Source organism: Stappia sp. TSB10GB4, from assembly GCF_900185745.1.
Lineage (GTDB): Bacteria > Pseudomonadota > Alphaproteobacteria > Rhizobiales > Stappiaceae > Stappia.
Map to the genome: position 1 here is coordinate 57,672 of NZ_FYAV01000031.1, position 55,708 is coordinate 113,379.

General features: G+C 69.8%; 50 protein-coding genes (2 of these 50 only partly in view). 28 read left to right on the forward strand and 22 right to left on the reverse strand.

Features of this window, described 5'->3' with window-relative positions; translation table 11 throughout:
- Positions 1-987, reverse strand: the 5' portion of a protein-coding gene (gene hutH / locus TSB10GB4_RS05010) for a histidine ammonia-lyase (protein WP_186394814.1). The gene continues 561 nt to the left of window position 1, outside the view; only the first 987 of its 1,548 coding nucleotides appear in the window; its start codon is at positions 985-987; its stop codon lies off the left edge, out of view.
- Positions 987-2,219: an imidazolonepropionase gene (hutI, locus tag TSB10GB4_RS05015; RefSeq protein WP_186394815.1), complete on the reverse strand. Its 1,233-nt coding sequence runs from the start codon at positions 2,217-2,219 to the stop codon at positions 987-989. The genes hutH and hutI overlap by 1 nt, the downstream gene beginning before the upstream one ends.
- A gap of 113 nt (positions 2,220-2,332) precedes the next feature.
- Between hutI and TSB10GB4_RS05020 the strand changes: the two genes are divergently transcribed.
- The 10 genes from TSB10GB4_RS05020 to TSB10GB4_RS05065 all read left to right on the forward strand — a co-directional run bounded on the left by TSB10GB4_RS05020 (position 2,333) and on the right by TSB10GB4_RS05065 (position 13,600).
- Positions 2,333-3,706, forward strand: coding sequence for a formimidoylglutamate deiminase (locus TSB10GB4_RS05020; RefSeq protein WP_186394816.1), 1,374 nt, complete (start codon positions 2,333-2,335; stop codon positions 3,704-3,706).
- The gene (locus TSB10GB4_RS05025) at positions 3,706-4,452 is read left to right on the forward strand and encodes a GntR family transcriptional regulator (RefSeq protein WP_186394817.1); all 747 of its coding nucleotides are present in this window, start codon (positions 3,706-3,708) and stop codon (positions 4,450-4,452) included. Before TSB10GB4_RS05020 ends, TSB10GB4_RS05025 begins: the two co-directional genes overlap by 1 nt.
- A gap of 198 nt (positions 4,453-4,650) precedes the next feature.
- Complete coding sequence (locus tag TSB10GB4_RS05030) at positions 4,651-5,685, forward strand: TRAP transporter substrate-binding protein (RefSeq protein WP_186394818.1); 1,035 nt, start codon at positions 4,651-4,653, stop codon at positions 5,683-5,685.
- A gap of 66 nt (positions 5,686-5,751) precedes the next feature.
- Complete coding sequence (locus TSB10GB4_RS05035) at positions 5,752-7,020, forward strand: flavin-dependent oxidoreductase (protein WP_186394819.1); 1,269 nt, start codon at positions 5,752-5,754, stop codon at positions 7,018-7,020.
- Between the two features lie 2 nt (positions 7,021-7,022).
- A complete protein-coding gene (locus tag TSB10GB4_RS05040) occupies positions 7,023-7,502 on the forward strand; it encodes a MarR family winged helix-turn-helix transcriptional regulator (RefSeq protein WP_186388880.1) in 480 nt (159 codons plus the stop codon).
- Between the two features lie 324 nt (positions 7,503-7,826).
- The gene (locus TSB10GB4_RS05045; protein WP_186394820.1) at positions 7,827-8,336 is read left to right on the forward strand and encodes a hypothetical protein; all 510 of its coding nucleotides are present in this window, start codon (positions 7,827-7,829) and stop codon (positions 8,334-8,336) included.
- A gap of 57 nt (positions 8,337-8,393) precedes the next feature.
- A complete protein-coding gene (locus tag TSB10GB4_RS05050) occupies positions 8,394-9,665 on the forward strand; it encodes an imelysin family protein (RefSeq protein WP_186394821.1) in 1,272 nt (423 codons plus the stop codon).
- Between the two features lie 110 nt (positions 9,666-9,775).
- The gene (locus TSB10GB4_RS05055) at positions 9,776-11,278 is read left to right on the forward strand and encodes a di-heme oxidoredictase family protein (protein ID WP_186394822.1); all 1,503 of its coding nucleotides are present in this window, start codon (positions 9,776-9,778) and stop codon (positions 11,276-11,278) included.
- Positions 11,279-11,325: 47 nt separating this feature from the next.
- The gene (locus TSB10GB4_RS05060; RefSeq protein WP_186394823.1) at positions 11,326-12,477 is read left to right on the forward strand and encodes an imelysin family protein; all 1,152 of its coding nucleotides are present in this window, start codon (positions 11,326-11,328) and stop codon (positions 12,475-12,477) included.
- Positions 12,458-13,600, forward strand: coding sequence for a DUF1513 domain-containing protein (locus tag TSB10GB4_RS05065; RefSeq protein ID WP_186394824.1), 1,143 nt, complete (start codon positions 12,458-12,460; stop codon positions 13,598-13,600). Before TSB10GB4_RS05060 ends, TSB10GB4_RS05065 begins: the two co-directional genes overlap by 20 nt.
- 19 nt (positions 13,601-13,619) lie before the next feature.
- Here the strand turns inward: TSB10GB4_RS05065 and TSB10GB4_RS05070 are convergent, their stop codons facing one another.
- The gene (locus tag TSB10GB4_RS05070) at positions 13,620-14,144 is read right to left on the reverse strand and encodes a glycine cleavage system protein R (protein ID WP_208984448.1); all 525 of its coding nucleotides are present in this window, start codon (positions 14,142-14,144) and stop codon (positions 13,620-13,622) included.
- 73 nt (positions 14,145-14,217) lie between these two features.
- Positions 14,218-14,742, reverse strand: a complete 525-nt coding sequence (locus TSB10GB4_RS05075; protein ID WP_186394825.1) for a cupin domain-containing protein — start codon at positions 14,740-14,742, stop codon at positions 14,218-14,220.
- A 446-nt stretch (positions 14,743-15,188) separates the two neighbouring features.
- On the opposite strand from TSB10GB4_RS05075, the gene TSB10GB4_RS05080 reads away from it, so the two are divergent.
- Genes TSB10GB4_RS05080 through cobM form a run of 6 tightly spaced genes read left to right on the forward strand, consistent with a single transcriptional unit; the run spans position 15,189 to position 21,561 of the window.
- The gene (locus tag TSB10GB4_RS05080; protein ID WP_371328858.1) at positions 15,189-16,376 is read left to right on the forward strand and encodes a sirohydrochlorin chelatase; all 1,188 of its coding nucleotides are present in this window, start codon (positions 15,189-15,191) and stop codon (positions 16,374-16,376) included.
- Entirely contained in the window at positions 16,373-17,032 is a 660-nt protein-coding gene (locus TSB10GB4_RS05085; RefSeq protein WP_186394826.1) for a precorrin-8X methylmutase, read from the forward strand. The genes TSB10GB4_RS05080 and TSB10GB4_RS05085 overlap by 4 nt, the downstream gene beginning before the upstream one ends.
- Entirely contained in the window at positions 17,029-18,258 is a 1,230-nt protein-coding gene (gene cbiE, locus TSB10GB4_RS05090) for a precorrin-6y C5,15-methyltransferase (decarboxylating) subunit CbiE (protein WP_186394827.1), read from the forward strand. The genes TSB10GB4_RS05085 and cbiE overlap by 4 nt, the downstream gene beginning before the upstream one ends.
- Positions 18,255-18,983: a precorrin-2 C(20)-methyltransferase gene (gene cobI, locus TSB10GB4_RS05095; RefSeq protein ID WP_208984450.1), complete on the forward strand. Its 729-nt coding sequence runs from the start codon at positions 18,255-18,257 to the stop codon at positions 18,981-18,983. The genes cbiE and cobI overlap by 4 nt, the downstream gene beginning before the upstream one ends.
- Positions 18,953-20,773: a precorrin-3B C(17)-methyltransferase gene (cobJ, locus tag TSB10GB4_RS05100; protein WP_244296485.1), complete on the forward strand. Its 1,821-nt coding sequence runs from the start codon at positions 18,953-18,955 to the stop codon at positions 20,771-20,773. Before cobI ends, cobJ begins: the two co-directional genes overlap by 31 nt.
- Positions 20,770-21,561 (forward strand): precorrin-4 C(11)-methyltransferase, encoded by a 792-nt coding sequence (gene cobM / locus TSB10GB4_RS05105; RefSeq protein ID WP_186394829.1) that lies wholly within the window; start codon positions 20,770-20,772, stop codon positions 21,559-21,561. Before cobJ ends, cobM begins: the two co-directional genes overlap by 4 nt.
- A gap of 15 nt (positions 21,562-21,576) precedes the next feature.
- Here the strand turns inward: cobM and TSB10GB4_RS05110 are convergent, their stop codons facing one another.
- Together TSB10GB4_RS05110 and cobA are read right to left on the reverse strand one after the other, a co-directional pair.
- Complete coding sequence (locus TSB10GB4_RS05110) at positions 21,577-22,899, reverse strand: cobyrinate a,c-diamide synthase (RefSeq protein ID WP_186394830.1); 1,323 nt, start codon at positions 22,897-22,899, stop codon at positions 21,577-21,579.
- 2 nt (positions 22,900-22,901) lie between these two features.
- Positions 22,902-23,840 carry a uroporphyrinogen-III C-methyltransferase gene (gene cobA, locus TSB10GB4_RS05115; RefSeq protein WP_186394831.1) on the reverse strand — a complete coding sequence of 313 codons (939 nt, stop codon included), beginning with the start codon at positions 23,838-23,840 and terminating at the stop codon, positions 22,902-22,904.
- A 102-nt stretch (positions 23,841-23,942) separates the two neighbouring features.
- Here cobA and TSB10GB4_RS05120 point away from each other — a divergent pair, with 102 nt between their 5' ends.
- The 4 genes from TSB10GB4_RS05120 (at position 23,943) to TSB10GB4_RS05135 (ending at position 29,307) form a co-directional block, all read left to right on the forward strand.
- Positions 23,943-25,049 carry a cobalt-precorrin-5B (C(1))-methyltransferase gene (locus TSB10GB4_RS05120; protein WP_186394832.1) on the forward strand — a complete coding sequence of 369 codons (1,107 nt, stop codon included), beginning with the start codon at positions 23,943-23,945 and terminating at the stop codon, positions 25,047-25,049.
- Positions 25,046-25,801, forward strand: a complete 756-nt coding sequence (locus tag TSB10GB4_RS05125; protein ID WP_186394833.1) for a cobalt-precorrin-6A reductase — start codon at positions 25,046-25,048, stop codon at positions 25,799-25,801. Before TSB10GB4_RS05120 ends, TSB10GB4_RS05125 begins: the two co-directional genes overlap by 4 nt.
- 124 nt (positions 25,802-25,925) lie before the next feature.
- Entirely contained in the window at positions 25,926-27,965 is a 2,040-nt protein-coding gene (locus TSB10GB4_RS05130) for a GumC family protein (protein ID WP_186394834.1), read from the forward strand.
- A complete protein-coding gene (locus TSB10GB4_RS05135) occupies positions 27,946-29,307 on the forward strand; it encodes a UDP-phosphate alpha N-acetylglucosaminyltransferase (RefSeq protein WP_186394835.1) in 1,362 nt (453 codons plus the stop codon). The genes TSB10GB4_RS05130 and TSB10GB4_RS05135 overlap by 20 nt, the downstream gene beginning before the upstream one ends.
- Positions 29,308-29,370: 63 nt before the next feature.
- Here the strand turns inward: TSB10GB4_RS05135 and TSB10GB4_RS05140 are convergent, their stop codons facing one another.
- Both TSB10GB4_RS05140 and TSB10GB4_RS05145 read right to left on the reverse strand, forming a co-directional pair.
- Complete coding sequence (locus tag TSB10GB4_RS05140) at positions 29,371-30,576, reverse strand: glycosyltransferase family 4 protein (RefSeq protein ID WP_186394836.1); 1,206 nt, start codon at positions 30,574-30,576, stop codon at positions 29,371-29,373.
- Positions 30,573-31,682 carry a polysaccharide deacetylase family protein gene (locus TSB10GB4_RS05145; protein WP_186394837.1) on the reverse strand — a complete coding sequence of 370 codons (1,110 nt, stop codon included), beginning with the start codon at positions 31,680-31,682 and terminating at the stop codon, positions 30,573-30,575. Before TSB10GB4_RS05145 ends, TSB10GB4_RS05140 begins: the two co-directional genes overlap by 4 nt.
- Positions 31,683-31,982: 300 nt before the next feature.
- On the opposite strand from TSB10GB4_RS05145, the gene TSB10GB4_RS05150 reads away from it, so the two are divergent.
- Genes TSB10GB4_RS05150 through TSB10GB4_RS05165 form a run of 4 tightly spaced genes read left to right on the forward strand, consistent with a single transcriptional unit; the run spans position 31,983 to position 37,435 of the window.
- Positions 31,983-33,230, forward strand: a complete 1,248-nt coding sequence (locus TSB10GB4_RS05150) for a glycosyltransferase family 4 protein (protein WP_186394838.1) — start codon at positions 31,983-31,985, stop codon at positions 33,228-33,230.
- On the forward strand, positions 33,227-34,609 hold the full coding sequence (locus tag TSB10GB4_RS05155) for a lipopolysaccharide biosynthesis protein (protein ID WP_186394839.1): 1,383 nt from the start codon (positions 33,227-33,229) through the stop codon (positions 34,607-34,609). Before TSB10GB4_RS05150 ends, TSB10GB4_RS05155 begins: the two co-directional genes overlap by 4 nt.
- Positions 34,596-35,648, forward strand: a complete 1,053-nt coding sequence (locus tag TSB10GB4_RS05160) for a glycoside hydrolase family 5 protein (protein WP_186394840.1) — start codon at positions 34,596-34,598, stop codon at positions 35,646-35,648. The genes TSB10GB4_RS05155 and TSB10GB4_RS05160 overlap by 14 nt, the downstream gene beginning before the upstream one ends.
- The gene (locus TSB10GB4_RS05165; protein WP_208984452.1) at positions 35,624-37,435 is read left to right on the forward strand and encodes an alpha/beta fold hydrolase; all 1,812 of its coding nucleotides are present in this window, start codon (positions 35,624-35,626) and stop codon (positions 37,433-37,435) included. Before TSB10GB4_RS05160 ends, TSB10GB4_RS05165 begins: the two co-directional genes overlap by 25 nt.
- Here TSB10GB4_RS05165 and TSB10GB4_RS05170 read toward each other — a convergent pair.
- The 5 genes from TSB10GB4_RS05170 to TSB10GB4_RS05190 are packed head-to-tail and all read right to left on the reverse strand — an operon-like array spanning position 37,420 to position 43,298.
- The gene (locus TSB10GB4_RS05170) at positions 37,420-39,897 is read right to left on the reverse strand and encodes a glycoside hydrolase family 2 protein (protein WP_186394842.1); all 2,478 of its coding nucleotides are present in this window, start codon (positions 39,895-39,897) and stop codon (positions 37,420-37,422) included. The two genes, TSB10GB4_RS05165 and TSB10GB4_RS05170, sit on opposite strands and share 16 nt — an antisense overlap.
- 40 nt (positions 39,898-39,937) lie before the next feature.
- On the reverse strand, positions 39,938-40,933 hold the full coding sequence (locus tag TSB10GB4_RS05175; RefSeq protein ID WP_186394843.1) for a DUF1839 family protein: 996 nt from the start codon (positions 40,931-40,933) through the stop codon (positions 39,938-39,940).
- 2 nt (positions 40,934-40,935) lie between these two features.
- Positions 40,936-41,847: an amino acid--[acyl-carrier-protein] ligase gene (locus TSB10GB4_RS05180; RefSeq protein WP_186394844.1), complete on the reverse strand. Its 912-nt coding sequence runs from the start codon at positions 41,845-41,847 to the stop codon at positions 40,936-40,938.
- A 12-nt stretch (positions 41,848-41,859) separates the two neighbouring features.
- Positions 41,860-43,041, reverse strand: coding sequence for an acyl-CoA dehydrogenase family protein (locus tag TSB10GB4_RS05185; RefSeq protein ID WP_186394893.1), 1,182 nt, complete (start codon positions 43,039-43,041; stop codon positions 41,860-41,862).
- Complete coding sequence (locus TSB10GB4_RS05190) at positions 43,041-43,298, reverse strand: acyl carrier protein (protein ID WP_371328859.1); 258 nt, start codon at positions 43,296-43,298, stop codon at positions 43,041-43,043. The genes TSB10GB4_RS05185 and TSB10GB4_RS05190 overlap by 1 nt, the downstream gene beginning before the upstream one ends.
- Before the next feature lie 463 nt (positions 43,299-43,761).
- Between TSB10GB4_RS05190 and pcaF the strand changes: the two genes are divergently transcribed.
- Entirely contained in the window at positions 43,762-44,967 is a 1,206-nt protein-coding gene (gene pcaF, locus TSB10GB4_RS05195) for a 3-oxoadipyl-CoA thiolase (RefSeq protein ID WP_186394845.1), read from the forward strand.
- A gap of 224 nt (positions 44,968-45,191) precedes the next feature.
- Entirely contained in the window at positions 45,192-45,482 is a 291-nt protein-coding gene (locus TSB10GB4_RS05200; protein ID WP_186394846.1) for a PilZ domain-containing protein, read from the forward strand.
- A 23-nt stretch (positions 45,483-45,505) separates the two neighbouring features.
- On the opposite strand, the gene TSB10GB4_RS05205 is transcribed toward TSB10GB4_RS05200, so the two are convergent.
- From TSB10GB4_RS05205 to TSB10GB4_RS05220, 4 genes are all read right to left on the reverse strand, one after another.
- On the reverse strand, positions 45,506-46,324 hold the full coding sequence (locus tag TSB10GB4_RS05205) for a class I SAM-dependent methyltransferase (RefSeq protein WP_186394847.1): 819 nt from the start codon (positions 46,322-46,324) through the stop codon (positions 45,506-45,508).
- Positions 46,321-47,388 (reverse strand): glycosyltransferase family 4 protein, encoded by a 1,068-nt coding sequence (locus TSB10GB4_RS05210; protein ID WP_186394848.1) that lies wholly within the window; start codon positions 47,386-47,388, stop codon positions 46,321-46,323. The genes TSB10GB4_RS05205 and TSB10GB4_RS05210 overlap by 4 nt, the downstream gene beginning before the upstream one ends.
- Complete coding sequence (locus TSB10GB4_RS05215) at positions 47,388-47,786, reverse strand: 6-carboxytetrahydropterin synthase (RefSeq protein ID WP_186394849.1); 399 nt, start codon at positions 47,784-47,786, stop codon at positions 47,388-47,390. The genes TSB10GB4_RS05210 and TSB10GB4_RS05215 overlap by 1 nt, the downstream gene beginning before the upstream one ends.
- A 90-nt stretch (positions 47,787-47,876) precedes the next feature.
- On the reverse strand, positions 47,877-48,905 hold the full coding sequence (locus TSB10GB4_RS05220) for a zinc-binding alcohol dehydrogenase (protein WP_186394850.1): 1,029 nt from the start codon (positions 48,903-48,905) through the stop codon (positions 47,877-47,879).
- An 89-nt stretch (positions 48,906-48,994) separates the two neighbouring features.
- Here TSB10GB4_RS05220 and mdoH point away from each other — a divergent pair, with 89 nt between their 5' ends.
- Complete coding sequence (gene mdoH, locus TSB10GB4_RS05225) at positions 48,995-50,878, forward strand: glucans biosynthesis glucosyltransferase MdoH (RefSeq protein ID WP_186394851.1); 1,884 nt, start codon at positions 48,995-48,997, stop codon at positions 50,876-50,878.
- Between the two features lie 15 nt (positions 50,879-50,893).
- Here the strand turns inward: mdoH and TSB10GB4_RS23630 are convergent, their stop codons facing one another.
- Genes TSB10GB4_RS23630 through TSB10GB4_RS05235 form a run of 3 tightly spaced genes read right to left on the reverse strand, consistent with a single transcriptional unit; the run spans position 50,894 to position 53,436 of the window.
- Positions 50,894-51,016, reverse strand: coding sequence for a DUF2474 domain-containing protein (locus TSB10GB4_RS23630; protein WP_208984454.1), 123 nt, complete (start codon positions 51,014-51,016; stop codon positions 50,894-50,896).
- Positions 51,016-52,023, reverse strand: coding sequence for a cytochrome d ubiquinol oxidase subunit II (cydB, locus tag TSB10GB4_RS05230; RefSeq protein WP_186394852.1), 1,008 nt, complete (start codon positions 52,021-52,023; stop codon positions 51,016-51,018). Before cydB ends, TSB10GB4_RS23630 begins: the two co-directional genes overlap by 1 nt.
- 3 nt (positions 52,024-52,026) lie before the next feature.
- A complete protein-coding gene (locus TSB10GB4_RS05235; protein WP_186394853.1) occupies positions 52,027-53,436 on the reverse strand; it encodes a cytochrome ubiquinol oxidase subunit I in 1,410 nt (469 codons plus the stop codon).
- Positions 53,437-53,802: 366 nt separating this feature from the next.
- On the opposite strand from TSB10GB4_RS05235, the gene TSB10GB4_RS05240 reads away from it, so the two are divergent.
- Positions 53,803-54,093 (forward strand): hypothetical protein, encoded by a 291-nt coding sequence (locus TSB10GB4_RS05240; protein ID WP_186394854.1) that lies wholly within the window; start codon positions 53,803-53,805, stop codon positions 54,091-54,093.
- A gap of 10 nt (positions 54,094-54,103) precedes the next feature.
- Here TSB10GB4_RS05240 and TSB10GB4_RS05245 read toward each other — a convergent pair whose 3' ends face one another.
- Complete coding sequence (locus tag TSB10GB4_RS05245; protein WP_186394855.1) at positions 54,104-55,153, reverse strand: dipeptidase; 1,050 nt, start codon at positions 55,151-55,153, stop codon at positions 54,104-54,106.
- A gap of 88 nt (positions 55,154-55,241) precedes the next feature.
- Positions 55,242-55,708 carry the 3' end of an S-methyl-5-thioribose-1-phosphate isomerase gene (gene mtnA, locus TSB10GB4_RS05250; protein WP_186394856.1) on the reverse strand. It continues 634 nt past the right edge of the window, so the window shows 467 of its 1,101 coding nt (coding positions 635-1,101); its start codon lies beyond the right edge, outside the window — the gene reads right to left on this strand; it ends in the stop codon at positions 55,242-55,244.

Genomic DNA, 55,708 nt, shown 5'->3' on the forward strand with positions numbered 1-55,708 from the left:
GTTGCCGCCCGACACGATGCGCCCCTCGTCGATCAGCACCAGCGGGTTGTCGGTCGCCGCATTCGCCTCGATCTCCAGCGTGCGGCCGGCCACGCGCAGCAGGTCGACGCAGGCGCCGGCCACCTGCGGCTGGCAGCGGATGCAATAGGGGTCCTGCACGCGGCTGTCGCCGGTCCGGTGGCTCTCGCGGATCTGCGACCCGTCCATCAGGGCGCGCATGGCGGCCGCGACCTCGATCTGGCCGCGATGGCCGCGCAGCGCGTGGATCTCCGGCAGCAGCGGCGCGGTCGAGCCCATGATCGCGTCGGTGGACAGGCTCGCGGTCAGCAGCGTCGCCTCCGCCAGTCGCCAGGCGGTGAACAGGCCGGTGAGCGCGCAGGCGGTGGAGAACTGCGTGCCGTTGATCAGGCCGAGCCCCTCCTTCGGGCCGAGCACCACCGGAACAAGGCCGGCTTTCTCCAGCGCGGCGCGGCCGGGCATACGCGTGCCCCGGTACTCCGCCTCGCCTTCGCCGATCAGCACGGCGGTCATATGAGCGAGCGGGGCAAGATCGCCGGAAGCGCCGACCGAGCCTTGCGAGGGAACGCAGGGGGTGATGCCGGCGGCGAGGCAGTCCTCGATGAGCTTCAGCACCTCAAAGCGCACGCCCGAGGCGCCGCGCCCGAGCGACAGCAGCTTCAGCACCATCATCAGCCGCGTCGTCGCGCCGTCGAGCAGCTCGCCGACGCCGCAGCAATGCGAGAGGATCAGATTGCGCTGGAGCGTCGCCGTGTCGGTGCCGGCGATCTTGACGCTGGCGAGCTTGCCGAAGCCGGTATTGACGCCGTAGACGGCTTCCTCGCCCATGGCGGCCGCGGCGACCCGCTCGGCGGCGCGCTCGATGTCCGCTTGCGCGCCTCGGTCGATGCTGGCGGCGAGCTCCTCGCGATAGATGCGTTCGAGCTGGGCGAGCGTGACGCGGCCCGGCGTGAGGGTCATGACGCTCATTATGCGCCTCCGAAAATGCGGTGGTGCAGCGGGTTGAAGCCGATGCGGTAGGTCAGTTCGGCCGGCTCCGCGACGTCCCAAACGGCAAGGTCGGCGCGCTTGCCGGCCTCGATGGTGCCGATCTCGCCGGCAAGGCCGAGCGCGCGGGCGGCCTCGCGGGTCGCGCCGGCAAGGCATTCTTCCGGTGTCAGGCGGAACAGCGTCGCGCCCATGTTCATGGCGAGCAGCAGCGAGGTCAGCGGCGAGGAACCGGGATTGCAGTCGGTGGCAAGGGCGATGGGGACGCCGGCCTTGCGCAGCGCTGCAACGGGGGGCGCCTGCGTCTCGCGCAGGGTATAGAAGGCGCCGGGCAGCAGCACGGCGACCGTGCCGGAGGCGGCCATGGCATCGACGCCGTCCTGGCCGAGATATTCCAGGTGATCGGCCGAGAGCGCGCCATACTGCGCGGCGAGCTTCGCGCCGCCGAGATCGGAGAGCTGCTCGGCATGCAGCTTGATCGGCAGGCCGAGCGCCTTTGCCCGCTCGAACACCTGCGCCATCTCGGCCCGAGAAAAGGCGATGCCCTCGCAGAACCCGTCGACGGCATCGACAAGACCCGCCGCATGCGCCGCATCGAGGCCCGGCAGCACCACCTCGTCGAGATAGGCCTGCGAGCGCCCCTTGTAGTCGGCCGGCACCGCGTGGGCGGCAAGCCACGACGTGACGACGCGCACGCCGCGTTCGCGCCCGAGGCGCCGGGCGGCGGCGAGCATGCGCATCTCGTCGGCAATCGTCAGGCCGTAGCCCGACTTGATCTCGATAGTGGTGACGCCTTCGCCGATCAGCGTGTCGAGCCGGGGCAGGGCGGCGGCGACGAGCTCGTCCTCGCTTGCCGCCCGCGTTGCCGCGACGGTGGAGACGATGCCGCCGCCGGCGCGGGCGATCTCCTCATAGCTTGCCCCTTCGAGGCGCAGCTCGAACTCGCGGGCCCGGTTGCCGCCATGGATGATATGGGTGTGGCAGTCGACGAGGCCGGGAGTGACGAGGCGGCCGCCCAGCGACCGGGACGGCCAGGACGCGAATTGTGCGGGCAGGTCGGCGGCACTGCCGCACCAGGCGATACGGCCATCGGCACCGATTGCGACGGCGCCATCCTCGACGAGACCATAGGGGGTGGCGCCCGCGACCAGGGTCGCAAGACGCATTGCGGTCAGGACCTCGCCGGCGGCGGATCCGGTCGCAGTTTCTGGCATGACCCCTCCCAGGGCTTCCGGTCGAATGGTTCTTCTGGTGTGCTGCAATATGTGTTTGTTTAATTACGATATGTATGTACATAATTGTCAATCTCAAAAATGAGGCGGACGGAATGCGGATCTTCGCGGAGACGGCCTTGCTGGCCACGGGATGGGCGCGCAACGTGGTGGTGGAGATCGCCGCGGACGGGCGGATCGGCAAGGTATTGCAAGGCGTTGACCGGGCAGAGGCGGCGGCCGAGCACGCGGTCGGGATCCTGTTGCCGGCACCGGCAAACCTGCACAGCCATGCGTTCCAGCGGGCGATGGCGGGCCTGAGCGAGTTTCGCGGCACGGCCGAGCACGACACGTTCTGGACCTGGCGCGAGATCATGTATCGCTTCCTCGGCGCCTTCACGCCGGAGACGGTGGAGGCCGTGGCCGCCTTCGTGCAGATGGAGATGCTGGAGGCCGGCTATGCCGCCTCCGCCGAGTTCCATTACGTCCACAATCAGGCCGACGGCACGCCCTATGCTGACCGGGCGGAGCTTTCCCGCCGGATCGCGGCCGCCTCTGAGATCTCCGGCATCGGCCTGACCTTGCTGCCGGTCTATTACACGACAGGCGGCCTCGATCGCCGGCCGCTCGCCGGCGGCCAGCGCCGCTTCGGCTCCGATCTCGACGGCTTTGCACGGATCGTCGAGGGGGCGGAGGAGGCTGTGGCAGCGCTTGCCCCTGACGCGCGGCTCGGGATCGCGCCGCATTCGCTGCGCGCGGTGCCGGCGGAGGGCCTTGCGAAGGTCGCCGCCCTGCGCCCCGCCGATCCCCTGCACATGCATATCGCCGAGCAGACCGGCGAGGTGGAGGAGGTGCTGGCTGCCCATGGCCGCCGCCCGGTCGAATGGCTTTTCGACAACCATCAGGTGGACGAGCGCTGGTGCCTGATCCATTGCACCCATCTGACCGACGGCGAACGCAAGGCGATCGCGACGAGCGGCGCCGTCGCGGGCCTGTGCCCGATCACCGAATCGAGCCTTGGCGACGGCATCTTCGATGGTGCCCGCTATCTTGCCGACGGCGGCACGCTGGGTATCGGCTCGGATTCCAACATTCGCATCGCACTGTCGGAGGAGCTGCGCACGCTGGAATATTCCCAGCGCCTGCGCGACCGGCACCGGGCGGTTCTGGCGACGAGCGAGCGCTCCTGCGGCCGCCGGCTCTACGACGAGGCGCTGAAAGGCGGCGCACGGGCGCTCGGCCGCGACAGCGGTGCGATCCGGGAAGGCGCCTGGGCCGATCTCGTTGCCCTCGATGCGGCGTCGCTGCACCTGGAGGGACTGTCCGGCGACACGTTGCTCGATGCATGGATCTTTGCCGGCGACGACGGGCTGGTGCGCGACGTGTGGGCGGCGGGGCGCCATAGGGTGCGGGACGGCAGCCATGTCGACCGCGCGCGGATCGAGGCCGGCTACCGCGACGCGATGCGGACCTTGAAGCGGAGCATGTGATGTCGCGACCCGTCGTGCCTGCGAAGGACGCCGACCCGGTGCCGGCCGGCATCCGGGTGCCGAATTCCTTCCGGGCCATCAAGGCGGAAATCCTCAAGCGCATCAGCGAGCGGGTCTGGCTGCCCGGCGAGCTGATTCCGGGCGAGGAGGATCTGGCGCGCGAATTCGGCTGCGCCCGCGTCACCGTCAACCGGGCGCTGCGGGAACTTGCCGAGATCGGTCTGGTCGAGCGCAAGCGCCGCGCCGGCACCCGCATCGCCGAACATCCCTTGCGCGAGGCGCGGCTGGAGATCCCGGTGGTGCGCAGCGAGGTCGAGGCGCGCGGCGCCCAGTACCGCTTCTCGATCCTCAGCCGCGAACGGCTGGAGGCGCCGGAGGCGATGCGCGCCCGGCTCGACCTGCCGGCCGGCACGCCGATGCTGCATGTGCGCTGCCTGCATTTCGCCGACAACCGGCCCTGGCAATTCGAGGACCGCTGGATCCACATCGCCGCCGTTCCCGACATCGCCGACGAACCGTTCGAGCGCATGAGCCCCAACGAGTGGCTGGTGAAGTTCGCCCCCTTCTCGGAGATGGAGATCGGCCTCAGCGCCGCGGCGGCGAGCGGCGAGGAAGCGACGCTGCTCGCCATCCAGCCCGGCGCGCCGGTCTTCGTGTTCGAGCGTACCACCTGGCTGATCGACCAGCCGATCACCCACGTGCGGATGCTGCATCCCCAGTCCTACCGGATGGTCTCGCGCTTCTGAGGTGCGGATCGGCGATTGATCGCTCGCCCGTTGACGGGCATAATCGTTTACATAATAAACGATCTGGATGCGGTCCGCCGGGAGGAGCCGGGGTGGTCGCGTCCGCATGGGCTTGGCCCGGACCGGCGGCAGCCGGCAGGGCAGGCGACGGACGGCGCGACGCGCCGGGGCCGTGCGAGATAACTGGGAGGACACCGAATGCTTCGACTGAAATCGCTCGCCGTCGCTGCGACGGCGCTGGCTTGCGCCGGTATTGCCCCGGCACTGGCGCAGGACGTGACCCTGCGCGTGCATCATTTCCTGCCGGCGCCGGCGCCGGTCCCGAAGAACTTCATCACCCCCTGGGCCGAGAAGGTGATGGCCGAGTCCAACGGCCGCATCAAGGTCGAGGTCTTCCCGGCGATGCAGCTCGGCGGCACGCCGCCGGCGCTCTACGACCAGGCCCGCGACGGCGTCGTCGATATCGTCTGGACCCTGCCGGGCTACACGCCGGGCCGTTTCCCGGGCAGCGAGGCGTTCGAACTGCCGTTCATGGCCGCCAAGGCCGAGCCGACCAGCGAGGCCTTCTGGGATTTCTACGAGAAATACCTGCAGGACGAGTTCAAGGACGTCCATCCGATCGCGGTGCATGTGCACGGCCCCGGCCTGCTGCATGTCAAGGGCAACGGCGTCACCGCGCTGGAGGACATGAAGGGGCTGAAGCTGCGCGGGCCGACCCGCCAGACCAACGCCCTGCTCGGCGCGCTCGGCGCGACGCCGGTCGGCATGCCGGTTCCGGCGATGCCCGAGGCGCTGTCCAAGGGCGTGATTGATGGCACGGTCGTGCCGTGGGAGGTGACGACGCCGCTGAAGGTGGCCGAACTCGTCAACAGCCACACCGACTTCGAGGGCTCGCGCGGCCTCTACACCGCCACCTTCGTCTTCGCCATGAACAAGGCGAAATACGACAGCCTGCCGGAGGACCTGAAGGCGGTCATCGACGCCAACAGCGGCCGCGAGGTGTCCAAGTGGGTCGGACGCGTCATGGACGAGGGCGACATGCCGGGCATCGCCGCCGCCGAAAAGGCGGGCAACACGATGCGCAAGCTGCCGCCGGAAGAGGCCGAGCGCTGGAAGGCCGCCGCCGAGCCGGTGGTCGCCGCCTGGATCGCGGAAGTCGCGGGCAAGGGCTATGACGGCGCCGCCATGGTCGAGGATGCCCGTGCCATGATCACGCAATACGCGGGCGAGTGATTGGCGTTCCCTGCCGGCCGGTAGCGGCCGGCAGGGGCTTTTCCCAGGCATCCAAGGATCTCCGCCATGACCGTTCTCGTTGCCGGCGCGGGCATCGCCGGCCTGACGCTCGCCCTCAGTCTGCACCGGATCGGCGTGCCCGTGCGCATCTTCGAGGCGGTGCGGGAGATCCGGCCGCTTGGCGTCGGCATCAACCTGCAGCCGCATGCGGTGCGCGAGCTCGATGAACTCGGCCTGCTCGACCGGCTCGACGCCATCGGTCTCAGAACCCAGGAAGTCGCCTATTTTTCCAGTCATGGCCAGCCGATCTGGTCGGAGCCGCGCGGGCTGGCCGCCGGCTATGACTGGCCGCAATTCTCCATCCACCGCGGACGACTGCAGATGATGCTGCTCGACGCGGTGCGCGAGCGGCTCGGCCCCGATGCGGTGACTTGCGGCATTTCCGTAGCCGCCTGGCGCGAGAGCGAGGGCGGCGTCGAGATCGATCTCGTCGACCGGGAGACGGGAGCCTCGGCCGGCAGCGCGCGCGGCGCGGTCTTCGTCGCGGCCGATGGCATTCATTCCACGGCCCGCTCGGGGCTCTATCCGGACGAGGGCCTGCCAGTGTGGGGCGGCATCGTCATGTGGCGCGGCGTCACCCGCGCGCCACATTTTCTCACCCGCCGCTCGATGGCGATGACCGGCTGCAAGCCGCGCAAGTTCGTCTGCTATCCGATCGAGGACATCACCCTCGACGATGGCCGGCCCGGCGCGGTGATCAACTGGATCGCCGATCTGAGGATGCCCGCCGATCACATGTGGCGGCGCGAGGACTGGAACCGGCCGGGCAATCCGGACGACTTCCTGCCGCGGTTCGACACCTGGCGCTTCGACTGGCTCGACATCCCGGCGCTGATCCGCAACGCCGAGCACATCTTCGAATATCCGATGGTCGACCGCGATCCGCTGCCGCGCTGGACCCATGGGCCGATGACGCTTCTGGGCGATGCCGCCCATCCGATGTACCCGATCGGCTCCAACGGCGCGAGCCAGGCGATCCTCGATGCCCGCGTGCTGACCCGCGAGATCCTGCGTCACGGTGCGGTGCCGGCGGCACTTGCGGCCTATGAGGCGGAGCGGCGTCCGGCGACGGCGCGCATCGTGCTCGCCAATCGCGCCGACGGCCCCGACAAGGTGCTCGACGTGGTCGAGGAACGGGCACCGGACGGCTTCGGCCGCATCGAGGACGTGCTGTCCCGCGAGGAACTGCTGGAGACGGCGGCCGGCTACAAGCGGATCGCCGGCTTCGATGTCGAGGCCTTGAACCAGCGCCCGCCGATCGTGCCGGCAGCCTGATCATGGCGGCAGGCGGAGGCCGGGACGAGGCCGCCTCGGGCAGGGAGCTCGACTACGGCCTGCTCAACCGGCTGGTCGGCCACCTGCTGCGCCATGCCTTTCTGCGCGGTCACCAGGCCTTTGCCGAGGCATTTTCCGGCGAGGCGCTGACGCCGTTGCAGTTCATGGTTCTGGAACTGGTGGACCGCAATCCCGGTGTCACCCATCGCGATGTCGCGGCCGCCATGTCCACCGCTCCTTCGGTTCTCACCACCGCGCTGAAGCCGCTGGTTGCCGGCCGGCTGCTGGAGCAGGTCGGGGTGGCCGGCGACGGGCGGCGGGTGGCCTATCGCCTCACGGCCGAGGGCCGCAGGTATTTTCACGCGCTGCGCCCGCGCATCGACGCTGCCGAACGGCTTCTGCTCGCCGGCCTGGATGAGACGGAGGCCGAGACGCTCAGGAGCTTCCTGCGCCGCATGACCGGCCGGGCGGCGGAGGGGTGAGACTGCCGGAGCCCGTCCGGGTTCACAGCGGTGTCCCCGCTGGCTGACCAGATTCAGCGGCTGTTTGCCGCGGGCGCCGATCCGCGCCCCGGGCGCTCCCGCGCATCTGTTCCGATCGCCCTGTTTCACAAGGCGGAATCGCATCGGAAGCGGGTTCCCCCGCGCATCTGCAGTTTAGATCTATTATAATGTATTGATTTTACAAGAATATTATCTTGACTACAAAACTCATAATAGCGTTAGGTCTGCGAAGCTCGGCAGGGTCTGGACCCTTGCCGGACCCTTTGATGTCGGGGCCTTTACCCCCGTCGATTGGAGGCTGACGTGACTGTGAATACGCAAGGCCGCCCGACCGCGCCGGAGCGCGGGGACGAGGCGGAGACGCTTGTCGTCGAAGGGCTGCGGCGCTGGCTCGCCGGGTATCAGACGGGCAGCATCGAATGCTGGGAAACGGCCTGGACGCTCTATGCCGGCCGGCTCGGCGTGAGCCGGGCCCGCCAGGCGGTGACGGGGCTGTCCTGTTTCGCCAGGGCGCTGAACGGCTGGGCGAAATACGGCCTGTCCCTGCTCCCCTATGACTGCCCGCATCGCTGTGCCCATGAGTGCCTCGCGGTGGCGCTGGTTGCGTCCTGGCAGCGGGGCGACCGGGAGGCGGCCGCGAACATCGCCGAGGAACTGGTGGTGGCCGGTGGCCTGCCTTCCACGCTCGAGGCGGCCGCGAATTTCGCCGACACGCTCCGCCGGCTCGATCTGGTTCTGCCAAGCCCCGCCTGCCTGGCCTGCCGGGGTGCCGTTCCGGTGGCGACGCATCAGGCGGCGGAGACCCGGCACTGACATTTTCCAGTGCGCCGTGGCGGCGCGCATATGAGACGAAAGAGAGGAAAAGCCGAAATGAAAAAGACCCTGTTGCTGGCGGCTGCGCTGGCGAGCATTGCGCTGCTGCCGGCTGGCGTCGCCCGGGCGAGCGACGCGGCGGCCGTGCTTCAGACCTATGGCGACATTGCGCAGGCGGCCTATTCCGAATCGCTGACCACCGCGCAGGCTCTGTCGTCCGCCGTCGATGCGCTGATCGCCAGCCCGTCCGATGAGACGCTGGCTGCCGCCCGCAAGGCCTGGCTCTCCGCCCGCCGTCCCTATCAGCAGACTGAGGTCTATCGTTTCGGCAATGCCATCGTCGACGACTGGGAAGGCAGGGTGAACGCCTGGCCGCTCGACGAAGGCCTGATCGACTATGTCGATGCCGGCTATGGCAGCGACAACCCGGAAAACGCCTTCTACACCGCCAATGTCATCGCCACCCCGAAGATCATTGCCGGCGGCCGCGAGATCGACGCCACTGAGATCACGCCGGCCCTGCTGTCCGAGGAGTTGCAGGAGGTCGGTGAGATCGAGGCCAATGTGGCGACCGGCTATCATGCCATCGAGTTCCTGCTCTGGGGTCAGGATCTGAACGGCACCGGCCCCGGCGCGGGCAACCGTCCGGCCACCGACTATGACACGGCCAACTGCACCGGCGGCAATTGCGATCGTCGCGCCGCCTATCTGCGGGCGGCGACGGACCTTCTGCTCGATGATCTGAAGGAAATGGCGGATGCCTGGACGCCGGGCGGTGCCGCCCGCGCGGAACTTGCCGACAAGGGCGAGGCCGGCGGTCTTGCGACGATCTTCACCGGCATGGGCTCACTGTCCTATGGCGAACTGGCCGGCGAGCGCATGAAGCTCGGCCTGATGCTGCACGATCCGGAGGAGGAGCATGACTGCTTCTCCGACAACACCCACATGTCGCACTACGACAATGTGATCGGCATCCGCAATGTCTGGTTCGGCCGCTATGAGGGCTTTGCCGGAAAGTCGGTCGAAGGCGCGTCCTTGCGCGATCTGGTCGCGGCCAGGGATGCGGCTGTCGCCGACGACCTGACCGCCAGGCTCGACGCCTCGCTCGCGGCCTTCGAGGTCCTGCGCAGCCGCGCCGAGACCGTGGAGGCCTATGACCAGATGATCGGCGAGGGCAACGAGGAGGGCAATGCGGTGGTCCAGGCTGCGATCGACGCATTGATCGTCCAGACCCGGGCCATCGAGCGGGCCGTCGCCGTGCTTGGTCTCGACGAGATCGCCTTCGAGGGCTCCGACAGTCTCGACAACCCGAGCGCGGTTTTCCAGTAAGACCTGCGGGCTGTCACCAACCGGCCGCCGCGGAGGACACGGGTCCGCCGCGGCCCCCACCCACGGGCCGGATTGCGGGGCATCCGGCACCCAGGCAATGTGATCCATCCATGCCGTCAGCACATCTTTCCGTCGCCGCCATCCTGTGTGTGGCCGCGAGCCTTGCCATGCCCGTCTGCGCGGGGGCGGACGAGTTGCCCCATCGTGACGATCTCAGCCCGCGCGACCGGGCCAGGGTGGCGAAGGTTACCGCGAATCCGGACGACTTCTCCGCCCCGGAGGCCTTCGAGGCGATGCCCGGCGGCGCGACCACCTATCTCAAGCGCATCAACGTCAACGCCTTTTCCTTTCCCTCCACCAACCTCTCCTTCGAGGAGCAGCAGCGTTTCGCGCTCGGCAACGGCCTGTTCCGCAAGCTCTGGGTGTCGTCTCCGTCCTCGACCAATGCCTCGGATGGTCTCGGCCCGCTGTTCAACGCCCGCTCCTGCCAGGGCTGCCACCTGAAGGACGGGCGCGGCCATCCGCCGCGCGAGGGCGAGGAGCCGGTGGCGCTGTTCCTGCGCCTGTCGGTGCCGGGGGAGCCCGAGGCCGGCAAGCTGCTGCGCCCGGAGCCGACCTATGGCGGCCAGTTCCAGAACTACGCGGTGCCTGGCCTGCGCGCCGAGGGGCGGCTGGAGATCTCCTATACGGAAAAGCCGGTGACGCTCGGCGACGGCACGGTGGTGACCCTGCGCGTGCCGCACTATCGGATGACCGACCTCGGCTATGGCCCGATGGCGCCGGACGTTCTGACCTCGCCGCGCGTGGCGCCGCAGATGATCGGTCTCGGTCTGCTGGAGGCGATCCACCCGGCCGACATTCTCGCCAATGCCGATCCGGACGATCTCGACGGCGACGGCATTTCCGGCCGCCCGAGCTGGCTTCCCGATGCTGCGACCGGAGGCAAGGTGCTCGGCCGTTTCGGCTGGAAGGCGGAGGAGCCCACCGTGCGGGCGCAGTCGGCTGGCGCCTTTTCCGGCGACATCGGCATTTCGACGCCGGACGCTCCCGATCCCTTTGGCGACTGCACCGCCGCCCAGACAGAATGCCGGTCGATGCCGACCGGGGAACAGGCCAATCTGGGGCCGACGGAAGCCCCGGACCCGGTTCTGGAACTGGTCGACTTCTACGCGCGCAATCTGGCCGTGCCGCACCGCCGCGATGTCGACGACCCGCAAGTGCTGGCCGGCAAGGCGCTGTTCCATGCGCTGGGCTGCGCAAGCTGCCATCGGCCGAAATATGTGACCTCCCGCAAGGCGGAGATCGAAGCTCATCGCTTCCAGTTGATCTGGCCCTATACGGACATGCTGTTGCATGACATGGGGGAGGGACTGGCGGATAACCGGCCGCTTGCCAATGCCACCGGCCGGGAATGGCGCACGCCGCCGCTTTGGGGTATCGGACTGACGGAGGTGGTCTCTGGCCAGGAGAGTTATCTTCACGATGGGCGGGCGCGCACGCTGGAAGAGGCGGTCCTCTGGCATGGCGGCGAGGGACAGGCGGCGCGCGATGGCTACGCGGCGCTGGAGCGCGAGGATCGGGAGGCGCTGCTGCGCTTCCTCAAGTCTCTTTAAGCGGGCGGCGGCCGGCCAAGGCCGGTGATGAGGACGGGAGCGTGACGATGATGGGCGCGAACGGCGAAACGGCGATGCGTGACCTCGGAGCCCACCTGCGCGGGCGGCTTGCCGCGCGCGCAGGGGCGGCAATGCTGTCCGGTCTCATGGCGTTGGTGGGAGTGTGCGCGCAGGCGCGGTCGGCGGCGGCGGATCTCGACTATTCACGCTTCTGGCCGGCGGCCGTTGCCGGCTTTGCCGTCCCGGCGAGCGACGCGCTGGTGCAGACGATGCCGGCTCTGGCGACCGGTATCGAGATCGCCTGTACGGGCGGCTCTCCCGAGCCATTCGAGGAGGTCTTTACCCAGGCTGTCGGGGCGGCGGCGCGGCTCACCGTCCTGCGGGCCGGGGCCCTTGCCGACGACAATCGCCTGGAGCGCATCGCCTTCATTCCGGACGGGCGCGGCGTCGTGCGGCGGCAGGTGACGCGCCTCATTGCCGAGCGCGATCCGACGGCGCTCGACGCCGCGCGCCTGCGCGAGAAGAGCGTCGCGCTGCAGGGGCTGACGGCGCTGGAATGGGTGGCCTTCGACAAGGACGGCAAGATCGTGCTGGCCGATCGCGGCGAGGAAGGGGCCTATCGCTGTGCCTATGCGGCAAGCCTTTCCGAGCGGCTCGGCGCGACCGCCCGCGAGCTGCGGGCGGCGTTCGAAGCGCCCTCCGGCCAGACCGCGTTGCTGCTCGCTCCCGGTCCGGACAACGCCCTGGCGCGGACCCACAAGGAGGCGGCCGGCTTCGTCTTCAACGCGGTGATGACCTCGCTGGAGCTGATCCGCGATCAGATGCTGGTGCCGATGGTCGGCGAGCAGGGCTCGGCCGCCGGTGCGGCGCGGGTACCGTTTTCCCGTTCGCGCAATGGCGCAGCCTATCTGACGGGGGCGATCGACGGTCTGTTCCGGGCCGTGGCGGCTGCGGGCTATGCCGATGGCGCGGCCGAAACCGCGTGGATCGGCAATACTCTCCGCTTCGAGCGCGACAATGCGTCGAAGGCGCTGGCGGCGCTGCCCGCCGACCTGGAGGTAGCGCTGGCCGACGAGACGGCGCGCGGCCGGCTCGCCTATGTTCTGACCGTGCTGACCGGCCTGCGCGCCATGCTGTCCGGGGAACTCGCCGGCCAACTGGACTTTCGCGGAGGCTTCAATGCTCTGGACGGCGATTGACAGGCGCTCCCTGCTGGTTGGCGGCGGGGCGGCACTGACCGCCCTTGCCTTCGGACACCGACCGGGGCGGGCGGGCGAGCCTGTTCCGTCCGAGGACCCGCTGTTCGCCGCCGCCCGGCGCGGGGCGGATGGCCGCCACAGCATCGTCGTCACCGGGCTCGACGGCACCGACCGGCAGGTGATCCCGCTGCCCGGCCGGGGCCACGATATCGCGGTCTGCCCCGCGAGCGGACGCTGCCTTGCCTTCGCCCGCCGTCCGGGCACCTTCGCGGTCCTGTTCGATGCGGCGGGCACGCGCCCGCCCGTGGTCTTCGAGGCGGTGCCTGGCCGGCATTTCTACGGCCACGGTGCCTTTTCGCCCGATGGCCGGCTCGCCTATGCGACGGAGAACGACTATCTCGGCAATCGCGGCGTGATCGGCGTCTATGATGTCAGCGGCACGCGGCCGCAGCGGGTCGGCGAGTTCTGGTCCGGCGGCATCGGCCCGCACGACATCCTGCCGCTGCCCGACGGGCGCAGCCTCGTCGTTGCCAATGGTGGCATCGAGACCCATCCCGACACCGGGCGCCGCAAGCTCAACCTGGAGACGATGTGCCCCAACGTCACCGTGATCGACCGCGACAGCGGCACGGTGCGCGGCGTCGCCGATCTGCCTCCCGGCCTGCACAAGCTGTCGCTGCGCCACATGGCGGTGACCGGCGCCGGCAAGGTCTGGATCGGGGCGCAATATGAAGGCGGTCTTGAGGAAACGCCGCCGCTGATGGCCTCCCTCGATCTGGAGGACGGCCGCCTGCGCCTGCATGATGTGCCGGATGCGCTGCGCGGCCGTCTCGCCAACTATATCGGCTCGCTCGCCATGAGCCGGGACAGCGAGGTGGTCGCCGCGTCCTGCCCGCGTGCCGGCCTTGTCCTGTATTTTTCCGCGCGTGATGGCGCGTTCCTGTCCAGCCAGCAGCGCGCCGATGCCTGCGGCCTTGCGGAACTGGATCGCGACGGCTTCCTGATTTCGGACGGGCAGGGCGGCCTCAGCGAGAGCGGTGACCGCGCCGGGGCGCCGACGCTGCTGGCCTCCCTCGCCGGCACGTCCTGGGACAATCACATGGTGGCGATCGATCCGGCCTGACGGCCCGGAACCTGCTGCGTCAGACCGTATCGCTGAAGTCGATTTCAGCCATCAGGTCGCCGGCAAGGGTCTCCAGCGCCGCCGAGAGGTCGCCGGCGGCAAGGTCCACCGGCAGCACCACATCCACCTGCGCGCGGAACATGCGTTCGCCGCTCATCGAGCCGGCGGAAACCTCCGTCTCCAGCGCGGTGATGCTGACGCCCTTGGCCGCCAGCACGGCGGCCAGCGCATGCACGATCCCCGGATGGTCCTGGCAGATGACGGTCATCCGGGCCGCTTGGCCATGGGTTTCGCGGCTGGTTTCGCTGCGCTTCAGCGTCGTGGCGATGCCCGCGGCGGACAAGCCGGCGAGCGCTTGTTCCAGCGCCTCGATCCGCTCCTGCGGCACTTCGACCCGGACAATGCCGGCGAACGTGCCGGCGAGCCGTGCCATCGAGCTCTCGATCCAGTTGCCGCCATGGGCGGCGATGACGTCTGACAGCCGTTCGACAAGGCCTGGACGATCGTCGGCGATCGCCGTCAGAACCAGCGAGATCATGGACATGGGCGTAAGCCTCCCGGATGTTTTCCGGCAGGCTAGACCATAGCACGAACAATGGAAACCGGTACGCGCGTGCTCAGGGCGCGGGTCGTGCCTGCGTCCGGGGGGCGCCGAAGACCGCTGCCACCAGCCGCGCCATGATCCGCGACAGACGGCCATAGATCCGCAGCGGCAGGCGCGCCACCGGCGGCACCACGTCGTGGCAGAAGGCGATCTTGCGGACATAGCCATGCACCTGCCATTCGAACCAGGTGAAGGCGGGGAAATAAGCAGTGTCGCCGGCGGTCAGCTTGCGCACCTCGCCGTCCGGTCCGGTCACCGTGACCGCTCCTTCCAGGATGTAGACCGCCTCGTCGCAGCCGAAATACCAGTTGAAGCGGCCCCCCGTGCAGTCCCAGACCGACAGGGTGGCATAGCGGTCCTCTCCGCGCGCGATCTGGACGGCACGCGCCTGCGGATCGCCGTCCAGCACCCAGTCCGGATTGATCGGCGCGGGCGGCAGGTCCAGCCCGTCCAGCCGCGCCAGCGTCAGGCCGGCCGGCGTACGGTCGGCCGTGGCCATGGCAGCTCCAAGCGCACTGGCGGACGCGATGTCGGTCATGGTCGGTCGTCTCCCCCTCTGGTGGTGCCCTCCGCTGTATCAGCAAGCGGTGAAGAACCGGTTTCCGGCACGGCGCCATGTTTCGCCGCCTCGCCGACAGCGGCTGCCGTATTTGGCCCTTGCGGGGGGCGCAAGGCTCCACTAGCGTGCCCGGCCAATGACGGCGTCCCTGGAGGGACTGAAAGCGAGTCCGGTGGCGACCGACCCACATCGGGGGTCCAGTCCGGAGCTGTCCGAACGGTATGCGGTCCGGCGCGGCACATGGTCGTGCGGGAGCCCTGTCCTGTATCCGGCCGCTTTGCTCTCTCCCGGTGCCGCCGCGCCGGACCCGTCCGGCTTGCCATGCGGGCGTGTGGCCAAGAGGGAGCTTTTGAGATGAAACCGGAATTTGTCTTCGCCGCCGTTTTGGCCGAGCGTCCCCTGCGTTGCGACCGGGGAGAGGCATGATGGCCGATGCGATGACTGCGACGGGCGAGAAGCTGGGCCTGATGATCTGCGGCCATGGCAGCCGCAACCGCGGCGCGGTGCGCGAATTCGCCCAGCTCGCCGAGCGGCTGAAGGCCCGCTTTCCCGGCTGGCCGGTGGAATACGGCTATCTCGAATTCGCCAATCCGGTGATCAAGGACGGTCTCGACCGGCTGCGCGAGCAGGGTTGCACCCGCATCCTTGCCGTGCCGGGCATGCTGTTCGCCGCCGGCCATGCCAAGAACGACATCCCGTCCGTGCTCAACACCTATCAGGCGCAGCACGACGGCGTGACGATCACCTATGGCCGTGAGCTCGCCGTCGACACCAGGATGATCCGCGCCGCCGGCGACCGCATCCGCGAGGCGCTGGAAAAGGCAGGCGACGACGTGCCGCTGCACGAGACCCTGCTGATGGTCGTGGGGCGCGGCGCCTCCGATCCCGACGCCAATTCCAATGTCTCCAAGGTCACCCGCATGCTGTGGGAGGGCTTCGGCTTCGGCTGGGCCGAAACGTGCTATTCCGGCGTCACCTTTCCGCTTGTCGAGCCCGGCCTCGAGCACGCGGCGAAGCTCGGCTATCGCCGCGTCGTCGTCTTCCCGTATTTCCTGTTCTCCGGCGTTCTCGTCAGCCGCATCTACAACACCGCCGACGAGGTGGCGGAGCGCCATCCGGATATCGAGTTCGTCAAGGCCGGCTATCTCAACGACCATCCCCAGGTCATCGACACGATGGCCGACCGGGTCACCGAGATCCTGCAGGGCGCCAACCTGATGAACTGCCAGATGTGCAAGTATCGGGAGCAGGTGCTCGGCTTCGAGGCCGATGTCGGGCGGCCGCAGGAAAGCCACCACCACCATGTCGAGGGGCTGGGCGCCGACGCCGAGTGCAAGCTGTGCGAGGACGTGTGCACCGGCGCCTGCGAGGCGCAGGCCGCGAGCCATCACTCGCACCATCACGACCATGACCATGGCCATCACGACCACGACCACCATCATCATGATCACGGCCATCATCATCATGACCATGACCATGATCATGGGCACCACCACCACCACGGCCATCACCACCACCATGGTCACGGCCACGATCATGATCATCACCATCCGCCCTATCCGCATGCCGATCACCCGCTGGGGCCGAAGTCGATGAGGAAGCGGACCACATGACGGGCGGCGGCGGCCGGTACGACTACGAGCACGATCCTGCGGAAATCTATCGCCGCTCCTTTGCCATCGTGCGCGAGGAGGCCGACCTTTCCGCCCTGCCCGAAGCGCTGCATCCGGCCGCGATCCGCATCGTCCATGCCTGCGGCATGCCCGAGGTCCTGTCCGATCTCGCCTGGCGCGGCGAGGTCGCGGCGGCGGTAGGGAACGCTCTGGCAGCCGGTGCGCCGGTCTTTGCCGATGTGCGCATGGTCTGCGAGGGGGTGATCCGCGCCCGCCTGCCGGCCTGCAACGATCTCGTCTGCACGCTCAACGAGCCGCCGGTGCCCGGCCTTGCCCGTCGTCTCGGCACCACCCGCTCGGCGGCGGCCGTCGACCTTTGGCGCGACCGGCTGGAGGGCTCCGTCGTCGTCGTCGGCAACGCCCCGACCGCGCTGTTTCATCTGCTGGAGCGGATCGCCGAGGGCTTTCCGCGCCCGGCCGCGATCCTCGGCTTCCCGGTCGGCTTCGTCGGTGCAGCCGAATCGAAGGAGGCGCTGCTGGAAAGCCCGCTTGATATCCCCTGCCTGGTGCTGCGCGGCCGGCGCGGCGGCTCGGCCATCGCCGCTGCCGCCCTCAACGCGCTGGCCGCCGGCGTGCCGGAGGAGGGGACCGCGTGAGCAGCGACAATGACACGGCACGGCCCGCCCCCTGGCTGACGGTGATCGGCCTCGGCGAGGACGGCGTTGCCGGACTGTCCCCGATTGCCCGGCAGGCGCTGGCCGATGCAAGGCGCGTCTTCGGCGGCGCCCGCCATGGCGAGCTCGTCGCCCCGCTCGGGATCAAGGTCGAGACCTGGCCGAGCCCGTTTCACGAAGGGCTGGACGCGCTGCTGGCCGCGCGCGGCAAGCCTGTCGCGGTGCTGGCGAGCGGCGACCCCATGTGGTTCGGCATCGGCTCGACGCTCGCGCGCTCCGTGCCGCACGACGAAATGCTTGTCCTGCCGGCGCCCTCGTCCCTGTCGCTTGCCGCCGCGCGGCTCGGCTGGCCCTTGCAGGACGTCGAGACCCTGTCGCTGCATGGCCGCCCGCTCGATCTCTTGCGGGCAGTCCTTTATCCCGGCGCCAGGCTCCTGTGCCTCACGTCCGGTGCCCGTGCGGCGGAAGAGATCGCCGACCTGCTTGTCGACGAGGGCTATGGCGCCAGCCGGCTGACCGTGCTGGAGCATCTCGGCGGACCGGCCGAGCGGGTTCTCTCGGGCAGCGCCGAGGGCTGGCGCGGCGAGGTCGCCGCCCTCAACGTCGTGGCCGTCGAGGCGGTCGCGGTGCGCGACACGCCGCTGCGCCCGCGCCTTCCCGGCCTGCCGGACGATGCCTTCCGTCATGACGGCAAGATCACCAAGCGCGAGGTGCGCGCGGTCACGCTCGCCCGCCTTGCGCCCATGCCCGGCGCGCTCCTTTGGGACATCGGCGCGGGCTCGGGCGCGGTCGCCATCGAGTGGCTGCGTGCAGCTCCCCGCAGCCGCGCCATCGCACTGGAGCCGGACGACACCCGCCGCGCCACGGCACGGGCCAATGCGGCGGCCCTCGGCGTGCCGCATCTCGACCTTCGCCCCGATGCCGCGCCGCAAGGTCTCGACGGCTTGCCGGCGCCCGACGCGATCTTTCTCGGCGGCGGCCTGACTGCACCCGGCACGCTGGAGGCGGCGCTCGCAGCGCTCCGGTCCGGCGGCCGGCTGGTCGCCAATGCGGTGACGCTGGAAAGCGAGGCGATCCTTCTTGCCGCCCATGCCCGCCATGGCGGCGAACTGGTGCGCATCGCCGTGTCGCGGGCCGGCGCCGTCGGCGGCATGACCGGATGGCGTCCGCTGATGCCGGTGACCCAGTGGAGCCTGATCGTCCCATGACTGCTGGAACCCTTTACGGCGTCGGCCTTGGCCCCGGCGATCCGGACCTGATGACGGTGAAGGCGCACCGGCTGATCTCGACCGCGCGGGTCGTCGCCTATCCGGCACCGGACGACGGCGAGAGCTTTGCCCGCTCCATCGCGGCGGCGATCATTCCGCCGTCCGCCCGCGAGATCCCGATCATCGTGCCGATGCGCGTTGCGCGCTTCCCGGCACAGGCCGTCTACACCCGCGCGGCCGAGGAGATCGGCGAAGTCCTCGCCTCCGGCACGGATGTGGTGACGCTGTGCGAGGGCGACCCGTTCTTCTACGGCTCCTTCATGTATCTGTTCGAGCGGCTGTCCCGGCGCTTTCCCTGCGAGATCGTGCCGGGCGTGACCTCGCTCACCGCCTGCGCCGCCCGCCTTGCCCGGCCGCTCACCGCGCGCAACGATGTCCTCACCGTCATTCCCGGACCGCTGCCGGACGAGGAGATCGCGGCGCGGATCGAAGCGTCCGGTGCCATCGCCATCATGAAGGTCGGGCGCCACCTGCCGCGCCTGCGCCGGTTGATCGAGGGGCTGGGCCTCATCGATCATGCAGGCTATGTGGAGCGGGCGACGCTTCGGGCAGAAAAGGCGATGCCCCTTGCCGAGGTGACGGACGCCGCCGCCCCCTATTTCTCGATGATCCTGATCTACAAGGGAGACGAAGCGTGGATGCTACCGCCGCAATCCTCGTCCTGACGCCGGCGGCGGAGCCTGTCGCGCGCCGCATCGCGGCCGCGCTTCCGGGCGCCATGCTGCATGGGCTCGCCCACCGGGTGCCCGGTCTCGACGTGTCCTTCGCCGAGACGCTGAACCATATCCGCGCGCTCTATCAGGCCGGCACGCCCATCGTCGGCGTCTGCGCCTCCGGCATCCTGATCCGCGCGCTGGCCGCCGTGATCGAGGACAAGCGGTCCGAGCCGCCGGTTCTCGCCGTCTCGGAGGACGGGGCCAGCGTCGTGCCGCTGCTCGGCGGCCATCGCGGCGCCAATTCGCTCGCCCGCCAGGTGGCGGAGGCGCTGGGAGGCCATGCGGCGGTGACGACGCAGGGCGACACGGCGCTGGGCGTTGCGCTCGATTCGCCGCCCAAGGGCTGGTGGCTCGCCAATCCGCAGGATGCCAAGGGCGTCATGGCCCGCCTGCTGGCCGGCGAGCCCGTCCGTCTCACGGGCGAGGCCCCCTGGATCACCCGCTCGCGCCTGCCGCTGGCCGACACGGCGGAAATGGAAATCGTCGCCAGCGTCGAGGCCATCGCGCCCGGTGCCGACCGGCTCGTCTATCACCCGCGCCGGCTCGTCGTCGGCGTCGGTTGCGCCAGGGGCTGCCCGGCGGAGGAACTCGCCGCGCTGGTGCGCGAGGCGCTAAGCAGTGCCGGCCTTGCCGAAGGGGCGGTGGCGCTTGTCGCGACCCTCGATCTCAAGGCGGACGAGGCCGCGGTCAACGCGCTCGCCGGCCAGCTCGGTGTGCCGCTGCGCGTCTTTCCCGCCGCCCGGCTGGAGCAGGAGACACCGCGCCTTGCCAACCCGTCGGACGTCGTCTTCGCCGAGGTCGGTTGCCACGGCGTCTCCGAGGGTGCGGCGCTGGCCGCGACCGGGGCGGAAGGGTCCCTGCTCATCGAGAAGCGCAAGACCGCCAATGCCACCGTCGCCGTCGCCCTTGCGCCGGAGCCGGTCAACCCGGCCGAGGCGGGACGCCCGCGCGGCCGTCTTGCGGTGATCGGCATCGGCCCCGGCCGCGACGACTGGCGCACGCCGGAAGCCTCGCACCTGCTCGCCGATGCCGACGAGGCGGTCGGTTATTCGCTCTATCTCGACATCGTCGCACCGCTGATCCAGGGCAAGCCGCGCCATGCCTTCCCGCTCGGCGCGGAGGAGGAGCGCGTCCGCTTCGCGCTGGAGCGGGCCGGCGAGGGGCGTTCGGTGGCGCTGGTCTCCTCGGGCGATGCCGGCATCTACGCCATGGGCGCGCTGGTCTACGAACTGCTGCACCGCGACACGGCCGAGGGCGGCGTCTCGGATGCGGCAAAGCGCGTCGAGGTGGTCAACGCCCCCGGCATCTCGGCGCTGCAGGCAGCGTCCGCGCGCATCGGCGCGGTGCTCGGCCATGACTTCTGCACCATCTCCCTGTCGGACCTCCTGACCCCGTGGCAGGCGATCGAGCAGCGGCTGCGGGCCGCCGCCGCCGGCGATTTCGTCATCGCCTTCTACAATCCCGTGTCGAAGCGCCGCCGCACCCAGTTGGCCGAGGCACGCGAGATCCTGCTCGCCGCCCGCCCGGCCGATACGCCGGTGGTGCTCGGCTACAATCTCGGCCGCGAGGGCGAGACGCTGACCGTGACGACGCTCGGCGAGCTGCGCGTCGACGATGTCGACATGCTGACCACCGTGCTGGTCGGCTCGTCCGCCTCGCGCGCCGTCATGACCGGCTCGGGCCGGCCATTCGTCTACACCCCCCGTGGCTACGCCAAGCGCATCGAGGAAAAGCTGTGACCGTCCACTTCATCGGCGCCGGGCCCGGCGATCCCGACCTCATCACCGTTCGCGGGCTGAAGCTGATCGCGGCTTGCCCCGTCTGTCTTTACGCCGGTTCGCTGGTGCCGGAGGCCATCGTGGCGACCGCGCCCGAGGGCGCGCGCGTCATCGACACCGCGCCGATGACGCTCGACGAGATCATGGCGGAGATCGAGGCGGCGCATGCGCGCGGCGAGGATGTGGCGCGCGTCCATTCCGGCGATCCCTCGCTCTACGGCGCGATTGCCGAGCAGATCCGCCGGCTGAAGGAGAAGGACATCCCCTTCGACGTGACGCCCGGCGTTCCGGCCTTTGCCGCCGCCGCCGCCGCGCTCGGCCAGGAGCTGACCGTGCCGGAGATCGCCCAGACGGTGATCCTCACCCGCACCACCATGAAATCCTCCGACATGCCGAAGGGCGAGGACCTGGAGACGCTCGGCAGGAGCGGCGCGACGCTGGCGATCCACCTCTCTATCCGGAACCTGCGCGAGATCGAACGCCAGCTCGTCCCGCTCTATGGTGCCGACTGTCCCGTCGTCGTCGCCTACCGCGTCGGCTGGCCGGACCAGAACTTCATCCACGGCACGCTCACCGACATTCGCGACAAGGTGCGCGAGGCGAAGATCACCCGCACCGCGCTGATCTTCGTCGGCCGGGCACTGCAGCCGGCCGCCGATTTCCGCGACAGCGCCCTTTATCACGCCGACCATGTGCATGTGCTGCGGCCGAAGAAGAAAAAGGCGAAGGCCGCAGTGCCGTCCGCCTGACCGGGCGTCACGCCGTCAGGCGCGATCGATCAGGTGAATGAACGAACCCGAGACGCGGCCGACGCGCAGGCCGACATCGCCGACCAGCGCTCCAAGCGCATCCCGTGCCTGGAACAGCCGCTCGGCCTGGCCTTCCTGCACGATGGTCGCGTAGTGGAATTCGTGCCCCGCAAGCTGTCCCTGCCACGGTGCGCCGGCAAAGGCGAAGAGCCGCCGGTAGCCGAGCTGGCGCCTGCGCGTTGCAAAGCTCGTCTCCAGCGGCAGCAGGCCCAGCATCGGGTGGCGGGAGCCCTCAGCGTTGGTCAACTCGTCGCCCAGCACCATGTAGCCGCCGCATTCGCCATAGATCAGCGCGCCGCGCGCCGCCGCCCCGTGCATGCCGGCCCTGAAGCTGCCGGCCGCCGCGATCCGGCCGGCATGCAGCTCCGGATAGCCGCCGGGCAGATAGACCGCGTCGCACTGCGCATCCGGGGCCTCGTCGGCGAGCGGCGAGAAGAACGACAGCTCGGCGCCCTGCGCCTGCCAGCCTGTCAGGAGATGCGGATAGGCAAAGGCGAAGGCGATGTCGCGGGCAATCGCGACGCGCTGGCCGGGCGGCGGCAGCGTTGCCGCCGCGCCGCTGCGCGCGAGTGGGCGCGCCAGCGCGCGGATCGCGTCGAGGTCGCAGCTCTCGGCGATGCGGGTGGCCGCGTGATCGAGAAACGCGGCGAGATCGCCGTGTTCTCCCGCCTGCACCAGTCCGAGATGGCGTTCGGGCAAGTCGAGCCCGGCATCGCGCGGCACCGCGCCGAGCACCGGCATGCCGATGCCGGTAAGCGCTGCGCGCAGCATCTCGGCGTGGCGCGGGCTGCCGACCCGGTTGAGGATCACGCTGGCGACGGTCACGTCCGCGCGGTGGTCGCGAAAGCCCCGCACCAGCGCGGCGACCGACTGCGACTGCTTTGCCGCATCCACCACCAGCACCACCGGCAGCCCCAGCCGTGCGGCGAGATCGGCGGTCGAGCCGCTGCCGTCGGCCGCGCCGTCGTAAAGGCCCATCACACCTTCGACCAGCAGCAGCTCCGCATCTTCCGCCTGGCGCGCGGCGAGCGTCTCGACGAGGTCGCCGCGCATGGCGAAGGGATCGAGATTGACGCAGGGCCGGCCGCTCGCCGCCGCATGGAAGGCGGGGTCGATATAGTCCGGCCCGGTCTTGGCGCTGGCGACGCGGATGCCGGCCTTGCGGAAGGCGGCGAGCAAGGCAAGCGTCAGGGTGGTCTTGCCGCTGCCCGAGGCCGGTGCGGCGAGGACGAGGCCGCTGCCTGCCCTGGATTCGCCTGCCCTGATTTCGGCGGTCATGGTCAGCCGCCGCTCGCCGGTCGTGCGGTGGTCGCCTCGCGCAGGCCCAGCGGGTTGGGGTCGAGCTTGCGCCCGGCGGCCGCGCCCAGCCAGTCGAGCCCGGCGCGCAGCCGCACCACCTCGCCCACGACGACGATGGCTGGCGGCTCCAGCCCGGCGGCTTCCGCATCGGCGGAGGCGCGGGCCAGCGTCGTCTCCAGCACCGTCTGGTCGGGCAGCGAGGCGTTGCAGACGATGGCGACCGGCTCCTCGCCCCGGCGCCCGCCGGCCAGCAGCTTGGAGACGATCAGGTCGAGATGCTTCATCGCCATATACATGACGATGACCGGCGCGCCGCGCGCCACCGCGTCCCAGTCGATGGCCGAAGGCGTCAGGCCGGTCTGGTCGTGGCCGGTCAGGAAGGTGACGGTCTGATTGGTGTCGCGATGGGTCGCGGGAATGCCGGCATAGGCGAGGCCGCCGATGCCGGCCGTCACGCCGGGAATGATGCGGAACGGCACCCCATGCGCGACCAGCGTCAGCGCTTCCTCGCCGCCGCGGCCGAAGACGAACGGGTCGCCGCCCTTCAGCCGCAGCACCCGCTTGCCGGCCCTTGCATAGTCGACCAGCTTCAGCGAGATGTCGCGCTGCTTCGGGCTCGGCTTGCCGCCGCGCTTGCCGGCATAGTCGATGACCGCGTCGGGCCGCGCGAGATCGAGGATCGAGGCATCGACCAGCGCGTCATGGACGATGACGTCGGCTTGGGCGAGGCCGTTGAGCACATGCAGCGTCAACAGGCCGGGATCGCCCGGCCCGGCGCCGGCCAGCCACACCGAGCCGGCGGCGAAGTCGGGAAGGCGGACGCCGCGCGGCAACAGCCCGCCGAGCGGGGTCTCGGGGGCGGCGGCGGGGCGGGGAGCGGCCGTGTCGGCAGCCTGGTCCGGGCGGTTCGCGTTTGACATTCCGGTCAGTTCTACGCCGCTCCGGCCGCCGCGCCAAGGTCGGTTGGCGTCGGCGTCCATAGCAATTGCGACCTTGCCGCGCCCGCCCCTATAGTCCGGCGCATGAGCCGCAAGGAAACATCCGCGCTTCGCCGGGGCTGGACCACCGGAACCTGTGCGACCGCCGCCGCCAAGGCGGCCTATCAGGCCTTGCTGACCGGCGCGTTTCCCGATCCCGTCGAGGTGACGCTGCCGAAAGGCGAGCGGCCCGCCTTCGCGCTGGCGCTGGAGGAGTTGGGCGAAGATTTCGCCCGCGCCGGCATCGTCAAGGATGCGGGCGACGACCCCGACGTCACCCATGGCGCGACGGTGATCGCCAGCGTGCGCCTCGCGCCGGCCGGATCCGGGGTTCTGTTCCGCGCCGGCGAGGGCGTCGGCACGGTGACGCTTGCCGGCCTGCCGATCCCGCCCGGAGAACCGGCAATCAACCCGGTGCCGCGCGCCATGATCGCCGGCGCCATTGCCGAGGTGGCCGCCCGCTTCGGCGCGAGCGGCGATGTCGAGGTGGAGATCGCGATCCCCGGCGGCGAGGCGCTGGCGCAGCGCACCATGAACCCGCGCCTCGGCATCCTCGGCGGCCTGTCGGTGCTCGGCACCACCGGCATCGTCCGGCCCTTCTCCTGCGCGGCCTGGATCGCCTCGATCCATCGCGGCGTCGATGTGGCGCGCGCCGCCGGCCTGCCGCATGTGGTCGGCGCCACCGGCTCGACCTCCGAGGATGCGGTGAAGGCGCGCCACGACCTGCCCGAGACGGCCTATCTCGACATGGGCGACTTCGCCGGCGGACTGCTCAAGTATCTGCGAGCCCATCCGGTGCCGAAGCTGACGCTGGCCGGCGGCTTTGCCAAATTCGTCAAGCTGGCGCAGGGCGCGCTCGACCTGCATTCGGCCCGCAGTCAGGTGGATTTCGCAGCGCTCGCCCTGCTGCTGGAGCGGGCAGGGGCCCCGAGCGAGATCGTCGAGGCGGCGAGGGGCGCCAACACCGCCAAGGAGGTGCTCGACCGCGCCGCCGCCGCCGGCATCGATGTCGCCGCCGAGGTGGCGCGCGGCGCCCATGCCGCTGCCCGCGCCGTGCTGCGCGATGCGCCGGTCGATGTCGAGGTGCTGGTGGTCGACCGGGCCGGCGCCGTCGTTGCCCATCGCCCGTTCGATGCGGAAGGTTCCACGTGAGCGCGCCGCTTCCCGTCCTGCTGCTGGCCGGCACCGGCGAGGCGCGGGCGCTGGCCGGCCGGCTTGCCGATGATCCGCGCTTCCAAGTCACCGCCTCGCTGGCCGGCGCCGTCGAGCGGCCGCAGGCCTATCCGGGCCGCGTGCGGATCGGCGGCTTCGGCGGAGCGCTGGGGCTGGAAGAGTGGCTGCGGCGCGTGGGCATTGCCGCGGTGATCGACGCCACCCATCCCTTCGCGGCGCGCATCTCCGCCAATGCTGTCGCCGCCTCGCAAGCAGTCGGCCTTCCCCTGTTGCGGCTGGAGCGCCCGGCCTGGAAGGCCGAGGGAGGCGATAACTGGCAGGAGGTTGCCGATCTGGACGAGGCGGCGGAGCGGCTGCCGCGGGGAGCGCGTCCCTTTCTTGCCATCGGTCGCAAGGACATCTCGCGTTTCGCAACGCGCCGCGATCTCGACTGTTTGACGCGGATGATCGACCCGCCGGAGCCGGAAACTGCGCTGCCGCCGGGCCGGCTGCTGCTGGCTCGCCCTTCCAGGGATATCGACGCGGAAGCCGCCTTGCTGGAGCAGCACGGCGCGACTCATCTGGTGACCAAGAACAGCGGCGGCCCCTTCGGCGAGGCGAAGCTGCTCGCCGCCCGCCGTCTCGGCCTGCCGGTGATCATGGTGCGCCGGCCGGCTCTTGCCGGCGGCGAAGTGGTTGCGGATGTCCCGGCCGCGCTGGCCTGGCTGGAGGCGCGGGCCGCCTCCCGGTGAGGTCGGCGCTTGCCCCGCCGGCCTCGGCTGGTCGTGCCGAATGCACGACCACTTGAGGAAATGTTAACCATGACGGTCGAGACTTGCGAGCGTGCCCGCCCGTGGCGTGGCACCGGGGCGCAACGTGACCCGTGAGACGAGCAGCGGCTTCCCGAGCATGATCGATATCTACCAGATCCCCGGCATTCTGAAGAAGCGCATGATCTGGCTGATCATTGTGCCTCTGGTCTTCATGACGCTGGCCGTTCTCTATCTGATGCTGCGCACGCCGACCTACAAGGCCTTGGCGGAACTGCTGATCGAGCCGCAGGCCCTGCAGATCGTCGGCAACGAGATCGTGTCGCGTCAGGGCGGCGACAATTTCCAGCGCCTGGCGATCGACAGCCAGACCTATGTCATCCTCTCGAACGCCACCCTCAACGAGCTCATCGACAAGCTGAACCTTGAGAACGATCCGGCGATCCTGCCGCCTTCCGGCGGGCTTCTGTCGAAGCTGCTGGGCGGCGGCACGGCGCCGTCGGCGGCGGATCGCAGATCCGCGACGATCGCCGGGCTGCGCGAGCGCCTCAAGGTGATGCGCATCGAGAATGCCTTCGTCTTCAACATCTTCATGGAGCATCCTGATCGCTTCCGGGCCGCCGAGATCGCCAACGAGGCGGCGCGCATCTATCTCGACGAGCAGCGCGTCCAGCGCACCGAATCGACCCTGCGCGCCTCGGTCGAGCTGCAGGCCCAGGCCGACAACATGCGCCGGCGGGTGGAGGCGGCGGAGGCGAAGGTCGAGACCTTCCGCGCCGAGAACGGCCTGATCCGCACCAGCGAGCGCGGCCTCGTCGTCGGCCAGCGGCTGCAGGAGCTGAACTCGCAACTGACCCAGGCGCGGGTCGAGCTGGAGGGCGCGCGCGCCAATGCCGATCTCCTCGCCGGGCTGACGGCCGGTGCCATCGAGGGCGGTGCCCTTCCCGTCCGGCTGCAGACCTCCACGCTCGGCTCGCTCCGCGTCCAATATGCCCGCATCGCCGAGCGCGAGGCGCAGGCCGCTACGACGCTCGGGGCCAATCATCCGCAGCTTCGCGAGCTTCGTTCGCAACTGGCCAACACCCGGCAGCTCATCGACGAGGAACTCAGCCGCGTCCGCCGCTCGGCCGATGCCGACCTGCAGCGGGCCGAGGCGAATGTCGCCGCGCTGGAGATCGAGGTGCAGCGCGTCACCTCGACCAGCGTCGACCAGAGCAGGGCGGAAATCCAGCTCCGCCAGTTGGAAAGCGAGGCCGAGTCGCTGGCCTCGGTCTATCGTGTCTTTCTGAGCCGGGCCAAGGAGTTGGACGAGCAGAGCAGCATCGACACCAGCAGCTCCCGCATCATTTCGCCGGCCGTGGCGCCGCTGCGCTCCACCGCCCCCTCCGGCCTCATCGTGCTGCTGGCCGCCGGTGTCTTCGGCACCATCATGGCGGCGGGGGCGGCCGTCGGCTGGGACATCCTCAACGGCAAGCTCGGCTCGGAGCGCGAATTGGTCGACGTCACCGGCGTGCCGCTGATCGCCAGCATTGCGGTTCCGGCCGGCCGGCGGGGGCTGCGCCGACGCGGCGACGACGGCGCGGCCGAGCGGCAGCTTGCCGTCACGCGCATCGCCTTCGCGTTGCGCCATGCGTTCGAGAACGAGCGTCCGGCTCATGTGCTGGTGCTGGCGACCGGTGCGGGCACCGACATCGCGCCGCTGTCGCGGGCCATCGCCGCCAGCCTCTACGACATGGGCGAGGACGTGCTGCTTGCCCGGCCCGGCGACGGCGCCGCCAGGCTCGGCCCGCCCGCCGGCGGCACCGCCATCGCCCAGACCGGCGGCCGCTCGCGTCTGTCCGCCCGCCGCCGCGAGGCGGAGGCCGCGGCGCTGGCGCCCGCGGCGCCGCTGACGGTGGAGCGGCTCGACGGCCAGGCCTACCGGGCGGGACCGGACGCCTTCGACACCGCCGGCAGCGAGTTCCTCATCATCGACGGTGGTTGCGCGCTCGCCAATCCTCATCTGCCCATGCTTCTCGACTATAGCGACGCGATCCTGCTGGTGACCCGGCTCGGCGACACCGCCCGCTCCGATCTCGACAGCACCCTCGCCCTGTTGAAGCCCTGGGAAGAGCGAATGATCGGCAATGTCGCACTGGCCGCCTGACGCCCGGCGCGCGCCTGCCTGGACACGCCTGCCGCCATCGCGGCCCGCCGCGGTTCGCCGGCCCGACACCTATGACCTGTGGCTCCTTGCCGCCGGCCTTCTGATCGTCGGCACGGTGGTCTTCAACTTTTTCCTGGCCTTCCTCAACACCCGGGTGATGGGCATTTCCCAGAACACGGTGATCCTGGCGGAACTGGTGCTGATCGCTGGCGCCATGCTGCTCGCCGCGGATCGCCGGGCCGGGCTCTACGCGCTGCTCGCCATCTATCTGTCCTATATGGCGCTGATCCTGGCGCTGCGACCGGAGCTCGACCTCAAGGCGATCCGCGACGGGCTCATTCCCATCGTCTTCTACTTTCTTGGCCGCCGGGTCCGGGACATCGCCGGCGTCGACCGGATCGTGCTGCTCACCGCCGCCATCGTGGTGGCGGTCGGCCTGTTCGAGTATTTCCTGCTCGACGTCTTCATCGCCTATGTCAACGTGCTGCAATACTACGTCGCCCGTGGCTCGCTGGAGGTCGCCGAGCATATCGTCGAGGGATCCTCGCTGTTCATCAGCGGCATCCGCATGGAAGGGCGCAACATGCTGCCGTTCCTGGGCACGCACCGTGTCTCCTCGGTGTTCCTCGAACCCGTCGGCATGGGCAATTACGGTGCCTTCCTGGTGCTCTGGGCGGTGTTCCGCAAGGATATGGCGGGACGCGGCCTGCTGTTCATCGCCGGCTGCGTCGTCCTCATCCTGTGCGATGCCCGCTTCGGCACGATGGTCTGCTTCGCCAGTGTCGGGGCGATGCTTGTCTACCGGCTGGTGCCGTCCCTGATCTGGTTTCTGGTCCCGGCCCTCATCATCCTGGCGATGGCGATCTACGGCATGACCACGGATGCCTTGCGCTGGGAGGACAATTTCGGCGGCCGCTGGCTGCATGCCTCGTGGCTGCTGCTCAAGCTCGATATCCAGGGCGTCTTCGGCATCTCCACCTATGACGGCTTCCTGGAGGACAATGGCTATGCCTATTCGCTCCACCAGTTCGGCCTCATCGGCGTCGCCGGCCTGTGGGCGCTCTACATTTTCGCGCCGCTGCGCTCGCTCGATGCCTGGCGCTTCCGTGTCCCGATCATCGTCTATATCTGCCTGCTGATGGTGGTCTCCGCCTCGCTCTATTCGATCAAGACCGCCGCCCTGTTCTGGTTCTGCGCCGGCGCCGTCGATGTCTGGCGGGGGTTTGCCTCCGGCCGGGCTCAGCCCGTCGCCAGCCCTAGTGTGGTGAATTTGAAATACGCCTCAATTTCGCAGCGACCGTCAGAGCGTATTTCAAATTCGAAAACCACACTAGAAACATAGGCTTGCTAGTCACCCTTTTGAATCTGAAGTTCGTTCAGAGCATGCCGAGAAATGTGACGAACTTCAGATTCGGGTGACTAGCGCCTCCCGGTAGAAGTCGGCATAGCGCTCGGCGGTGCCGTCCCAGGAATAGATCCGCGCCACCGCCATGGCGTCCTGGCGCAGGGCCTGCGGCGCAGCCGCGAGCCGCGCATGGGCGGCCTCCAGCGCCTCCGCCGCCTGCTCGGCATTGGCGAAGTCCGCCAGCGTGATCCCGGCATGCCGCTGCGCGAAGGCGATGAAGGCGGAATTCGGCTCGATCACCGGGACGAGACCTGCGCTCATCGCCTCGATCAGGGCGAGGCCGAAGCCTTCATAGACCGAGGCGCTGGCGAAGAGGCTGGAGCGGCCGACGATCTCGCGCATCGCCGTATCGTCCGGCCCGACATGGAGCTGCGCCTTTCCGGTCAGCCCGCGCTCGGCGATCATCGTCTCCACGTCCGCGGCGCTCCAGTCAAAGGGCGTGCCGACGATGTCGAGCCGCCAGTCGGGATCGCGCCGGCACAGCAGGGCGAGCGCGTCGAGCACCCGGTCGATGCGCTTGTTGTGCGACAGCCGGCCGATGGTGACGATCCCCTTGACCGGCGCCTTCGATCCCGCGTCCCCCAGCTTGGCAAGGTCGACGCCGTTCTCGATCAGCCGGACCTTGCTGGGGGCGATGGCGGCGAAGCGGTCGTAGTCGCTCTGGCTGCAGCAGGCGAGGCCCCGATAGGCGGTGGCCGAGAGCCGGGTCAGCGTGTTGAACCAGACCGTCTTCAGCCCCCCCGCCGTGCCGCTGTGGAAGAAGCCGCCATGGGTGGTGGCGACCAGCGGCTTGCGGTGAAACGGGGCGGCGAGCGCCAGCGCGTCGAAGAAGAAGTCAATGGCGTGGACATGCACGAGATCCGCGTCGGCGATCGCCCGGAACACCCCCGGCGTCACCGGATAGCGGGTCGAACCGTGCCAGGGCAGGCGGATCACCTCGACCCCGTCGATCACCTCGCGCGCCGGCAGGCGCTCGCGCGTGCCGCCGCGGAACACCTGGTCGCAGGTGACGATCGTCACCCGTGCGAACCGGTCCTTCTGGCGCGCCACAAGGCTTGCGACGAAATCCTCCAGCCCGCCGACGCTCGGCTTGTACTGGCGCACCACATGCACCAGCCGCAGGCGGTCCAGCGGGTCGCCGGTCACCGCCTTGGCGAGGCTGTGGTCGGGGGCACTGCGGTTGGGGGCACTGGCGGGAGCGCTCATGCGGCGGGCTCCGCGATGCCGGCCAGCGGACTGCCGCCGCGCGCGGCGATGGCGCGGAACAGCCCGTCGATGCCGCAGGCGGTATAGGCGGCGGAGTCCTCGGTGTATTCGGCGTTCTGCCGGGGCAGGGTGAAGAGATGGTGCGCGTGCTCGGGAAACAGCGAGCCCGGCATGGTGGTGACGGCGGTGCGGAAGCCCGCCTCGCGCACGATCCGCGGCTCGCGCTCGCCCGACAGGGACGGCGGGCCGTAGGGATAGGCGAAATGCGGCACCTCGCGGCCGAGCAGCGTTTCCAGATAGGCCTTGTTGTCGGAAATGTCGGCGCGCAGGTCGGCCTCGTTGAGCAGGGCAAGGGCGCGGTGGGTCGTGGTATGGGCGGCGATCTCGATCAAGGGATGCCGGTCGGCGGCGACGACGCCGGCCTCATCCAGAATGTGCCGGTCGATCGCATCGGCAAGCGAGATGCCGTGGGAGCGGAACGTCGGGGCCAGCATCTCCGCCCGGCGGAAGTCGTCCCAGACCCAGCCGATGGCGCGCCGCAGGCCGCCGATCTTGCTGTCGAGGTCCGGGCACAGGAAGCGCGCGTCCATCGCCTCGATCTCGATCCGCTCGCGGGCGCGGAACAGTTCGGTGAGGCCGAGCCACCAGGCGTTGAGGGTGCGGGTCGTCATTTCGGTCGGCACATAGATCGTTGCCGGCGCGGCATATTTCTCCAGCAGCGGCAGCGCCAGATCGATGTTCGAGCGATAGCCGTCGTCGAAGGTCAGCACCGCGAAGGGGCGCGGATCGTTCTCAGCCAGCCGGCGGATCGCCTCGTCCAGCGTCACCACCTCGCGGCCGCGCTGCCTCAGCCCGGCCAGGATCCGCTCGAAGTCGTCGATCCGGCATCCCTGGTCGAGCTGGGCGCGGGGATCGTGCGTGAAATCGTGGAACATCAGGATGACGCCGGAGCCGCCATAGCGCCGGGCGAGGAGGCGGGTGAGGCCGCTGTTTGCCAGCAGCCGCAGGCCGAGCGTCTTCGCCCGCCGGCGGGTGAGGTCGGCGAGGTTGGGTCGCGGCCGTGTCGCGGGGCGTGCCTGCACGGTGTCCTCGGTCGTTGCCGTCATCTTCTTGCCATTCTGTCATGCAGGAAGTCTGCGCCGCGCATCGCGCTGCCGTCGCCCGCGAAGCTAGGATCAAGGTATGAACGGCCGGTTGCCGCTGGCCGGACAGGCCAGCGTTTTCGGCCCCATGGTAAAGCAAGATTGAAGCGGGGTCGCCGGACCGCCCTGTCCTTTTGCGGCAAGCTCCGATTAACTCAACCGGCCGGAAACGCGCCCGCACGACTGGCGAAACGGCCCCGAACACGGGCGATTAACATGTTTCCGCTATCAGGCGGGGTAGACTCACCGCCTAGGACAAGCTCCATGAACCCGCCCAGGCCGATGCGCATCTTGATGGCTTGCGCTGCCTTTCCGCCCTACATGGACGGCGGCGGGCCGATTTCCGCCCTGATGCTCGCGCGCATGCTCGCGGGCGAGGGGCATGTCTTGCGCGTCGTCAACGCGGCGGACGAGGAGGGGCTGGAGCGCCTCGACGGGTTCGAGGTCCGGCGCATCCGCCCGACCAATGTCTACTGGAACTATCGCCGGCCCCGCCCGACCTGGAAGAAGGCCGTCTGGCATCTGCTGGAAAACGGCAATCCGCGCGCCTTCCAGGTGATGCGCCGCGAGATCGCCGACTTCCGGCCCGATGTGCTGCTGACCGACAGTATCGAGAACATCAACGTCGCCTCCTGGGCGGCGGCCCGCTCGCTCGGTGTGCCGGTGGCGCATACGCTGCGCAGCGCCTTCCTGCTGTGCTGGCGCGGCGTCATGCAGAAGCCCGACGGACGCAACTGCGAAAGCCAGTGCACCGGCTGCTGGCTGACCTCGCTCGGCAAGCGCCATTTCACCCGCTATGTCGACGCGGTCTGCGGCGAGAGCCGGGAGGTGATCGAGCGGCATGTCTCGGCCGGCTATTTCCCCAATGCCTTGAGCGCCCGCATTCCCGGCGCTGTCGACAGGGTTGCCGGGGCCGCGGCACGGCCCTTCCCGGCGGACCGCCCCTTGCGCGTCGGCTTTCTCAGCGTCCACACGCCGTTCAAGGGGCTGCAGGTGCTGGGCGAGGCGGCCTGTGCCGCCACCGGCCGGCCGGTGGACTATGTCATCGCCGGCACGGCGCCGGACGGCAGCGAGGCACCGGCGCTCACCCGCGCCTTTCCCCCCGAGCGGACCCGCTTCCTCGGCTGGAGCGATCCGGCGGCGTTCTTCCCGCAGGTCGACCTGCTGGTGTTCCCCTCGCTCGGCCGCGAGGCCTTCGGCCGTGTCGCCATCGAGGCCTTCGCCCATGGCGTGCCGGTGCTCGGCTCCGACCTCGGCGGCATCGCGGAGACGGTGGCCGACGACCATAACGGCTTCCTGTTCCCGCCCGGCGATGTCGCCGCGCTCGCCGCGCTGATCGACCGGGTCGCCGGCGACGGTGCGCTTTACGAGCGGCTGTCGCGGGGGGCGCTGGCCTCCGCCGAGCCCTATTATCGGCCGCATGTCGCCGCCGCCTATACGAGGTTCCTGGCGAGTGCCATCGACCATGCGGCGGCGCGCCTGGAGCGCGGGCGCGAGCAGGTGGCCTCATGATCGGGCGGATCCGCGCCATTGTCGCCAGCAAGGGAGGTCGCAAGATCTTCTGGGCGCTGGTCAGCCGGGGCAGCAGCACGGTGCTGAGCTTCGCCCTGCTTCTGGTGGCGAGCCGGGTGCTCGATACCGACGAATACGGCCTCTACATCTTCCTGTTCTCGATCGGCTCCTCGCTCGGGCTGATCGCCGTCTTCGGCCAGCAGGTCCTGCTGATGAAGCACTTCCGCGTGGCCGAGCATGTGCGCGGGGAGACCAACCAGCCGATCCTCTTCTACAACGCGCTGTGGCTCGGCGTCGGCTGCGGCGGCCAGGTGCTGGCGGCGCTTGTCGTCTGGATCTTCTCCGACCGGCTCCCCTACCCTTACGACCATCTGCCGGTCGCCCTGCTGTTTGGGGCGATCTTCACCTTGAGCGAATATCTGCAGAGCTATTTCATCGTCCATGCGCGCATCGTGCTGGCCCTGGTGCCGCGCGAGAATCTCTGGCGCCTGGTGTCCAGCCTGACGCTGGTGGGCCTTGCCTGGGCCGGCCTGCTGCATACCGGTGCTGCGGCGATCGAGATCGTCACCGGCCTGCTCGCGCTGATGGTCGGCTACCAGTTCGTCCGCTTCGTCGGCCGGGAGGGGCTGTCGTTCCTGCGCGTCGCCGATGCCCGGGCGCAGGTGCCTTCGCGCGCCTGGCGCCGCGAGACGCTGACCTTCTCGGCCAACGGCTTCTTCTCGGCCGCCGCGGTCTATTTCGAGACGATCTTGATCGGCATCGCCATCGGCCTGGATGTTGCGGCCTTCTATTTCGTCGCCACCCGCATCGCCTCCCTGTTGATCCTGCCGGTGCTGGCGATCGACACGGTCGGCGTGCCGCTGATCTCCGCCCGCTTCCAGGAGCGGGACTATGCCGGCGCGCAGAAGCTCGTGTCCATGCTGTCGGCGGGCAGTTTCGTCCTGGCCTTCATCGGCGGCCTCGCCCTGCTGGTGGTCGGGCCCTTCGTGCTGCACCTGTTCAATCCGGCCTTTGTCGAGCATTTCCCGGTGCTGGTGCTGCTGTCGATCGGGGCGATTGCCCATGCCTTCTTCGGGCCCGGCACCTGGCTGATGATGATCGGCGGCGGCGAGGCCTATCTGCTCAAGGCGCGCAGCCTGGTCTTCGCGGCCTATCTCGGCCTGCTCTTTCTGCTGGCCAGCCAGTTCGGACCGGAAGGCGTCGCCATGGCCGGCGTCATCGAACTGGTGACGCTGCACCTGATCTCGCGCCGCTGGGTGCTGCGCAAGTGGCAGGTCGACAATGCCGCCACCTCGTTCCTGGTCCTGCGCTGGCGCGAGAGGCGGGCGACGGGCGAGGCCGCTCGGCAATTGGAGGCGGGGGACAATGGCCGTCTCTAGGATCATCGCCGGCGGCGTTCTCGCCGCCTTGCTGCTCGGCGCGCTGCCCGTGGGCGCGGCCGAGTGCCTGCGCGGCGCCAATGCGGCCGGCGCCGAGTTCGGCGAGGCGCTGCCCGGCGAGTTCGGCCGTCACTACATCTATCCCTCGGCCGAGACCCTGCGCTACCTGCGCTCGAAGGGAATGAATGTCGTCCGCCTGCCGTTCCGCTGGGAGCGGCTGCAGAAGCAGCAGTTCGCCGAGTTCGATGCGGCCGAGCTGACGCGCCTGCGCGAGACGGTCGCGGCCGCCACCGGGCTCGGCATGACGGTCGTGCTCGATCCGCACAATTTCGCCATGTACTACCAGAAGACCATCGGCAGCGACGATGTGCCGATCGCCGCCTTCGCCGATTTCTGGCGCCGTCTCGCGCCGCTCTTTGCCGGGCGCGACGACGTCATCTATCTGCTCATGAACGAGCCGGCCTTGATCACCGCGCAGCACTGGCTGCCGTCCGCCAATGCCGCCATCGCCGAGATCCGCGCCGCCGGCGCCGACAATTTCATCCTCGTGCCGGGCACCATCTGGACCGGCGCCGTTCACTGGTATGCCGATCAGCCGGGCGGCTCGAATGCGCAGGTGATGCGCGGCGTCATCGACCCGCTCAATCACTACGGCTTCGACATCCACCAGTATCTCGACGACGACTATTCCGGCACCAAGACCGCCTGCAACAAGGTGGACGAGGCGATCGCCGCGCTGGAGCGCGTCACCGCCTGGATGGAGGAGACCGGCAACCGCGCCTTCCTCGGCGAGTTCGGCGGCCATGCCCGCCCCGATTGCTATCGCGGCCTTGCCCGCCTCGTCGGCCTCGTCAACGCGCGCCCCGACATCTGGGCCGGCTGGGCGATCTGGGCCGCCGGCGACTGGTGGGGCGACCATCCGCTTTCGGTGCAGCCGCTCGAGGACGGGCTCGACCGGCCGCAGATGGTGGCGATCGAGCATTTCATCCCGCGCCGGACGGAGCAGGAGCGCACATGCGAGGCGTTGCGCCGCCGATGATGACGAGGGACCCCGCACCGCGTCTGCCGGTCGCCTTTGCCGGCACCTTCGGTCTGCTGGACATGGCCGGCGGCGATGTCGGCGTGGTCGTTTGCGAGCCCTGGGGCTACGAGGCGCTTTGCGCCCGCCGCGCCCTGCGCGTGCTGTCCGACCGGCTGTCGGCGCTGGGCTGTCCGGTGTTGCGCTACGACCAGCCCGGTGCGGGCGATTCGCTCGCCGGCACCGGCGAGATCGAGGGCCTCGCCCCGTTCGAGGCGGCGCTCGCGGCCGCCTGCGAGACGCTGCTGCGGCACACCAAGGCCACCCGCGTCGTGCTGCTCGGCCTCGGGCTCGGCGCGGCCCTGTGCCTGCGTCATGCCGGCGCCCATCCGCAAGGTGTCGCCGGCCTCGTGCTGCTGGCGCCCCCGGTCAAGGGGCGCCTGTGGCTGCGCGAGACCCAGGCCCGCGCTTCGATGATTGGCGAGATCACCGGTTCGCCCCCCGCGCCCGGCCCCGGCGAGGCGCTGCGGATCGCCGGCCTGCCCCTGTCGGAGGCGCTTGCCGGCGAGTTACGCGACCTCGATCTCGGGTCCCTGACGCCGCCGGCCTGTCCGGTGCTGGCGCTGGCGCGCGAGGGACGCTCCGCGGAAATCGCCCTGTGCGAGGCGCTGGCCGGCGCCACCGGCGGCGAGGCCGGCATCATGGCCGGCTATGACGACCTGATGACCGACCCGACCGGGTCGATCGTACCGGAGGCCGATTTCGCGAAGGTTGTCTCCTGGCTGGGGCATCTCCTGCCAGACGACCTTGCGGAGGTTACGGATCTTGTGCCGGATGCGGCGCCGGCCGCTCTCGCCGCTGCGGACTTCCAGGAAACCCTGTGCCTGTTCGGCCCGCGGGAGGCTCTGGTCGGGGTCTGGTGCGAGCCCTCCCGACCCGATCCGCAGGCTCTGCCGGTGATGCTGCTGAATGCCGGCGGCAATCCGCGCGCCGGCTGGGCTCGCGGCGCGGTGGAGGTCGCCCGCGCCCTTGCCATGGCCGGCATCCCCTCCTTCCGCTTCGACCTTGCCGATATCGGCGACAGCCGGTCTCTCCCCGGCGGCCCCGCCATCGTGCATTACGATCCCGCGCTTCCGGCGCAACTGTCCGCCGCCATCGATCTGTGCGCGGCGCGGGGCGGCGGCAGCCGCGTCGTCGTCACCGGCAATTGCGGCGGCGCCTATCTGGCGCTGAACGGCGCGGTGACGGACCCGCGCGTCGCCCAGGTGGTGCCGGTCAATCTCCAGCGCTTCCTGTGGGACCCGCGCGACGATGTCGCCGAGGTGCTGCGCTTCGGTCACAGTTCGGCGAGCGAGTACGGTCGCAAGCTGTTCAACCTGGAGAAATGGAAGCGGGTGCTGGCCGGCAAGTCCCACCCGATCGGCATCCTGCGCAATCTGGCGATCCGGGCCTGGCGCGAGAGCGAGCGGCGTCTTGCGCCGTTCCTGTTCGGGCTGGCGCCGTTCTCGCGGCTCTACCGGCAGGTGCATGCCAATCTGGCGACCCTCGCCCGGCGCCGCGTCGGGATCGTCCTCGTCTATACCGAGGGCGACCGGGGCCTTGCCGAGATGGAGACCTTCTTCGGCGCGGGGTGGAAGCGGCTCGCCGCCTATCCGAACATCGCCGTCGTCCTCATTCCCGATGCCGACCACAACCTCACGCCGGCGGCGGCGCGGCTGGCGCTTTGCGACCAGGTGATCGCGGCGTCGCTGGGACCCCGCGCCGGGGAGGGAGCGGCCGGGAGGGCGGAGGTTCAGCCCGCCGCGTAAGGCACCGGCAGCCCGGCGAGCGGCACGACCTGCCCGCGCGGCCGTGCCTCGGCCGGCGCGCTGGCCCGCCGCCGCAGCTCGACGCGCTTCACCGCGCCGGGAGCGAGGTGAAACCCGTTGTCGAGCGCCAGGAACGCCTCGTCGCGGATCGCGACGCTCTGCGCCACCCTGTCGGTCGACAGGTGCAGGCACCAGCCGCCCTCCGGCGTGGCGACGACCTCGGCGGCAATCTTCGCCCCGCGCGCGGCGCGGCCGCGTCCGAGCGGGAAGTGGAACGCCTCGTCCAGCACCGTGCCGGTCTGCGGATCAAGCGCCCGCACATGCACGCAGTCATGCGACGGCGGGCCGAAGCGGAAGGCGAGTGTCGTGTCGAAGAAGGCGCCGATCAGCCGCGTCGCCGGCAGGCTCAGGCTGCCATGCGCGGGCATCTCCACCACCTCCGCGCCGCTCGCCACCGCCATCTGCCCCTCGCGCAGGCAGGCGATCTCGAGCCGCAGGGGACGCGCGTCGGGCCCATCGTTCTGCAGGTGGATGTCGAGCCCGTTGGTGCCCTCGTCGGTGACGGTCAGGCACAGCGGCGCGAACGCCCGGCGCAAGCCATGCCAGGCGGATTTCGGCGTGCCGTCATGGGCGACGACGCCCCAGCCGGCGCCCGGCATCAGGTCCTGGAAGGTCCACACCAGCGCCCCGCCGCAGCCCGATCCCTCGCGCCGCCATTCCGCGAATGTCGCCTCCATCACCTCGGCGACGGCCGCCCGGCCGTGGTCGAGATAGGCGGCCGGATCGCCGTAGCGCAGCTCGAGCGGCTCGATCCCGTAGAGCTCGCGCAGATAGTGGTCGCGCACGTCCTCGAAATCCCAGCCGACATCCCGGTCGCGCGGCACGCCGCGCTTCCAGTCCGGATGGTGGCAGGGGGCGAGTTCGGAGACCGCGCCGGGCTCCGGCACGTTGGAAAAGGCAAGGCATTCGCCGGCAAAGCGCACATTTGCCCGCCTTGCATCCTCCAGCGGCCGGCGATAGGCGCCGACGCCGTAGTAATGGGCAATGCCCGCATTCGGTGAAAACGGCATGGCCCCGCCGCTCGGCGAGTTCGCCACATAGGGCACGTCGGGCCGCGCGCCTGCCGCCGCACCGGGCAGGATCTCCTCGCTCAAGGCCCCGCGCCAGCGCTCTTCCGGCAGGCCCATCATCGCGCCCTGCTGGTGCATCTCGCTGCCACCGCAGATCACCGCAAGCGAGGGCGAGGCGCTGCTTGCGGCCAAAAGGTCCGCCGTCTCGCGGGCGACTTTCGCCGCGAAGTCGGGATCGCTCGCCGGATAATCGAAATTGGCGAAGGGCAGGTCCTGCCACACGAGAATGCCGAACTCGTCGCACAGCTCGAAGAAGGCCGGGCTTTCCGGCGCCATCGTGCCGCCGATCCGCAGCATGTTCATATGTGCATCGCGCGCCAGCTCCAGCCAGGGGCGATAGGCGTCGCGGGTGCCGGGCAGGGCGCAGATGTCGGCGCTGGTCCACACCGCGCCGCGGCAGAACACCGGCACGCCGTTGACGAGAAGGGCGAAACCGTTGCCGTCCGGTCCCCGGTCGACCTCGATCCGCCGGAAGCCGGTGCGTCCCAGCAACCGGTCGTGGCCGCCGCCGACAAGCCGGACCTCGTGCAGCGCGGGCGTTCCGTGGGTGTGCGGCCACCAGGGGGCGATATCGGGAAGCTCCAGCGTCGCCGCGAGCCTGCCGTCCACCTGTGCGTGCAGCGGCGCCTCCACACCGGCGCAGGCGATGCGCGCGCCGGCCGCAAAGGCCTCGCCGGGCCGCAGCGAAACAGTGAGCTCTCCGGTGCCGTCCGCGCGCAAGGCGGCGCGGACCGAAAGATCGTGCAGCAGGACATCGGACGCGGCAGCCAGCGTCATCGCCCGCCAGGGTCCGACCGCATGCACGCTCGGGCACCAGCCCGGCATGTGGCCGAGCAGGGTGCTGCGCACCATCCTCAGGCCCGGCTCGTCGACGAGCCGCGTCCGCCAGCGCGCGCGGGGTCCTTTTTTTGCGAAATGCGGGGTCAGCGCGCGAAAGCAGAACACCAGTTCCGCCGGGCCTTCGAGATCGAAGGCGACCTCCAGCGGCTGATACATGCTGTCGGAGGCGAGCAGCGGCGCGCCGTCGATCCAGGCTTCGCAGACCGTCGCCAGCCCGTCGCAGCGAAAGACATGTGTCCCGGGCTTGCTCGGAGCGACGCTGCAGCGATACCAGACGTCCTTGTCATGCAGCGGCGTCGGGTTTTCGCGCGAGAACCGTCCCGCTGCCTCCAGCGCCGCCGCCGCCGTTCCCGGCACCTGTGCCGGCACCCAGTCGGCGTCCGGGTCCATCTCGGCGGGCGTTGCCCAGGCACTCTCCGGCGTCACGCAGAGCCGCCAGTCGGCGCCGGCAAGGCGGTTGGCGGCTGCGGGCAGGGTGGCAAGGTCGATCATCTGGCTCCCCCGGGTCCGGCCGGGCCGCGCGGCCGCAGCGTCACGCCGCGCGGGTGCCGGCACGTGCCGCAAGCTTCGCTTCCAGCCCGGTCATCAGCGTATCCCAGGCCGTTGCTGCCGGCGTCAAGGCCTCGCCGAGCCCGGCGAAGCGCTTGCGCGCCAGCGCCCGCGCAAGCTGGAACTGCAGCGTCTTGCAGCATTCGGAGATGGCGCGCGCCGCGCCCGCTTCCCCCGCAAGGCTGCCGTCCGGCGCGAGCCAGTCGAGATGGCTCGCCGCCAGCTCGAAATTGGCGCCGGCCTGGCGCAGCGTGTTGAAGGCGTATTTGTGGAAGGCCTCGAAGGGCCGCTCCGACAGCGCCTCGATCTCGGCGGCAAAGCCGGATGCATAGGCGGCAAAGGGATTGTCCTTGGGCCGCCGCGCCAGATGTCCGGCAAGCAGCCGCCAGGCGATCTCGCGCGGGTTGCCGGCCGGGGCGGTCTCGGGGAATTTCGCGAACTCGGTATAGGGCAGGAACGGCAGCGGCTGGGCCTGGTCGCCGCGCTGGAACACCCCGTCGAAATCCTCGCCCTCCAGCTCGAAGAAGCCGGCATTGTGGAAATAGCGCAGGCGCCTGGCGCCTTCGTCCAGCGCGGTGATCGCCACCGTCGTCTTGCCGTGCTCGATGCGGTAGCTGACGCCCTGCGTGTCGGGCAGAAAATAGCTGTCGACCTCGACGAGGCAGAGCCGGCCGCGGGCGATCTGCGTCGCCACATGCCGCTCGACCGGCTCAAAGACGGCAAGCTCGGTGGCGCGGATGCCGTAGAGCGTCTCCAGGTCCTCCAGCGGCACCTTGAAGAAGGTGAACTGGTCGCCCTCGAAATCCTGCGTCACGGTGAAGCCGAGCATTGCCTCCACCGGCAGGCCGAGCGCGTGCAGCACCTCGATCCACAGGTCGACATAGCAATTGGTCTCCGGCCACATCCTGCCTGCGTCATGCAGGGGATGCGGCCGGTAGCCGTCGGCCCGAAGGGCGGCGAGCCTGTCGAATGCGGGCATGGTCAGCCCCACAGCGCCTTGCGCACGTCGGCCGGCCAGTCGGCCGTGTCCAGCCCGTGCCGGGCGAACAGCGCGAGCGCGATCCGCTCCAGACCGAAGCCGACACAGGCCGTATGCGCGGTCTCGCCGTCATGGGTGGTCAGGCCCCAGGTCGTGCCGAAATGGTCCTGGTGGTAGTTGAAGCTGAGGCAGGCAGTCTTGTTCGCGGACGAGGTGACCGGGATCAGCAGCTCGAATTTCAGCTTCTGCTCGCGCTGGCTGTTGCCCATCATCTTGCCGGCGCGGCCGAAGAACGGATCGTTCGCCGTGTCCAGTTCCACGTCCAGCCCGACGGCGGAGATCAGCGCCTGGGCGCGCTCCATCCAGTCCTCGCGGAACTCCATCACCTGGTCCGGCGTGCCCATGCGCACGAATTCGCGCATGCGGAAGAGCTGCATGCGGGCCGGGTCCTTGGAGGGCTCGTGGCGGAAGCAGTAGGACTGCAGGTCGAACAGCCCGCCGCCCGCCGGCAGCGGCCCGCGCTTGGCGATCACCGGATAGAGCGGGTAGCAGGCCGCCGGGGTCAGCACCACGTCGGTGGCCTTCTGTCCTTGCGTCCAGTCGCCGCCCTCGGCGATGCATTGCAGCAGGTTGGCGTGGTCGAGCTCGCAGCCGCAGAAACTGTGCACCGTGCCGGCCAGTTGCGGAAAGCTCTTCATGTAGCCGGACCCTTCGAAATGGGTGCGGTTCATGCCCGGCGGGAAGCGGATCACCTCGGGCCGCGCATCGGCCGGCGCGTGGACGTCGATCAGCTTTTCGAAGCGCGCGATCACGTCCTCGAAGGCGCCGCTTCGGCCATAGAGGCCGTCGATGCCGGTGTCGATCAGCAGGCCGGCGGCGAGCAGCCGGTCGAGCAGCGAGCTCTGCATGTCCATACTGTCCTCCTCTCAGCCGAAAAGGCTGGTGTCCTGCTTGTGCACGAGCAGCATGGTCGACGTGTTGCCGAGGATGCGGTCGTTGGAGATCATCAACTGGGCCGAATGCGCGTCGCGCAGGTGCCGGCCGAGGCTGTAGGGCGTGCCGTTCTTGTAGCCGAGGATGCCGCAGATCAGCATGCAGTGGTTGATGATCGCCAGGATCGTCTGCGAACTGGCGATCTTCAGGTTGTTGATCGCCACGGCGAAGCTCATCGCCGACAGCTTGTCCTCGTCCTGGCGGGCTTCCTCGTATTTCTCGACGGCGGCGACGATGCTGGCCTTCACCCCCTGCAGCAGGGTCGAGGCCTCGGCCAGCCGCAGCGCGCCGGGCGGCGCCTGGTCGGGTGTGCGGCGCGCGGCCGCGCGCACGAAGGCCTGGGCCCGGGCGAAGGCGTCGGCGGCGATGCCGTACCACACCGCGCTCCACAGGATATGCGCATGGGCGAGCATCGACTGCGCGGCGATCTCGGCGAAGGGCCGGGGCAGGATCTGCCTGGCCGGCGCCTCGCCCTTGAACAGGAAGCCGTCGGAGCAGGTGCCGCGCATGCCGAGCGTGTCCCACACATGGGTCTGCTCGAGCGTGTACTGGTCCTTCAGGAAGACGGTCATCACCTGGTCGCTGGAGGCGGCCTGGGGATGTGCCCGCGAGGTGATCAGGATGGCGTCGGCGTCGAGGCCGTAGGAGATGACGGTGGCGTCCTTCTGCAGCCGGCAGGTGTCGCCCTCGACCTCAATCGCGCAGATCGAATTGCGCAGGTTGCCGCCGATGCCGCCTTCGGTGGTGGCCGAGCCCAGTAGCAGTTGTTCGCTTGCCACCCGGGCCATGAAGCCGCGGTGCCAGTCGTCGCCCTCGCTGTGGCTGACCAGGCTCGACGCCTTGATGTGATGCATGGCGAAGATCATCGCGGCCGAGGCGCAGGCCTGGCCGAGGATCGCACAGAGTTCGGCGATCTGCGCCACCGTGGCGCCCTCGCCGCCGAGATCCGCCGGGATCTGGCAGCCGAGCAGCCGTTCATTGCGCATCGCCTCGACCGCTTCGCGCGGGAACCGCGCCTCGCCGTCGACCGCTTCCGCATGGGCGGCGGCGATGGTTGCGACCCGGCGCATGCGCTCGCAGAGCGTCGTCGCCAGAGCGGAGCCGAGCGCGTTCATCACGCCACCCGCTCTCGCGGGGCGAGTTCGGCGACCGCCGAAGAGATCGCGCCGATGCTGGCGAAGGTCTTGCGGTTGAGCATCGTCTCCGGGAATTCGATGTCGAATCGCTCCTCCAGCGCCAGCATCAACTGGACGGAGGCGAAGGAAGACAGGCCGGCGGCGTAGAGATCGGCGTCGTCGGCAAGGGTGGCGACATCCACCGGAAGCTTGCCGTGGCTGGCGATGATCTCGCGCACATCCTCGATGATTGACATTGTCACGCTCCTGTAAATGCGACACCAGCGTAAATTCTTGTGTCCTTGTGGTTCGGTTATGTCCGAAATGTGCTTCAGCGAGTGACGCAAAGGAATGCAGATGTCGGAGCCGAACCGTTTGACGATCTCGTTGCCTGCGGTATCGCATGTCCGGATTGAAAATATCTAAAGATGATTGCAGACAAAAGCTGGAGATCTATTAAGGTTAATCCTGAGCTGTGCAAGGCATCCTGCGCGGCTGCGACGCTTTGACCAGCCGGCGCGCCGCGTTCCGGCGATCCCGTGGGAGCTTGCTCCTTCTCCCCGCCCCTCGTCGTCCCGTCCGTCCGGACGCCGCCGGGGCTTTTCGTTGACCGGCCGGTCGATCAATTAGTATATGCCGGCAAGAGGCGTTGACGCCTGCCTGAGGGGCGGGGAAAAAGGCGCCGGCAATAACGGCCCGGCCGGGCCAGGGAGGTCTTTGATGCGCAATGCCTATATCGTCGACTATGTCCGCACACCGATCGGCCGTTTCGGCGGCGTCCTGTCCCAGGTGCGGGCCGACGATCTCGGGGCGGTGCCGATCCGCGCGCTGATGGCGCGCAATGCCGGCGTCGACTGGGCGCGCGTCGACGATGTCATCTATGGTTGCGCCAACCAGGCCGGCGAGGACAACCGTAATGTCGCGCGCATGGCCGCGCTTCTTGCCGGCCTGCCGGTCGAGGTGCCCGGCACCACGGTCAACCGCCTGTGCGGCTCGGGCATGGACGCGGTGATCATGGCCGCGCGCGCCATTCGCACCGGCGAGGCGGAACTGATGATCGCCGGCGGCGTCGAGAGCATGTCGCGCGCGCCCTTCGTGCTGCCCAAGGCCGACAGCGCCTTCTCCCGCCACGCCGAAATCCATGACACCACCATCGGCTGGCGCTTCGTCAATCCCCTGATGAAGGCGCAATACGGCATCGATTCCATGCCGGAGACGGCGGAAAACGTTGCCGAGGAGTTCAATGTCTCCCGCACCGACCAGGATGCCTTCGCCGCCCGCTCGCAGGACCGTGCCGTCGCGGCCCAGGAGAACGGCCGTCTCGCCCGCGAGATCGTCCCGGTGACCATTCCGCAGCGCAAGGGCGATCCGGTGGTGGTCGAGCGCGACGAGCACCCGCGCGCCGGCACCACGGCGGAGAAGCTCGCCAAGCTGCCGACCCCGTTCCGCCAGGGCGGTTCGGTGACGGCGGGCAATGCCTCCGGCGTCAATGACGGCGCCGCCGCGCTGCTCATCGCCTCGGAAGATGCCGTGCAGGCCTATGGCCTGACGCCGATTGCCCGCATCATTGGCGGTGCCACGGCCGGCGTGCCGCCGCGCGTCATGGGCATCGGCCCGGTGCCGGCGAGCCGCAAGCTGATGGCGCGGCTCGGCCTGTCGATCGGCGATTTCGACGTCGTCGAGCTGAACGAGGCCTTCGCCGCCCAGGGGCTGGCGGTGATGCGCGAGCTCGGACTCGCGGACGATGCCGACCACGTCAACCCGAATGGCGGGGCCATCGCGCTTGGCCATCCGCTCGGCATGTCGGGCGCGCGCATCGTCGGCACGGCGGCGCTGGAACTGGCGCAGCGCGGCGCCGTCCGCGCCCTCGCCACCATGTGCATCGGCGTCGGCCAGGGCATTGCCTGCGCCATCGAGCGGGCCTGACGGGCCCCTTGCGACCCCTCTGGTGAGGTCCGGGGCGACGAACTGTCGCGCCCGGACCGGGAGAAAGTAGGAGAAAGGAAAGGGCTCGCCCTACACGATTTCTTGAGCCTTGGCCGCTACGATCCGTATCGTGAAGCTGTCCGGGGCAGGGCACGCTTCGCGTGTCCGAACCTGAGGCAGGGTCGGCGGTGTGTTCGCCGCCGCCGGAACAGGAGGTCGAGAACGTGGATGCTGAAAGGGAGGACGCGCGCCGCAGCAGCCGGGTGCGAACTCTCAAGCAGGGCCGGCTCGTGCTGGAGGGCAAGGGCGGGTTCGGCATCGACTGCCGGATCGTCAACCTGTCTCCCTTTGGGGCCCGTCTCAAGCTGGAGACGCCGCTGACCCGCAGCGAGGCGATCGAGCTGATCTTCCTGCCCGAGAATGTCCGCACCAAGGTGCGGATCATCTGGCAGGACGGCAACCAGATGGGCGTCGAATTTGCCGAGCCCCTCACCTGGTTGAAGAACCTCACCTGAGCCGACGCGGTCGGCAACCGCTGTCAGGCGCGCGGCAGCGCCGCCAGATCGCGGTGGCCGACATGGGCTGCGAGTTCCCCGCGGCCGATCTGCGCGTGGCGCAGGGCGAGCCAGCCGGCCAGCGCCGCGTCCGCCGCGCCACTGTCCCGCGCCGCCTCGGCCCAGCCCCCCACCAGCATCCTCAGGAAATCTGTTTCGCCGGGCAGCGCCTGCCAGTCGGCAGCGCCCTCGTGCGTGAGATATTCCTGCGCGCGGAAAGCGGTGGCGGCATGGTCATGCGCGAGCGGCCCCAGCGCCGGGCCGAAGCCCTTGTCGCGGCCCTGATGGGTCCGCATCGCCGCATGCACCGTCTCGTCGAAGGGATGCTCTGGTGCCAGCGACTGCCGCCCGTCATAGGTCAGCATGGCGAGGAAGGGCAGGGCGCGGCGGGCCAGCGTCCGCGCCAGCCGGTCGATCCAGCCGGCCGAGACGAGGTCGAGAAAGGCCGATGTGGTCACCGCGTCGATGCCGGACAGCAGTTCCGCGGAGAGGCCCGGCGCCAGGTCGGCGGCGACCACCTCGGCCGCCAGCCCGTCCCGCTCGGCCATCTCGCGGGCCAGTGCCAGCAGCGCCGGATCGTGTTCGGCGAGCCGCCAGCTTGTGGCAAAGCGCAGATGCGGATGCAGCGCCCGCATCGTCGCGCCGGTCCCTGCGCCCAGGTCGAGGATGACCAGCGGCGCGTCGCCCCTGGCCCTGGCGCGTCTCTCCAGATGATCGAGAAAGGCCTTGCGCACGGCCGTGTTGCGGGCGCGCAGGTCCGCCGGCTCGCGCGCCGATAGCCACGCGCCGGAAAAGCCGCTCATCGCCCGATCTCCGCGATCAGCGCGGCGAGCCGCCTTGCCTGCTCCGGCCAGCCCGGCAGGCCCTGCGCATGGGCGCGCGCCGCCTGCGCCAGGCTCTGGCGCAGCGCCGCGTCTTCGGCGAGCCGCCGGATCGCCGCGCCGACAGAAGCCGCATCGCCCGCCTCGCACAGGATGCCCGCCGCCGGCGGAACGGTGTCACGCACCGCGCCCGCGCCGGTCGCGATGACGGGAAGGCCGTGCGCCATCGCCTCGACAAAGGCCATGCCATAGCCCTCGTAGAGCGTGGTCAGCACGAACAGGTCCGCCTGGGCATAGAGCGCGTCGAGCGCCGCGCGGCCGAGCGCGCCATGCAGCCGCACCCGCCGCGACAGGCCAAGCCGTTCGATCGTCGCGCGCACGCTTGCCGCATGGGCGAGATCGAACTCGCCGCTGCCGGCGATGTCCAGCGTCACCGCCGGGTCGTCGATCTGCGCCAGCGCGGCGAGCAGCGTCGGGTGGTCCTTGCGCGGCACCAGCGAGCCGACCGACAGCAGGCGGAACGGCTCGCCCGGCCGCCGGACCCGCGCTACCGGCGGCGCGGGCAGCACAAGGCCCGGCTCCAGCGCGCTCACCTTGGCGCTTGGCACGCCGAAGCCGGTAATAATCGCCTCCGCGGTCGCCGGGCTCGTTGTCACCACATGGCGGGCCAGCGCCAGCGCGCGCCGTTCGCTCGCCGCAAGCTCCGCCGCCCGCGCCGGCGGCAGGCCGCTCTCATGCGCCAGCGGATGGTGCACCAGGGCGATCAGCCGCAGCCGCTGCGCCTGCGGGGCGGCAATGGCGTCCATCACCCCGAAGGCCAGCCCGTCGATCATCACCGCTTCGCCGTCGGCGAGCCCGGCGAGCAGCGCCGCACCCGCCTCCAGCGTCGCCGGGGAGGGCGCCGGATAGCCCTCGCCCAGCGTCAGCGCGGTGACCTGCGTGCCCGTCGCCGCCAGCGCCGCCAGCAGCTCGCGGTCATAGACATAGCCGCCGGTCGGCGTCTCCAGCCGGCCGGGATAGAGGAAGGTAAGGCGCCCCGCCGGCATCACAGAGTGCCTTCGTACCAGGCCCGCGCCGCGTGGGATTCGTGCAGCGTCACCCGGATCGAGGACAGCTCGCCGGCGGGCCGGCCGAGCCGGTTCTCCCGCGCCGCCCGCGCCAGCGCCTCGAAGATATGCCGGCTCAGGACTTCCGTCGTGGTGTTCCGGCCCGCGAACTCCGGCACCTCGTCGAGGTTGCGATAGTTCAGCGGCGCCAGCGTCTCCTTCAGCACCTCATGGGCGCGGCCGATGTCGATGACGATGCCGTTCGCGTCGAGCTCCGGCGAGAAGAACGCGGCATCGATGACGAAGGTCGCCCCGTGCAGCCGCTGCGCGGGGCCGAAGACCTCGCCCTTGAACGAATGGGCGATCATGATGTGGTCGCGGACTTCGACGGCATGCATCTGTCGGGGTCTCCTGCTGAAAGGTGCGGCCGGTCCGGCCGGGGGAGGGCGAGCGTGTCGGGCCGGATCTTGCGGAAGAATGCGCCCTCTTCAGGGCGTTGCCGGCGGCTCCTCGCCGTCGTCATGGCGGATCGGCTGCGCCAGCACCGGCACCCGGCCGGCGAAGATGTCGGCCAGCCGGGTTGGCGTCTGCCCCAGGGGGATCGGCGGCGCGATCAGCACGTCGAGCGCCGGGTCGCGCAGCAGCGCCAGCGCCGTCTCCAGGCGGCGGCGATAGGTCCAGCGCGCCAGCCGGTCGGGCGGCAGGCTGCCGACCTGGCTGGAGCGCAGCGTCAGCCGCCGGCTGTGGAAGCCGCCGCCCAGATGCGCCGTGACCGGGGCCGTGCCGTACCAGCTCATCTCCACCACCCTTGCTTCCGCTCCGGCCAGCGCCAGCGCCGTGTCGAGGCCGGACGGGTGGCCGGAGGTGTGGAAGACGAGGTCCTGCTCGCGCGGCGCTTCGCCGGGCCGGGCGAAGGCGGCGCCGAGCGCCCGCGCCGGGCGCTCCTTCGCCGGATCGATGTCGACCACCGTCACCTGCGTCCCCGGCAGCCGGGCGGCGAGAGAGGCGACCAGCAGTCCGACGACCCCGCCGCCGACGACGGCGATGCGGTCTCCGGGCGCCGCGCCCCCGTCCCACAGTCCGTTGAGCGCGGTCTCCATATTGGCGGCAAGGATCGCGCGCAGCGGCGGCACGTTTGCGGGCACCGGCACCGCCGCCGTCCCGGCGACGACGAAGCGGTCCTGATGCGGATGCAGCACGAACACGGTCTCGCCGGCCCGCGCCGGGTCGCCGCCGGCGATCTCGCCGACACAGGCATAGCCATATTTGACCGGGAAGGGGAACTCGCCTGCCTGGAACGGCGCGCGCATGCGCTGCCATTCGCTTTCGGGCACCGCGCCGGTGAAGACCAGCCGCTCGGTCCCCAGGCTGACGCCGCTCCACAGGCTGCGCACGACGACCTCGCCCGCCTGCGGCCGGCGCAGCGCTTCCTGGCGCAGTTCCAGCCGCCCCGGACCCGTGGTCCAGAGCGCCCGCGCGGAATACGGGTCCTTGCCGGGAGTGCTGCGCTGCGTCACAAATCCTCCTTAGTCCGGCGCAACGTATAGCGCAACGGACGGGGCGGGGCATCCGCCATCGCCGGCATCGCACAACAGGGTTGCGTATCATGCGTCAGACCGGGTCGCCGACCTGCCCTGCGCCGGAGACCTCCGGCGACGCGGCGCTTGCGCCGGGTCCCGATGCCGCACGGCTGGCGCGCCGGCGCGCGGTCTTCGCCGCCCTGGTGCTTGCCACCATCGCCGGATTGACCGCCCTGCTCGGCCTTGCCTTTGCCGGCGACGGTACGATCACCTGGGGCGAGTGGCTGATGATCGGCTGCTTCCTGCTGACCCTGCCCTGGACGGCGGTCGGCTTCTGGAACGCGGTGATCGGCCTTGCCGTCCTGCGGCTGTCGCGCGATCCGCTCGCCGCCGTCTCGACCCTGCGTGCGGGCGATGCCGCCGGCGACAGCCCCGCCTCCACCGCGATCCTCTCCTGCATCCGCAACGAGGATGTCGACGCCGTCGCCGCCTCGCTCGATGCGATGGCCGCCGATCTGGTGCGCTCCGGCCGCGCCGCCGGCTTTGCCCTCTACGTGCTCAGCGACACCGATGACGGGGAGATCGCCGCCCGCGAGGAGCGCGCCTTTGCCGCGCTCGCGGCGCGCTGGGCGGGCCGTCTGCCGGTTCTCTACCGCCGCCGGGCGGAAAATCCCGGCTTCAAGGCCGGCAACATCCGTGATTTTCTCGAGCGCTGGGGCGCCGCGCATGACTATGCCATCGTGCTCGATGCCGACAGTTTCCTGTCGGCGCGGACGATGCTCGACCTCACCGCGCGGATGGACGCCAACCCGCGCGTCGGCATCCTGCAGACCCTCGTCGTCGGCCTGCCGGCGACGAGCGCCTTTGCCCGCATCTTCCAGTTCGGCATGCGCCTCGGCATGCGCTCCTACACGCTCGGCAGCGCCTGGTGGCAGGGCGATTGCGGTCCCTATTGGGGTCACAACGCCATCCTGCGCCTTGCCCCCTTCGCTGAGCATTGCCATCTGCCGCGGCTGCCGGGCAAGGGTCCGCTGTCCGGCTGGGTGCTGAGCCACGACCAGGTCGAGGCGGTGCTGATGCGCCGCGCCGGCTACGAGGTCCGCGTGCTGCCGCTCGAGGGCGAGAGCTTCGAGGAGAACCCGCCCAACCTGCTGGAGTTCATCCGCCGCGAGCTGCGCTGGTGCCAGGGCAACCTGCAATATCTGAAGCTGCTCGGCCTGCCGGATCTCAAGCCGGTCAGCCGGGTGCAACTGGTGCTGGCGATCCTGATGTTCGTCTCCGCCCCGGCCTGGCTCGCCTTCATGGCGACCGGCGCGGCGCTGGTTGCCTTCGGTGGCGGCGAGCTGATCCGCGTCGACCTGACGGCGGGCTTCGCGCTGTTCGTCATCGTCCTGACGATGATCTTCGCGCCGAAGATCGCGACCTGTCTCGACATCCTGGCCGACCGCCGGCAGCGCGCCGCCTTCGGCGGCGGCCTGCGCGTTGCGGCAAGCTGGCTGACCGAGCTGGTCTTCTCCATGCTGATGGCGCCGATCATCGCCGTCGCCGTCACCCTGTTCATCGCCGGCCTGCCCTTCGGCAGGGCGGTCGGCTGGGGCGCGCAGATCCGCGACACCCGCACCCTGCCGCTCGGCCTGTGCGCGGCCAAGCTCTGGCCGCAGACCCTGTTCGGCCTCGCCGGCGTCGGCTTCGCCCTCGCGCTCACGCCGGGTCTCGTCTGGCCGCTGCTGCCGGTCGTCCTCGGCCCGGCGCTGGCCATCCCGCTGGCGCGCCTGACCTCGGGCAAGGCCGCCGGCCGGCTGGCGCTCGCCTCGCGCCTGTGGCGCCTGCCGGAGGAGATCGCCCCGCCGCCGCCCTGCCTGCTGCCGCTGCGCCTTCCCGCCCATGCCCTGCTCGGCGTCGCCTTTGCCGGGTCGGAGGCCGCATCCGGCGCCGGCCTCCCGGTGGATCTGGTTCGCGCCGAGGGCTGAGGCGCGGCGCGGCGGCTAAAGGATCGCCCAGCGGATCAGGCTCGCCACCGCGAACAGCGTCGCGACACCGGCCAGCCACAGGCCGGCGAACCAGGCGAGCCGCAGATGGAGCGGCCGCTCCGGCCCGTCTCGCCTCATCAGTGATAGCCCTCGCCGGGCCGCACCTTGCCGCGAAACACCCAATAGGCATAGGCGGTATAGGCGAGGATCATCGGGATCAGCACCGCCGCCCCGACCAGCAGGAATTTCAGCGAACTGTCCGGCGCCGCGGCCTCCCACAGGGTGATCGAGGTCGGCACCACATAGGGGAACAGGCTCACGCCGAGCCCGATGAAGGTGACGAGGAACAGGCCGAGGCTCGCCAGGAACGGCACCACGTCGCGGCCCGAGCGCAGGCTGGCGAACAGCAGCGCGGCGAGCGCCAGCACCATCAGCGGTACCGGCGCGGTGTAGAGGATCTGCGGAAACTCGAACCAGCGCGCGGCGAATTGCGGATGCAGCGAGGGGGTCCACAGGCTGACGATGCCGATCATCACCAGCAGCAGGCTGCCGGTGACCAGCGCCTTGCCGCGGAAATGTTCCTGCATCGGCCCCTCGCATTTCCATACCAGCCAGGTGGCGCCGAGCAGCGCATAGCCGGTCGCGACGGCAATGCCGGTGAAGATCGAGAACGGCGTCAGCCAGTCCAGCCAGCCGCCGGCATAGACCCGGCCCTCGACCTCGATCCCCTGGATGATGGCGCCGAGCGCGATGCCCTGCGCCAGCGCCGCGGTCAGCGATCCGAGGAAGAAGGCGATGTCCCAGATCCATTGCCGCTCGGGGCGCGCCTTGAAGCGGAATTCGAAGACGACGCCGCGGAACACCAGCCCGATCAGCATCGCCATGATCGGGGCATAGAGCGCCGGCATCAGCACCGCATAGGCGAGCGGGAACACCGCGTAGAGCCCGCCGCCGCCCAGCACCAGCCAGGTCTCGTTGCCGTCCCACACCGGCGCGACCGAGTTCATCATGACGTCGCGCTCGGTCTTGGAACGGGCGAGCGGGAACAGGATCCCGAGGCCGAGGTCGAAGCCGTCGAGCACCACATAGAGAAACACCGCGGTGGCGATCAGCAGCGCCCAGATCAGGGCGAGATCGAAGATCATGGCTTACCTCCGCCGGTTCGGGTTGACGTCGGCGACATAGGCGGGGGCGGGGGGGACGCCGGCGGCGCGGGTCGGCTCGCCCGCCTCCGGCCCCTCGGCGTCGCCGCCCGGTGTCTTGGCCATCGACCGCAGCAGGTAGCCGGTGCCGATGCCGAAGACGATGAAATAGACGACGATGAAGACCGCCAGCGAGGTCGCCACCGCCGGTGCGTCGACCGGCGAGATGCTGTCGCTCGTGCGCAGCAGCCCATGGACCGTATAGGGCTGGCGGCCGACCTCGGTGGTGATCCAGCCGGCCAGCACGGCGATGAAGCCGGTCGGCCCCATCGCCACCACCGCCCGGTGGAAGGCCGGCGTGTCGGCGAGCCGCCCGCGCCGGCGCAGATAGAGGCTCCACAATCCGATCGCCAGCATCAGGAAGCCGATGCCGACCATGATGCGGAAGGAGAAGAACACGATCGTCGCGTTCGGCCAGTCCTCGCGCGGGAAGTCCTTCAGCCCCGGCACCCGGCCGTCCAGCGAATGGGTGAGGATCAGGCTGCCGAGCTTCGGCACCTCGATCTTGTAGCGGGTTTCCGCCGCCGCCATGTCGGGAATGCCGAACAGGATCAGCGGCGCGCCGGTCTCGCCCTCGAAATGGCCTTCCATCGCGGCGATCTTCGCCGGCTGGTGCTCCAGCGTGTTGAGCCCGTGCATGTCACCGGCGACGATCTGCACCGGCGTCACCAGCACCGCCATCCACATCGCCATCGACAGCATCACCTTCGCGCCCTCGTTGGCGCGGTCCTTGAGCAGGTGCCAGGCGCCGACCGCGCCGACCACGAAGGCGGTTGTCAGATAGGCCGCCAGCATCATGTGGACGAAGCGATAGGGGAAGGAGGGGTTGAAGACGATCTCGAACCAGTTTTCGGGCACGAACTGGCCGGCCTCGTTGATCGCATAGCCGGCCGGCGTGTGCATCCAACTGTTGACCGACAGGATCCAGAAACCCGACAGGGCGGTGCCGAAGGCGACCATCGCGGTGGCGAGGACATGCAGCCTCGGTCCCACCCGGTTGAGCCCGAACAGCATGATGCCGAGGAAGCCGGCCTCCAGGAAGAAGGCGGACAGCACCTCATAGCCCATCAGCGGGCCGAGCACCGGGCCGGTCTTGTCGGAGAACACCGACCAGTTGGTGCCGAACTGGTAGGTCATGACGATGCCGGAGACGACGCCCATGCCGAAGGCGACGGCGAAGATCTTCAGCCAGTATTTGAACAGGGTCAGGTAGACCGCGCGGCGGGTCGCCAGCCACAGCCCTTCCAGCACCAGCAGATAGCTCGCAAGGCCGATGGTGAAGGACGGGAAGATGATGTGAAACGAGACGGTGAAGGCGAACTGGAAACGCGCCAGGTCGACTGCGGAAAATTCCATCTGTCGGCTCCTTCGCGGCTCTTGCCGGGTCGCCGCGGCCCCCGCTCTGCCCCGGCGAAAACAGTGGTCTGGATCACGCTGTGCCCGAGAAACTTGCGACGTCGTCGGCACTTGACCATGCGACCGATTGAAGCCCGAGCCGTGCGCCAAGGCAACCCCCGGCGGGCGGGCAGGCCGGGCGCCCGGTCCCGCCTCCGGGTTCCCCCGCCATTCTCCCGCCGCGCCCTCTGCTTTGCCGGCAGAGGAAAACAGGCGGGCCGGCCGGTGCCTTGCGGGGTTTTGACTCTGGCGCGAATCGGCGCAAGACTTCGTTAACCATTTCGGCGGCGGCAGGTCCGGCCTGCCGCGGAATTGTTGGGGAACGTCATGTCCGCATTTGTTCAGTCACTGCCGACCCTGAACGACAGCCTGCGTTTTGCCGAGCAGCATGTCGGGGATATCCTCTACACGCCGAGGTCGCCGGACGGCGCCGCCTATCGCTTCATCGTCCGTGGCAGCGGCCGTTTCGGCAACGGCGCCCGCAGCAGCCACCCCTGCGAGGTGCTGGCCGCCACCCGCCGCGAGGCGGAGCTGCGCCGCTTGCATGCGGTCGCCACCAGCATCGCGCAATATCTGGAAGAGCGGATCGCCGCCGAAAGCCCGCTCGCCGCCGAGTGAGGACCGTCCCTCAGGCCCAGGTCCGCTCCAGCACCGACAGCCAGTTCTTCCAGGCGATCTTCTCGATCAGTTCCTCGCCGTAGCCGGCCTCGCGGAAGGCCTGCAGCAGCGCCGGTAGGCCGGCGACGTCGCCGATGGCGCGCGGCACCATGCAGCCGTCGAAATCCGAGCCGAGCGCCACCCCGTCCCCGCCGAGCCGCGAGATCAGGTGGTCCATGTGCCGCACCATCACCGAAAGCGGCGTGTCGGAGACATTGGCCCCGTCCGGCCGCAGGAAGGCGACGTGGAAGTTGAGCCCGACGACGCCGCCGCTCTCGGCGATGGCGTCGAGCTGCCGGTCGGTCAGGTTGCGCGCCGAGGGGCAGACCGCATGGGCGTTGGAATGGGTGGCGACCAGCGGCCGGTCGGTGAGCGCGGCGACGTCCCAGAAGCCTTTCTCGGTGATGTGCGACAGGTCGACCATGATCTTCAGCCGGTTGCAGGCGCGCACCAGCTCCTTGCCCGCCGCCGTCAGCCCCGGTCCGGTGTCGGGGGAGGAGGGGCAGGTCATCGGCACCCCGTCGCCGAAGATGTTCGGCCGGCTCCACACCGGCCCGAGCGAGCGCAGGCCGGCGGCGTGCAGCACCTCCAGCGCGGTCAGCTCGGCATCGATCGCCTCGGCGCCTTCCACATGCAGCACCATGGCGAGCTTTTTGGCCGCCATCGCCGCGCGGATCTCGGCCGCATCCCGGCAGATCGCCACCTCGCCGGCGCTCTCGCGCTCCAGCCGCAGCGCGCGGGCCAGCAGCCGCAGCGTGAAGGCCAGCGCCTCCGGCTGGGCGACTTCGGCGAAATTCGCCGGATCGTCCGGGTCGTAGCGCAGCTTCAGCGCCTCGCCGAGCTGCGAGGGCACATACATGGCGAACAACCCGCCGGCGAATCGGCCCTTTCGGGCGCGCGGCAGGTCGATATGGTCGCGCGCGGCGCGCTCGAAGAAGGAGCGCTCGCGGGCCGTGCCGGCGCCGAGCTCCAGCTTGAGCAGCGTGTCGTTATGGCCGTCGAAGACGGGGATCTGGCTCATGCGGATACGGGTCCTGGGAGAGGGCGTGCGGGCGGGTGGGCGGGCGCGAGTGTCGCCGCCCCGCCGCCGCAACGCAAGAGGGGGGGCGTCAGGCGGCGCGCCGCTCCGGGAACAGGCTCGCGAGCCCTTGCGCGCTGGCCGCGCAGATGCCGCGTTCGGTGATCAGGCTGGTGACCAGCCGCGCCGGCGTCACGTCGAAGGCCGGGTTGGCCGCCTCCGTCGTCGGCGGGGTGATGGCGATGGTCTCGACCCGCCCGTCCTGCGTCAGGCCGCTCAGATGCGTCACCTCGCGGCCCGAGCGTTCCTCGATCGGGATCTCGCGCAAGCCGTCGCGGACGCTCCAGTCGATGGTCGAGGAGGGCAGGGCGACATGGAACGGCACGCCGTTGTCATGGGCGGCCAGCGCCTTGAGATAGGTGCCGATCTTGTTGCAGACATCGCCCGTCGCCGTGGTCCGGTCGGTGCCGACGATCACCATGTCGACCAGCCCGTGCTGCATCAGATGGCCGCCGGCATTGTCGACCACCAGCCGGTGCGGCACCCCGTGCCGGCCGA

What these genes read in the sequence shown, in the direction of transcription:
- TSB10GB4_RS05035 (WP_186394819.1), top strand. Translation starts at nt 5,752, where the DNA reads ATGACCGTTCTCGTTGCCGGCGCGGGCATCGCCGGCCTGACGCTCGCC.
- cobI (WP_208984450.1), top strand. Translation starts at nt 18,255, where the DNA reads ATGACTGCTGGAACCCTTTACGGCGTCGGCCTTGGCCCCGGCGATCCG.
- TSB10GB4_RS05190 (WP_371328859.1), bottom strand. Translation starts at nt 43,298, where the DNA reads ATGTCAATCATCGAGGATGTGCGCGAGATCATCGCCAGCCACGGCAAG.
- TSB10GB4_RS05210 (WP_186394848.1), bottom strand. Translation starts at nt 47,388, where the DNA reads ATGCCGGCGGGGCGCCTTACCTTCCTCTATCCCGGCCGGCTGGAGACG.
- TSB10GB4_RS05145 (WP_186394837.1), bottom strand. Translation starts at nt 31,682, where the DNA reads ATGACGGCAACGACCGAGGACACCGTGCAGGCACGCCCCGCGACACGG.
- TSB10GB4_RS05235 (WP_186394853.1), bottom strand. Translation starts at nt 53,436, where the DNA reads ATGGAATTTTCCGCAGTCGACCTGGCGCGTTTCCAGTTCGCCTTCACC.
- TSB10GB4_RS05055 (WP_186394822.1), top strand. Translation starts at nt 9,776, where the DNA reads ATGCCGTCAGCACATCTTTCCGTCGCCGCCATCCTGTGTGTGGCCGCG.
- TSB10GB4_RS05245 (WP_186394855.1), bottom strand. Translation starts at nt 55,153, where the DNA reads ATGAGCCAGATCCCCGTCTTCGACGGCCATAACGACACGCTGCTCAAG.
- pcaF (WP_186394845.1), top strand. Translation starts at nt 43,762, where the DNA reads ATGCGCAATGCCTATATCGTCGACTATGTCCGCACACCGATCGGCCGT.
- TSB10GB4_RS05075 (WP_186394825.1), bottom strand. Translation starts at nt 14,742, where the DNA reads ATGACCGACATCGCGTCCGCCAGTGCGCTTGGAGCTGCCATGGCCACG.
- TSB10GB4_RS05240 (WP_186394854.1), top strand. Translation starts at nt 53,803, where the DNA reads ATGTCCGCATTTGTTCAGTCACTGCCGACCCTGAACGACAGCCTGCGT.
- hutI (WP_186394815.1), bottom strand. Translation starts at nt 2,219, where the DNA reads ATGCCAGAAACTGCGACCGGATCCGCCGCCGGCGAGGTCCTGACCGCA.
- TSB10GB4_RS05110 (WP_186394830.1), bottom strand. Translation starts at nt 22,899, where the DNA reads ATGACCGCCGAAATCAGGGCAGGCGAATCCAGGGCAGGCAGCGGCCTC.
- TSB10GB4_RS05180 (WP_186394844.1), bottom strand. Translation starts at nt 41,847, where the DNA reads ATGGACATGCAGAGCTCGCTGCTCGACCGGCTGCTCGCCGCCGGCCTG.
- TSB10GB4_RS05165 (WP_208984452.1), top strand. Translation starts at nt 35,624, where the DNA reads ATGCGAGGCGTTGCGCCGCCGATGATGACGAGGGACCCCGCACCGCGT.
- TSB10GB4_RS05135 (WP_186394835.1), top strand. Translation starts at nt 27,946, where the DNA reads ATGTCGCACTGGCCGCCTGACGCCCGGCGCGCGCCTGCCTGGACACGC.
- TSB10GB4_RS05170 (WP_186394842.1), bottom strand. Translation starts at nt 39,897, where the DNA reads ATGATCGACCTTGCCACCCTGCCCGCAGCCGCCAACCGCCTTGCCGGC.
- TSB10GB4_RS05040 (WP_186388880.1), top strand. Translation starts at nt 7,023, where the DNA reads ATGGCGGCAGGCGGAGGCCGGGACGAGGCCGCCTCGGGCAGGGAGCTC.
- TSB10GB4_RS05120 (WP_186394832.1), top strand. Translation starts at nt 23,943, where the DNA reads ATGAGCCGCAAGGAAACATCCGCGCTTCGCCGGGGCTGGACCACCGGA.
- TSB10GB4_RS05070 (WP_208984448.1), bottom strand. Translation starts at nt 14,144, where the DNA reads ATGTCCATGATCTCGCTGGTTCTGACGGCGATCGCCGACGATCGTCCA.
- TSB10GB4_RS05065 (WP_186394824.1), top strand. Translation starts at nt 12,458, where the DNA reads ATGCTCTGGACGGCGATTGACAGGCGCTCCCTGCTGGTTGGCGGCGGG.
- TSB10GB4_RS05150 (WP_186394838.1), top strand. Translation starts at nt 31,983, where the DNA reads ATGAACCCGCCCAGGCCGATGCGCATCTTGATGGCTTGCGCTGCCTTT.
- TSB10GB4_RS05060 (WP_186394823.1), top strand. Translation starts at nt 11,326, where the DNA reads ATGATGGGCGCGAACGGCGAAACGGCGATGCGTGACCTCGGAGCCCAC.
- TSB10GB4_RS23630 (WP_208984454.1), bottom strand. Translation starts at nt 51,016, where the DNA reads ATGAGGCGAGACGGGCCGGAGCGGCCGCTCCATCTGCGGCTCGCCTGG.
- TSB10GB4_RS05175 (WP_186394843.1), bottom strand. Translation starts at nt 40,933, where the DNA reads ATGCCCGCATTCGACAGGCTCGCCGCCCTTCGGGCCGACGGCTACCGG.
- TSB10GB4_RS05025 (WP_186394817.1), top strand. Translation starts at nt 3,706, where the DNA reads ATGTCGCGACCCGTCGTGCCTGCGAAGGACGCCGACCCGGTGCCGGCC.
- mdoH (WP_186394851.1), top strand. Translation starts at nt 48,995, where the DNA reads ATGCGTCAGACCGGGTCGCCGACCTGCCCTGCGCCGGAGACCTCCGGC.
- TSB10GB4_RS05215 (WP_186394849.1), bottom strand. Translation starts at nt 47,786, where the DNA reads ATGCATGCCGTCGAAGTCCGCGACCACATCATGATCGCCCATTCGTTC.
- TSB10GB4_RS05085 (WP_186394826.1), top strand. Translation starts at nt 16,373, where the DNA reads ATGACGGGCGGCGGCGGCCGGTACGACTACGAGCACGATCCTGCGGAA.
- TSB10GB4_RS05155 (WP_186394839.1), top strand. Translation starts at nt 33,227, where the DNA reads ATGATCGGGCGGATCCGCGCCATTGTCGCCAGCAAGGGAGGTCGCAAG.
- TSB10GB4_RS05080 (WP_371328858.1), top strand. Translation starts at nt 15,189, where the DNA reads ATGGCCGATGCGATGACTGCGACGGGCGAGAAGCTGGGCCTGATGATC.
- TSB10GB4_RS05205 (WP_186394847.1), bottom strand. Translation starts at nt 46,324, where the DNA reads ATGAGCGGCTTTTCCGGCGCGTGGCTATCGGCGCGCGAGCCGGCGGAC.
- TSB10GB4_RS05160 (WP_186394840.1), top strand. Translation starts at nt 34,596, where the DNA reads ATGGCCGTCTCTAGGATCATCGCCGGCGGCGTTCTCGCCGCCTTGCTG.
- TSB10GB4_RS05030 (WP_186394818.1), top strand. Translation starts at nt 4,651, where the DNA reads ATGCTTCGACTGAAATCGCTCGCCGTCGCTGCGACGGCGCTGGCTTGC.
- TSB10GB4_RS05050 (WP_186394821.1), top strand. Translation starts at nt 8,394, where the DNA reads ATGAAAAAGACCCTGTTGCTGGCGGCTGCGCTGGCGAGCATTGCGCTG.
- TSB10GB4_RS05185 (WP_186394893.1), bottom strand. Translation starts at nt 43,041, where the DNA reads ATGAACGCGCTCGGCTCCGCTCTGGCGACGACGCTCTGCGAGCGCATG.
- cydB (WP_186394852.1), bottom strand. Translation starts at nt 52,023, where the DNA reads ATGATCTTCGATCTCGCCCTGATCTGGGCGCTGCTGATCGCCACCGCG.
- TSB10GB4_RS05020 (WP_186394816.1), top strand. Translation starts at nt 2,333, where the DNA reads ATGCGGATCTTCGCGGAGACGGCCTTGCTGGCCACGGGATGGGCGCGC.
- cobA (WP_186394831.1), bottom strand. Translation starts at nt 23,840, where the DNA reads ATGTCAAACGCGAACCGCCCGGACCAGGCTGCCGACACGGCCGCTCCC.
- TSB10GB4_RS05140 (WP_186394836.1), bottom strand. Translation starts at nt 30,576, where the DNA reads ATGAGCGCTCCCGCCAGTGCCCCCAACCGCAGTGCCCCCGACCACAGC.